Origin of the sequence: Ferrovibrio sp. (assembly GCF_964218355.1) — a bacterium.
Taxonomy (GTDB): Bacteria; Pseudomonadota; Alphaproteobacteria; order Ferrovibrionales; family Ferrovibrionaceae; genus Ferrovibrio.
Genome location: NZ_CAXPMC010000009.1, coordinates 227,079 through 282,291, shown reverse-complemented (window position 1 = coordinate 282,291; position 55,213 = coordinate 227,079). Strand labels below are relative to the sequence as shown.

Annotated in this window: 56 protein-coding genes and 1 pseudogene (2 of these 57 only partly in view); 24 read left to right on the top strand and 33 right to left on the bottom strand. The window is 67.5% G+C overall.

Features of this window, described 5'->3' with window-relative positions; all coding sequences use genetic code 11:
- From argE to ACEQZY_RS05400, 3 genes are all read left to right on the top strand, one after another.
- Positions 1–411 carry the 3' portion of an acetylornithine deacetylase gene (gene argE, locus ACEQZY_RS05410; RefSeq protein WP_370152847.1) on the top strand. Its footprint begins 777 nt before the window's first position, so 411 of the gene's 1,188 nt are visible here — the last part of the coding sequence; its start codon lies beyond the left edge, outside the window; the stop codon is at positions 409–411.
- Positions 412–530: 119 nt separating this feature from the next.
- Complete coding sequence (locus ACEQZY_RS05405) at positions 531–1,022, top strand: hypothetical protein (RefSeq protein WP_370152845.1); 492 nt, start codon at positions 531–533, stop codon at positions 1,020–1,022.
- Positions 1,023–1,155: 133 nt separating this feature from the next.
- Positions 1,156–1,689, top strand: a complete 534-nt coding sequence (locus ACEQZY_RS05400) for a PAS domain-containing protein (protein WP_370152843.1) — start codon at positions 1,156–1,158, stop codon at positions 1,687–1,689.
- Between the two features lie 168 nt (positions 1,690–1,857).
- On the opposite strand, the gene ACEQZY_RS05395 is transcribed toward ACEQZY_RS05400, so the two are convergent.
- Positions 1,858–2,127, bottom strand: a complete 270-nt coding sequence (locus ACEQZY_RS05395; RefSeq protein ID WP_370152841.1) for a hypothetical protein — start codon at positions 2,125–2,127, stop codon at positions 1,858–1,860.
- Positions 2,128–2,244: 117 nt separating this feature from the next.
- Between ACEQZY_RS05395 and ACEQZY_RS05390 the strand changes: the two genes are divergently transcribed.
- Positions 2,245–2,562, top strand: a complete 318-nt coding sequence (locus tag ACEQZY_RS05390) for a SelT/SelW/SelH family protein (RefSeq protein ID WP_341705094.1) — start codon at positions 2,245–2,247, stop codon at positions 2,560–2,562.
- Positions 2,563–2,647: 85 nt separating this feature from the next.
- Entirely contained in the window at positions 2,648–3,229 is a 582-nt protein-coding gene (locus ACEQZY_RS05385; RefSeq protein ID WP_341705095.1) for a PAS domain-containing protein, read from the top strand.
- Between the two features lie 22 nt (positions 3,230–3,251).
- Here ACEQZY_RS05385 and ACEQZY_RS05380 read toward each other — a convergent pair whose 3' ends face one another.
- The 3 genes from ACEQZY_RS05380 to ACEQZY_RS05370 are packed head-to-tail and all read right to left on the bottom strand — an operon-like array spanning position 3,252 to position 5,576.
- Positions 3,252–3,524, bottom strand: coding sequence for a GNAT family N-acetyltransferase (locus ACEQZY_RS05380; RefSeq protein ID WP_341705096.1), 273 nt, complete (start codon positions 3,522–3,524; stop codon positions 3,252–3,254).
- 37 nt (positions 3,525–3,561) lie between these two features.
- Positions 3,562–4,938, bottom strand: coding sequence for an MATE family efflux transporter (locus tag ACEQZY_RS05375; protein WP_370152838.1), 1,377 nt, complete (start codon positions 4,936–4,938; stop codon positions 3,562–3,564).
- Positions 4,935–5,576, bottom strand: a complete 642-nt coding sequence (locus tag ACEQZY_RS05370) for a TetR/AcrR family transcriptional regulator (protein WP_370152836.1) — start codon at positions 5,574–5,576, stop codon at positions 4,935–4,937. Before ACEQZY_RS05370 ends, ACEQZY_RS05375 begins: the two co-directional genes overlap by 4 nt.
- A gap of 243 nt (positions 5,577–5,819) precedes the next feature.
- Here ACEQZY_RS05370 and ACEQZY_RS05365 point away from each other — a divergent pair, with 243 nt between their 5' ends.
- The gene (locus ACEQZY_RS05365; RefSeq protein ID WP_370152834.1) at positions 5,820–6,173 is read left to right on the top strand and encodes a hypothetical protein; all 354 of its coding nucleotides are present in this window, start codon (positions 5,820–5,822) and stop codon (positions 6,171–6,173) included.
- Here ACEQZY_RS05365 and ACEQZY_RS05360 read toward each other — a convergent pair.
- Complete coding sequence (locus ACEQZY_RS05360) at positions 6,170–7,555, bottom strand: MFS transporter (RefSeq protein WP_370152832.1); 1,386 nt, start codon at positions 7,553–7,555, stop codon at positions 6,170–6,172. The two genes, ACEQZY_RS05365 and ACEQZY_RS05360, sit on opposite strands and share 4 nt — an antisense overlap.
- Before the next feature lie 80 nt (positions 7,556–7,635).
- Between ACEQZY_RS05360 and ACEQZY_RS05355 the strand changes: the two genes are divergently transcribed.
- The 5 genes from ACEQZY_RS05355 (at position 7,636) to ACEQZY_RS05335 (ending at position 13,318) form a co-directional block, all read left to right on the top strand.
- Positions 7,636–8,625, top strand: a complete 990-nt coding sequence (locus ACEQZY_RS05355) for a LysR substrate-binding domain-containing protein (RefSeq protein WP_370152830.1) — start codon at positions 7,636–7,638, stop codon at positions 8,623–8,625.
- Between the two features lie 69 nt (positions 8,626–8,694).
- Positions 8,695–9,864 (top strand): acyl-CoA dehydrogenase family protein, encoded by a 1,170-nt coding sequence (locus ACEQZY_RS05350; RefSeq protein ID WP_370152828.1) that lies wholly within the window; start codon positions 8,695–8,697, stop codon positions 9,862–9,864.
- Positions 9,865–10,060: 196 nt separating this feature from the next.
- Positions 10,061–11,884 carry a translational GTPase TypA gene (typA, locus tag ACEQZY_RS05345; protein ID WP_370152826.1) on the top strand — a complete coding sequence of 608 codons (1,824 nt, stop codon included), beginning with the start codon at positions 10,061–10,063 and terminating at the stop codon, positions 11,882–11,884.
- A gap of 301 nt (positions 11,885–12,185) precedes the next feature.
- The gene (locus ACEQZY_RS05340; protein ID WP_341702795.1) at positions 12,186–12,746 is read left to right on the top strand and encodes a response regulator; all 561 of its coding nucleotides are present in this window, start codon (positions 12,186–12,188) and stop codon (positions 12,744–12,746) included.
- 11 nt (positions 12,747–12,757) lie between these two features.
- Positions 12,758–13,318, top strand: a complete 561-nt coding sequence (locus ACEQZY_RS05335) for a hypothetical protein (RefSeq protein WP_370152824.1) — start codon at positions 12,758–12,760, stop codon at positions 13,316–13,318.
- A gap of 37 nt (positions 13,319–13,355) precedes the next feature.
- Here the strand turns inward: ACEQZY_RS05335 and ACEQZY_RS05330 are convergent, their stop codons facing one another.
- Positions 13,356–14,237 carry an SPOR domain-containing protein gene (locus ACEQZY_RS05330; RefSeq protein ID WP_370152822.1) on the bottom strand — a complete coding sequence of 294 codons (882 nt, stop codon included), beginning with the start codon at positions 14,235–14,237 and terminating at the stop codon, positions 13,356–13,358.
- 81 nt (positions 14,238–14,318) lie between these two features.
- Here ACEQZY_RS05330 and ACEQZY_RS05325 point away from each other — a divergent pair, with 81 nt between their 5' ends.
- On the top strand, positions 14,319–14,552 hold the full coding sequence (locus ACEQZY_RS05325) for a biotin/lipoyl-binding carrier protein (protein ID WP_370152820.1): 234 nt from the start codon (positions 14,319–14,321) through the stop codon (positions 14,550–14,552).
- Here the strand turns inward: ACEQZY_RS05325 and ACEQZY_RS05320 are convergent.
- The 3 genes from ACEQZY_RS05320 to mtnA all read right to left on the bottom strand — a co-directional run bounded on the left by ACEQZY_RS05320 (position 14,549) and on the right by mtnA (position 18,355).
- Positions 14,549–15,127, bottom strand: a complete 579-nt coding sequence (locus tag ACEQZY_RS05320) for a septation protein A (protein WP_370152818.1) — start codon at positions 15,125–15,127, stop codon at positions 14,549–14,551. The genes ACEQZY_RS05325 and ACEQZY_RS05320 overlap by 4 nt on opposite strands.
- A 1-nt stretch (position 15,128) precedes the next feature.
- Complete coding sequence (locus ACEQZY_RS05315) at positions 15,129–17,183, bottom strand: bifunctional aldolase/short-chain dehydrogenase (protein WP_370152816.1); 2,055 nt, start codon at positions 17,181–17,183, stop codon at positions 15,129–15,131.
- A 77-nt stretch (positions 17,184–17,260) separates the two neighbouring features.
- Positions 17,261–18,355 carry an S-methyl-5-thioribose-1-phosphate isomerase gene (gene mtnA / locus ACEQZY_RS05310; RefSeq protein WP_370152814.1) on the bottom strand — a complete coding sequence of 365 codons (1,095 nt, stop codon included), beginning with the start codon at positions 18,353–18,355 and terminating at the stop codon, positions 17,261–17,263.
- A gap of 126 nt (positions 18,356–18,481) precedes the next feature.
- Here mtnA and ACEQZY_RS05305 point away from each other — a divergent pair, with 126 nt between their 5' ends.
- A complete protein-coding gene (locus ACEQZY_RS05305) occupies positions 18,482–19,660 on the top strand; it encodes an MFS transporter (RefSeq protein WP_370152812.1) in 1,179 nt (392 codons plus the stop codon).
- Entirely contained in the window at positions 19,657–20,625 is a 969-nt protein-coding gene (locus tag ACEQZY_RS05300) for an NADPH:quinone oxidoreductase family protein (RefSeq protein ID WP_370152810.1), read from the top strand. The genes ACEQZY_RS05305 and ACEQZY_RS05300 overlap by 4 nt, the downstream gene beginning before the upstream one ends.
- Positions 20,626–20,655: 30 nt before the next feature.
- On the opposite strand, the pseudogene ACEQZY_RS05295 reads toward ACEQZY_RS05300, so the two are convergent.
- From ACEQZY_RS05295 to ACEQZY_RS05265, 7 genes and pseudogenes are all read right to left on the bottom strand, one after another.
- Positions 20,656–22,206 (bottom strand): annotated as a pseudogene (locus tag ACEQZY_RS05295) (PAS domain-containing sensor histidine kinase); the annotation flags it as partial.
- 406 nt (positions 22,207–22,612) lie between these two features.
- Positions 22,613–23,743 (bottom strand): type III PLP-dependent enzyme, encoded by a 1,131-nt coding sequence (locus ACEQZY_RS05290; protein WP_370153127.1) that lies wholly within the window; start codon positions 23,741–23,743, stop codon positions 22,613–22,615.
- A gap of 387 nt (positions 23,744–24,130) precedes the next feature.
- Positions 24,131–24,760, bottom strand: coding sequence for a FecR domain-containing protein (locus ACEQZY_RS05285; protein WP_370152808.1), 630 nt, complete (start codon positions 24,758–24,760; stop codon positions 24,131–24,133).
- Between the two features lie 135 nt (positions 24,761–24,895).
- Positions 24,896–25,534 (bottom strand): uracil phosphoribosyltransferase, encoded by a 639-nt coding sequence (gene upp / locus ACEQZY_RS05280; protein WP_341703946.1) that lies wholly within the window; start codon positions 25,532–25,534, stop codon positions 24,896–24,898.
- 33 nt (positions 25,535–25,567) lie between these two features.
- Positions 25,568–26,800 carry a URC4/urg3 family protein gene (locus tag ACEQZY_RS05275; RefSeq protein WP_370152806.1) on the bottom strand — a complete coding sequence of 411 codons (1,233 nt, stop codon included), beginning with the start codon at positions 26,798–26,800 and terminating at the stop codon, positions 25,568–25,570.
- 5 nt (positions 26,801–26,805) lie between these two features.
- Entirely contained in the window at positions 26,806–28,092 is a 1,287-nt protein-coding gene (locus ACEQZY_RS05270; RefSeq protein WP_370152805.1) for a GTP cyclohydrolase II, read from the bottom strand.
- Positions 28,089–29,639, bottom strand: coding sequence for an acyl-CoA carboxylase subunit beta (locus tag ACEQZY_RS05265; protein ID WP_370152803.1), 1,551 nt, complete (start codon positions 29,637–29,639; stop codon positions 28,089–28,091). Before ACEQZY_RS05265 ends, ACEQZY_RS05270 begins: the two co-directional genes overlap by 4 nt.
- A gap of 267 nt (positions 29,640–29,906) precedes the next feature.
- Between ACEQZY_RS05265 and ACEQZY_RS05260 the strand changes: the two genes are divergently transcribed.
- Positions 29,907–30,368, top strand: a complete 462-nt coding sequence (locus ACEQZY_RS05260) for a carboxymuconolactone decarboxylase family protein (protein WP_341703940.1) — start codon at positions 29,907–29,909, stop codon at positions 30,366–30,368.
- A 5-nt stretch (positions 30,369–30,373) separates the two neighbouring features.
- Here ACEQZY_RS05260 and ACEQZY_RS05255 read toward each other — a convergent pair whose 3' ends face one another.
- The 7 genes from ACEQZY_RS05255 to ACEQZY_RS05225 all read right to left on the bottom strand — a co-directional run bounded on the left by ACEQZY_RS05255 (position 30,374) and on the right by ACEQZY_RS05225 (position 35,755).
- Positions 30,374–30,799: a PaaI family thioesterase gene (locus ACEQZY_RS05255; RefSeq protein ID WP_341703939.1), complete on the bottom strand. Its 426-nt coding sequence runs from the start codon at positions 30,797–30,799 to the stop codon at positions 30,374–30,376.
- A complete protein-coding gene (locus ACEQZY_RS05250; protein WP_341703938.1) occupies positions 30,796–31,410 on the bottom strand; it encodes a TetR/AcrR family transcriptional regulator in 615 nt (204 codons plus the stop codon). The genes ACEQZY_RS05255 and ACEQZY_RS05250 overlap by 4 nt, the downstream gene beginning before the upstream one ends.
- Before the next feature lie 84 nt (positions 31,411–31,494).
- Entirely contained in the window at positions 31,495–32,277 is a 783-nt protein-coding gene (locus ACEQZY_RS05245) for an SDR family oxidoreductase (RefSeq protein WP_370152800.1), read from the bottom strand.
- A 29-nt stretch (positions 32,278–32,306) separates the two neighbouring features.
- Positions 32,307–33,083 carry an SDR family NAD(P)-dependent oxidoreductase gene (locus tag ACEQZY_RS05240; protein ID WP_370152798.1) on the bottom strand — a complete coding sequence of 259 codons (777 nt, stop codon included), beginning with the start codon at positions 33,081–33,083 and terminating at the stop codon, positions 32,307–32,309.
- On the bottom strand, positions 33,064–34,197 hold the full coding sequence (locus ACEQZY_RS05235; RefSeq protein WP_370152796.1) for a CaiB/BaiF CoA transferase family protein: 1,134 nt from the start codon (positions 34,195–34,197) through the stop codon (positions 33,064–33,066). Before ACEQZY_RS05235 ends, ACEQZY_RS05240 begins: the two co-directional genes overlap by 20 nt.
- Positions 34,194–34,604 carry a rhodanese-like domain-containing protein gene (locus ACEQZY_RS05230; protein ID WP_370152794.1) on the bottom strand — a complete coding sequence of 137 codons (411 nt, stop codon included), beginning with the start codon at positions 34,602–34,604 and terminating at the stop codon, positions 34,194–34,196. The genes ACEQZY_RS05235 and ACEQZY_RS05230 overlap by 4 nt, the downstream gene beginning before the upstream one ends.
- A 35-nt stretch (positions 34,605–34,639) precedes the next feature.
- Entirely contained in the window at positions 34,640–35,755 is a 1,116-nt protein-coding gene (locus tag ACEQZY_RS05225; protein WP_370152792.1) for a hypothetical protein, read from the bottom strand.
- A 141-nt stretch (positions 35,756–35,896) separates the two neighbouring features.
- Between ACEQZY_RS05225 and ACEQZY_RS05220 the strand changes: the two genes are divergently transcribed.
- On the top strand, positions 35,897–36,742 hold the full coding sequence (locus ACEQZY_RS05220; RefSeq protein WP_370152790.1) for a transglycosylase SLT domain-containing protein: 846 nt from the start codon (positions 35,897–35,899) through the stop codon (positions 36,740–36,742).
- Between the two features lie 4 nt (positions 36,743–36,746).
- Here the strand turns inward: ACEQZY_RS05220 and ACEQZY_RS05215 are convergent, their stop codons facing one another.
- On the bottom strand, positions 36,747–37,685 hold the full coding sequence (locus ACEQZY_RS05215) for a 2-hydroxyacid dehydrogenase (RefSeq protein WP_341703931.1): 939 nt from the start codon (positions 37,683–37,685) through the stop codon (positions 36,747–36,749).
- A 90-nt stretch (positions 37,686–37,775) separates the two neighbouring features.
- Positions 37,776–38,825 carry a glycosyltransferase family 4 protein gene (locus ACEQZY_RS05210; protein ID WP_370152788.1) on the bottom strand — a complete coding sequence of 350 codons (1,050 nt, stop codon included), beginning with the start codon at positions 38,823–38,825 and terminating at the stop codon, positions 37,776–37,778.
- A 276-nt stretch (positions 38,826–39,101) separates the two neighbouring features.
- On the opposite strand from ACEQZY_RS05210, the gene ACEQZY_RS05205 reads away from it, so the two are divergent.
- The 4 genes from ACEQZY_RS05205 to ACEQZY_RS05190 are packed head-to-tail and all read left to right on the top strand — an operon-like array spanning position 39,102 to position 42,959.
- On the top strand, positions 39,102–40,190 hold the full coding sequence (locus ACEQZY_RS05205; protein WP_370152786.1) for a polyamine ABC transporter substrate-binding protein: 1,089 nt from the start codon (positions 39,102–39,104) through the stop codon (positions 40,188–40,190).
- Positions 40,191–40,194: 4 nt separating this feature from the next.
- A complete protein-coding gene (locus tag ACEQZY_RS05200; RefSeq protein ID WP_370152784.1) occupies positions 40,195–41,274 on the top strand; it encodes an ABC transporter ATP-binding protein in 1,080 nt (359 codons plus the stop codon).
- A gap of 18 nt (positions 41,275–41,292) precedes the next feature.
- On the top strand, positions 41,293–42,168 hold the full coding sequence (locus ACEQZY_RS05195) for an ABC transporter permease (protein WP_370152782.1): 876 nt from the start codon (positions 41,293–41,295) through the stop codon (positions 42,166–42,168).
- Positions 42,165–42,959 (top strand): ABC transporter permease, encoded by a 795-nt coding sequence (locus tag ACEQZY_RS05190; protein ID WP_370152780.1) that lies wholly within the window; start codon positions 42,165–42,167, stop codon positions 42,957–42,959. Before ACEQZY_RS05195 ends, ACEQZY_RS05190 begins: the two co-directional genes overlap by 4 nt.
- Here ACEQZY_RS05190 and cobD read toward each other — a convergent pair.
- Positions 42,956–44,005, bottom strand: a complete 1,050-nt coding sequence (gene cobD, locus ACEQZY_RS05185; protein WP_370152778.1) for a threonine-phosphate decarboxylase CobD — start codon at positions 44,003–44,005, stop codon at positions 42,956–42,958. The two genes, ACEQZY_RS05190 and cobD, sit on opposite strands and share 4 nt — an antisense overlap.
- A gap of 15 nt (positions 44,006–44,020) precedes the next feature.
- On the opposite strand from cobD, the gene cbiB reads away from it, so the two are divergent.
- Entirely contained in the window at positions 44,021–45,004 is a 984-nt protein-coding gene (cbiB, locus tag ACEQZY_RS05180; protein ID WP_370153125.1) for an adenosylcobinamide-phosphate synthase CbiB, read from the top strand.
- Here the strand turns inward: cbiB and ACEQZY_RS05175 are convergent.
- From ACEQZY_RS05175 to glmU, 6 genes are read right to left on the bottom strand one after another with little or no spacing between them, the layout of a single operon-like run.
- A complete protein-coding gene (locus ACEQZY_RS05175) occupies positions 44,985–46,445 on the bottom strand; it encodes a cobyric acid synthase (RefSeq protein WP_370152776.1) in 1,461 nt (486 codons plus the stop codon). The genes cbiB and ACEQZY_RS05175 overlap by 20 nt on opposite strands.
- Before the next feature lie 5 nt (positions 46,446–46,450).
- Positions 46,451–46,975, bottom strand: coding sequence for a bifunctional adenosylcobinamide kinase/adenosylcobinamide-phosphate guanylyltransferase (gene cobU, locus ACEQZY_RS05170; protein ID WP_341703328.1), 525 nt, complete (start codon positions 46,973–46,975; stop codon positions 46,451–46,453).
- 19 nt (positions 46,976–46,994) lie between these two features.
- A complete protein-coding gene (gor, locus tag ACEQZY_RS05165) occupies positions 46,995–48,362 on the bottom strand; it encodes a glutathione-disulfide reductase (protein WP_341703329.1) in 1,368 nt (455 codons plus the stop codon).
- The gene (locus tag ACEQZY_RS05160; protein ID WP_370152774.1) at positions 48,349–48,957 is read right to left on the bottom strand and encodes a tyrosine phosphatase family protein; all 609 of its coding nucleotides are present in this window, start codon (positions 48,955–48,957) and stop codon (positions 48,349–48,351) included. The genes gor and ACEQZY_RS05160 overlap by 14 nt, the downstream gene beginning before the upstream one ends.
- Positions 48,954–50,780 (bottom strand): glutamine--fructose-6-phosphate transaminase (isomerizing), encoded by a 1,827-nt coding sequence (gene glmS / locus ACEQZY_RS05155; protein ID WP_370152772.1) that lies wholly within the window; start codon positions 50,778–50,780, stop codon positions 48,954–48,956. Before glmS ends, ACEQZY_RS05160 begins: the two co-directional genes overlap by 4 nt.
- A 12-nt stretch (positions 50,781–50,792) precedes the next feature.
- The gene (gene glmU, locus ACEQZY_RS05150) at positions 50,793–52,142 is read right to left on the bottom strand and encodes a bifunctional UDP-N-acetylglucosamine diphosphorylase/glucosamine-1-phosphate N-acetyltransferase GlmU (RefSeq protein WP_370152770.1); all 1,350 of its coding nucleotides are present in this window, start codon (positions 52,140–52,142) and stop codon (positions 50,793–50,795) included.
- A gap of 130 nt (positions 52,143–52,272) precedes the next feature.
- Here glmU and gph point away from each other — a divergent pair, with 130 nt between their 5' ends.
- A complete protein-coding gene (gene gph, locus ACEQZY_RS05145; RefSeq protein WP_370152768.1) occupies positions 52,273–52,941 on the top strand; it encodes a phosphoglycolate phosphatase in 669 nt (222 codons plus the stop codon).
- A gap of 3 nt (positions 52,942–52,944) precedes the next feature.
- On the opposite strand, the gene maiA is transcribed toward gph, so the two are convergent.
- Complete coding sequence (gene maiA / locus ACEQZY_RS05140) at positions 52,945–53,583, bottom strand: maleylacetoacetate isomerase (RefSeq protein ID WP_341703334.1); 639 nt, start codon at positions 53,581–53,583, stop codon at positions 52,945–52,947.
- A 176-nt stretch (positions 53,584–53,759) separates the two neighbouring features.
- On the opposite strand from maiA, the gene thiS reads away from it, so the two are divergent.
- Both thiS and ACEQZY_RS05130 read left to right on the top strand, forming a co-directional pair.
- Complete coding sequence (thiS, locus tag ACEQZY_RS05135) at positions 53,760–54,743, top strand: sulfur carrier protein ThiS (protein WP_370152766.1); 984 nt, start codon at positions 53,760–53,762, stop codon at positions 54,741–54,743.
- Between the two features lie 25 nt (positions 54,744–54,768).
- Positions 54,769–55,213: the 5' portion of a DedA family protein gene (locus ACEQZY_RS05130; protein ID WP_370152764.1), read on the top strand. Its footprint extends 191 nt past the window's final position; 445 of the gene's 636 nt are visible here — the first part of the coding sequence; it begins with the start codon at positions 54,769–54,771; its stop codon lies beyond the right edge, outside the window.

Below are 55,213 nucleotides of genomic sequence, written 5' to 3'. Positions count from 1 at the left end.
GAGATCCGCTACCTGCCGCAGGACGATGTCGACGCGCTGTATGACGAGGTGGTCGCCTATGCGCGCGACAGGCTGGAGCCGGAGCTGAAGGCGGTCGATCCCGCCTGCGGCTTCAGCTTCACGCAGATCTCCGGCTTCCCCGGCCTCGCCACGCCGGACAGCGCCGGGGTGATCGAACTGGCCAAGGTGCTGACCGGCGCCAACCGCGTTTCCAAGGTCTCGTTCGGGACCGAGGCCGGCCTGTTCTCGCAGGAGGCCGGCATCCCCACCATCGTCTGCGGCCCCGGCTCGATCGAGCAGGCGCACAAGCCCAACGAGTTCATCGCCCTGGACCAGATCGCGCAATGCGAGGCGTTCATGGACCGTCTGCTGGAGCGGGTGCGCGGCAAGGCCGGGCCGCTGCCGGTCTAGCGGACCGGCCCAGCAATCCGGCCCAGAAATCCGGCCCAGAAATCCGCGACGGCAGGCCGGGCCGGGCGGCTGCGCAAGGCGGGTAGGCCCCGGCGTCATAATCTGTTAGGCAGCAGGGGATGAGCCGTCATCCCAACCTCGCTGCCCTCGAGGCCCTGCTGGCGCAGGTGCGGCATACCGATGTCGCCACCTTCCTGCGGCACATGATGGCAATCCATCCACCCGGCCGGTTGCCGGCCCGCACGGCCTTCGACCCGCTCGCCGTCCCGGCCCTGCTGCCGGGCCTGGTGCTGGTGCGCATCGAGTACCGGCCGGACGGCGCGCCGCGCCTGTTCATCAAGGTCGCCGGCGAGCGGATTCGCGATGCGGCGCCGATGGCGATGATGAACCGTTATGTCGACGAGCTGCTGCTGGGCGGCGAGCGGAGGGTGATCGCCGATACGCGCCAGACCGTGATCGATACCGGCACGGCGTATTACTGGTATGGCGCGCCCCGGATGAAATTCAAACTCGACTTCGCCAATCTCGAATATGTTCATTGCCCGCTGGCCGAAGATGGCGAAACAATCGACCACATCCTGTCTTTCTTCCATTACGAGGGCACTGCATAACGCCGCAGGCGGCAGACAACGCCGGTTGTGACGGCCGACACCCGCAGGGCAAGGTTGCAGGATTTGCAATGGTGCGACGCAGCGTCAACTGGTAGCCAACCGCACCCGTTGCCGCCCCGAAGGACCGACCGCGTTGTCCGTCTCTGCCCAGCGCCAGCCCGCCGCCGACCGGCACCCGAATCTCGTCCGTCTGGACGCGGTGCGCGCCGCTGCCCGGCAGGCGCGGATGCGGGCCTTCCTCGATTATTACACCAGCATGCATCCGGCCGGGCGCCTGCCGGCGCGCGGCGATTTCGATCCGCTGCACATCCCGCGCCTGCTGCCGCATCTGATGCTGGTCGATGTCGACCGCAGCAGCACGGCCGGCCTGCGTTTCCGCGTCCGGGTGGCCGGCGAATATGTCACCGCGGCCACCCTGCCCGCCCTGGCCGGCCGCTGGCTCGACGAGATCGATCCCGCCGAATACGACACCGCCGTGATGATCGCGGCCCGGCGCAGCGTGGCGGAAAGCGGCCTGCTGGATCATGGCTATGGCCGCTCGGCCGCCCGTTTCCGGCTCGATTTCGCCAATCTCGAATACGCCCATTGCCCGCTGGCCGAGGACGGCGAAACCGTCAGCCATATCCTCAGTTTCTACCAGTCCGAAGCCTTCCTCCGCGCCGACTGACCGGGCCCGGCCGTTTCCGACCGCCACGCTCCGTTTCTGACCGCTGGTGACCGCTGCGGTCCGTTCCTGACCGCTGGTGACCGTTGCGGTCCGTTTCTGACCGCTGGTGACCGCTGGTGACCGCTGCGGACCGCTGCGGACCGATTGCGCTTATTGCGACCGGCGGTTTCACGGCACCCGTTGCTCCTGCAACCGCTGCCGTATCCGGCGCCGCATCAGCCGGCTGGTGTCGAGATGCCGCCAGAGCCGCTCCTCGGCGATGCCAAGGGCTGCCGCAACCGCTTCGACAGTCATCCCGCCGGCCAGCAGCCGCGCCCCGCGCTGCCAGTCGACCTGGCGGCGTCGGGCCGGCTGACCGGAATGACCGGGATCACCGGGATCACCGGGCGGTCGTGACAAGGACGGCGGAACATGCGGCAGGGCGGTGCAAGGACCCATGGCCTGCTCCTGCTGTGATGACGCCTTCCGCACCGCCACTCTGCCACAACCGGGCATCAATGTAAAACAAAAAGAGAACATTTGCCGGGGCGGCAGCCGGACCGCTAGGCTGGCGTCATGACCGACACCGCCCCTTCAGATTCGGCCCGGCCAAATCCGGGCGCCCGGCCCCGCATCGCCATCACCTACTGCACGCAGTGCCAGTGGCTGCTGCGCGCCGCCTGGATGGCGCAGGAACTGCTGTCCACTTTCACGGAAGACCTGGCCGAGGTGGCGCTGGTTCCCGGCACCGGCGGCATCTTCGTCATTGCCTGCGACGGCGAGACGATCTGGGACCGCAGACGCGACGGCGGCTTCCCCGATGTGAAAACCCTGAAACAGCGGGTGCGCGACCATATCGACCCGCAACGCGACCTCGGCCATGTGGACCGGTAACGGGCGCCGCCCTGCCCGTTTTACGGCTTGCCCGAAACGTGCTGATCTGCGCTGAATTGTGACAGGTCAACCAGGCCGGGATTTCATGTCGGCATTCACCGCATTGCCGCGTTTCAGCTTCGATGTCGCCGAGGGCGGCATGGCAGCCATTCCGGACCCGCGGCTGCAGGCCCTGGCGGAATACTGGTTCGACCGCCGCGAGAACGGCATGCCGCCGCGCCGGGCCGCCATCGACCCGCTGGATTTTCCCGACCTGCTGCCCGACCTGCTGATGCTGGACCGCATCGACACGCCGGAAGGCGACCGCTTCCGCTATCGCCTGGTCGGCACCCGTGTCGGCGAGCATGTCGGCCGCGAGCTGACCGGCCAGTTCCTCGACGAGGCACTGCCGCCTTCCTATTACGAGTTCGTCGTGCTGACCCACCGGCTGGCCCTGCGGCGCGGCCTGCCGGTCTATGCGTCGAGCCTGTATCACGACGAAGGCAACACGGTGAATGCACTGACCTACCGGCTGGTGATGCCGCTGCGCACCACCGAGGCAGCAGCCGACCTGATCTTCGTCAGCCAGTTCTGGCAGCGCCGCAACGACCGCGGCTACTGGACCGGCAACTGGATGGACCTGAAACCGGAAATCACGGTGATCGCGCCGCCCGCCGGCGCGGCCTGATCGCCGGATGCGCGGCGTGGTGTCAGGCCAGCAGGTCGGCGCTGTCGCGGTTGCGCTTCATCCAGGCCGCCGCATAGCTGCATAACGGCCGCACCTTCAGGCCCTCGTCGCGCACGATCTGCATCAGGCCCTGCATCAGCCGGCCGGCGGCGCCGCTGCCGCGCAGTGCGACCGGAGCCTCGACATGGGTGATCACCAGCACGCCATCCTGCCGGCGGTAATTGGCGAACACGGTCTGGCCGTCGACATCGAGTTCGTAACGGCTGCGGGTCGCATTGTCTGTCACTGCTGACATGGCGCCTCCTGGCTGGCGGCAGTCTAGCGGTCCCGGCCTAGCGTTCCCAGCTTGTCCTGTAGACCACCGCCAGGGTGGCCAGGCCATAGGCCGCCATCGCCGCGCCGGCCAGCGCGAACAGCGTCCAGACCGGCGCATCCATGCCGGACAGCCACCAGCCGCCGATGGCGACGATGCCGAGCCGGAGCGTCGCGGTCAGCACCGGGCCGATGATATGGCCGGCGCCCTGCGAGGCGAAATACAGGCACAGGCCGAGGCCGAAGAACGGAAAGCCCGGCCCGGCGGCGGTCAGATACTGGCGCGCGGCGGCAATCACCGCCGGATCGGCAGTGAACAGCCGGCTCCACAGGTCCGGCGCCACCACGACGACCAGACCGATCAGCCCGAGCGCGCCGGCCGCCACCGCGCCGGCGGTCCAGGCCACCCGGCGGGCGCGGGCGATGTTCCTCGCGCCGACCGCCATGCCGACCATCGGCAGGCAGGCGACGCCGACCGAGAAGGCAATCGGCACCAGCAGGAATTCCAGCCGCGCGCCGATGCCGTAGCCGGCCAGCGCCGTGGTGCCGAACCGCGCCACCAGCCCGGTGAAGATCAGCACGGTGAGAACCGACTGCAGCGGCGACAGGCAGGCCACGGCCCCCACCTTCAGGATGTCGGCGAAGATCGGCCAGCGCGGCGCGAAGGCCGAGAAGCGCAGGCGCAGCCGGCCGCGGCCGACGCTGAGATACCACAGCAGGAAGACGGCACCGCTGCCGAACGCGATGACGGCGCCGAGCGCCACCCCGGCAATGCCGAACCGCGGCACCGGGCCGAGCCCGAGGCCGAGCGTGCCGCCGGCGGCGATCTGCAGGGCGGCGACGGCCAGTGTCAGCGCCGAGGGCACCAGCATGTTGCCGGTGCCGCGCAGCACCGAGGCCAGCGTGTTGAACAGCCACACCGTGATGGCGCCGGCAAAGGCGGTGCCGGAATAGAGCAGCGCCAGTTCGAAAGCGCCGCCGCGGCCGCCGAGCGCGCCATAGATCTGCGGCCCCAGCGACAGGAACACGACGGTGAACAGCAGGGCGAAGCCGACCGCGATGGCCAGCGCATGCAGGGCCAGCTGGTTGGCGCGGGCGACATCGCCGGCGCCCAGCGCGCGCGCCACCGCCGAGGAGACGCCGCCGCCCATGGCGCCGGCCGACATCATCTGCATCAGCATCACCATCGGAAACACCAGCGCCATCGCCGCCAGTGCCTCGGTGCCCAGCAGGCCGACATAGGCGGTTTCGGCAATCGCCGCCAGCGCGGTGGCGACCATGGCGATGGTGGTCGGCACCGTCAGCCGCAGCAGGGTCGGCAGGATCGGCGCGATCAGCAGCGGCTCGCCGCTGCGGGGCGCAGCAGCGGAAGCGGCGACAGGGGCCTGCTGGTTCATGCGGTCTGTCCGGGTTCGAGGGTATCGAGGCGGGCCAGCAGGCTGGTGCGCGCGGCCGTGAGGATGCGGTCGGAAAAATCGCGGTCGCTGACCGAGCGCGACAGGGCCACCGCGCCGGCCATCTCCGCCATCAGTGCGAAAGCGAAAGCCTCGGCGTCGAAACCCGGCCGCTGCGGCAGCCGCGACGCCAGCCGGCCGGCAATGCCACGCAGGCCCTCGTCAAAGGCGGCACGGGCCTGCGGCGGCAGGCGGGCCAGATCGGAAGCCAGCGCCGCCATGCCGCAGCCGCCTTCGGCATTGTCGCGATGCGCGGGCGTGACATAGCCGCCGATCCATGTGCGGATGGCCGCGAGGCCGTCGAGGCCGGCGGTGCGGCGGGCGAATTTCGCCGCCCCCTCCGCGAAGATGCCGCGGATCGCCTCGGCCACCAGGTCGTCGCGCGAGGCGAAATGCGCATAGAAGCCGCCATGGGTCAGGCCGGCTTCGCGCATCACCGGCAGCACGCCGAGGCGTTCGGGCCCGTCGCGGCGCAGGGCGCGGCCGGCGGCGGCGAGTATCTTCTCGCGGCTGGCAGCCCCGCGCCGGCGGCGCGGGGCGTCCGGGCTGCCGGAAGGGGCGACGGCGGCGGCGCGGGCCATGGGCAGTCTCCTTAAATATGATGATTATCATCATATATTCAGGCGGCCCGGGCCGCAAGCCGGCAGAAACCACCCGGAAAAGATGACCCGGCCCGGCAGATTCTGCCGAGAAAACATTATGGTTAATCCCTCTTAACCATATTGATTTTATTGAATTTCCGGCTCATCTTCGCCGCGCGCCCGCCTGCAACCTCTGGCATATGTTTTGCTTGCTCCGATGCCGGAGTATCACAGGAGGATTCCATGAGCATTTCCGGTATCGGTGGCGGCTTCTCGCCGCTTTCCGCCCTGTTCGCCACCCAGCGCGGCGAGAATGATCCGCTGATCGAGGTCAGCCAGGGCAACGTGCCGGCGGAGACCGCGGAGAAGGTCAAGAAGACCGCCGAGGAGAATTTCCTCGACTATGCCAGGATGTCGGTGGCCGAGCGCATCCGCGCCCAGATGCTGGAAGAGGAGGGTCTCGACGAGGAAAAACTGGCGAAGCTGGATGCCGAGATGCGCAAGAAGATCGAGGAAAAGATCCGCGAGGCCATCGAGGAAAAGATGCGGCAGGAAACCGGCGTCACCAGCGGCACCATGGTGAACCTGACCGCCTAGTCTTCCCGCTTTCCTGCGGACGGGATCAGCACCACGGCGGCCAGCGCACCCAGCGCGGCCGCCGCGGCCGCCAGCAGGAAGCCCGGGGCAAAACCGGCCGCCAGGCCGGACCTGTCCGCCAGCACGGCACCCAGCAGCGCGATGCCGACGGCGTGGCCGCCCTGGCGCAGGGTGACGGTCACGGCCGCAGCCATGCCGCCCTGACCGGGCGGCGCCTGTGTCACCATGGCGCTGCCGGCCTGGGCATGAATCAGCCCCGCGCCGCAGGCACCCAGCACCATCGCGGCCAGCGACAGAGACAGCGGCGCCTGCAGCCCCGCCAGCAGGCCCAGCGCGGCCATGCCGGCCGCCAGCAGCAGCAAACCGGCTGCCAGGCCCGCGCGCCAGCCCAGCCGCAGCACCAGCGGCGCACCCAGCGGCGGCAGCAACACCATCGGCAGGGTCGCCGCCAGCATCGCCAGACCGGTGCGGTCGGCGGCGAGCCCATAGGCCGCCTGCAGGAACATCGGCAGGTAGATCAGCTGCGCCCAGTAGCCGAGCGACAGCGCTAGCAGCACGGCCGCAACACCGATGGTGCCGCGCCGCGCGAACAGCGCCGGGTCCAGCATCGGCCGCGCCAGCCGGCCCTGCTGCCGCGCCAGCATGGCCGCCGCGGCAAGGCCGGCGCCCAGCGCGGCCCAGCGCTGCCAGGACGGCCCGTCCGCATGCAGCAGCGCCTGTACCGGCAGCATCAGCGCCAGGGTCAGCAGCAGGATGCCCGGCAGGTCGAGCGGACGGCCGTCGGGATCGCGGCTTTCCCCCGTCGCAAACCGCACGATGGGATCGGCGATGGCGCAGACCGGCAGGTTGACAAAGAAGATCCAGCGCCAGCCGGCGGCATCGGCGATCAGGCCGCCCAGCGTCGGGCCCAGTGCCATGGCGCTGCCGCCGACGATGCCGATGATGCCGAAGGCGCGTGCGCGCCGCGCCGGGTCGTCGGCCGGATAGGCGGCCGAAAGGGCGGCATAGCCGCCGGTGACGACGAAGGCCGCCGCCCCGCCCTGCAGCCCGCGCGCCAGCCACAGCGACGGCCCGTCCCAGGCCAGGCCGCAGGCCAGCGAGGCCAGGGCGAAGACGACGTTGCCGGCCAGCAGCAGGCGGCGGCGGCCGAAACGGTCGGCCATCGCGCCAGCCAGGAACAGCATGGCGACGAAGCCGAGGCTGTAGGCATCCATCACCCAGGCGGCACCGGCGAGGCCGAAGCCGAATTCGGCGCGCAGGGCGGGCAGCGCCACCGCGATGGCGGTGACGTCGAACTGGGTCAGGCAGACGGCCAGCGCCAGACCGAGGCCGGGCAGCAGCGATTGCGGCGACAGCGCCGCGGAGGCAACGGAAGCAGGCATGCCCGGGTGATGCCACGGCGGCAGCCGTGGCGGCAGCGACAAGGCTTCACTGCATCATGAATCTGGTTCATGATGCAGTCATGACCCGCCTGCCCCCCTTCGACTCCCTCGTCGCCTGCGAGGCCGTGCTGCGCCATGGCAGCATGACGGCCGCCGCCGCCGAGCTCGGCATCACCCAGAGCGCGGTCAGCCACCGGCTGCGCCGGCTGGAAGCCTTCATCGGCACCCCGCTGCTGCGCCGCCTGCGCGCCGGCGTGCAGCCGACGCCGGCCGGCACCGCGCTGATGGACGGCTTCGCCGAGGTGCTGGACGGCATGGCCGGCCTGCGCGCGCGCAGCCGGGCGGCACTGGCGCCGGCACGGCTGCGCATCGGCCTCGGCGCGGCACTGGCCCAGCACTGGCTGGTGCGCCGCCTGCCCGCCTTCGCCGCGCGCCATCCGGGCATCGACATCGAACTGACCGTCTTCCATACGCGGGCCCAGGCGCTGCAGCAGGCGGGCGATGTCGACCTGCGCATCCAGTGGGTGAAGCCCGAGGAGGCCCGCAGCAGCAGCACCCGGCGCCTGCTGTTCCGCGAACAGGTCTTCCCGGTCTGCGCCCCCGCCCTGCTGCCGGGCGGACGGATGCTGCGCGATCCGGCCGCGCTGGCCGCACTGCCGCTGCTGCACAAGGGGCCTGATGCCGACCGCCGCGGCCGCGGGCCCGAGGCACAGGGACAGGAATGGGAATGGCGCAGCTGGTTCCGCGCCCTCGGCATTGCCGGCCGGCCGCAGCCGGTGCTGCGCTTCGAGGAGATTGGCACCTCCATCGCCGCCGCGCTGGAAGGCGCCGGGGTGGCGCTCGGCCGCTCGCTGCTGGTGCATGACGCGCTGGCCGATGGCCGGCTGGTGCGGCCGCTGGGGCCCGGCTGGCAGATGCCTTCGGCCAAGGTGCATATGGCCCTGTGGCCGGCCGCCCTGTCGGGCGATGCGCGCCTGCAGGCCTTCGTCGCCTGGCTGGCGGCGGAAACCGGAAAGACCGTCGCCGCGCTGGATACACCGGAACGCCCGGTCCGCCGTCGCGCCGGCTGAGTTCTTTTTTGGCACTGGCTCCGCCGCGTCCGGCCATGCGATGTCCGGCCCGGCAAGACGAGGTGCCCGATGAACCGCTCCCTTTCCCCTGTCGACAGACTGTTCGCCACATTGCCCGCGCTGGCCGAGGAAGCCGCGGCGCGGGCCGGCGAATTCGAGACGCTGCGCCGGCTGGCGCCCGACTTCGTCGCCAGGCTGAAGGAGGCCGGCGCGCTGAAGCTGCTGGTGCCGGCCGAGGCCGGCGGCATCGGCCTGACACTGCCGCAATGGCTGGAAGCGGTGATGGCACTGGCCGAGGCGGATGCCTCCACCGGCTGGGTGACCGCCCATGGCAATATCTGCGCCGGGCTGATCTATGCCTGCGCCGAGCCGCAGTTCCGCGACGAGTTCTTTGCCGATCCGCAGGCCTGTGCCGCCTGGAGCAACCTGCCGCGCATCACCGCGGAGACCGAAGCCGGGGGCATCCGCATCACCGGCAGCTGGGGCTTCGAATCCGGCTGCACGGCGGCCACCTTCGTCGGCGGCATGGTGCAGCTGCCGCCGGCCGAGCCCGGCGGCCGGCCGCGCATGGTGGCGGCGCTGGCCCCGGTGGCCGAGGCCCGCATCGCCGAGACCTGGGACCCGGTCGGCCTCGCCGGCACCGGCAGCCATGACGTGCATTTCGACCAGGTGCTGGTGCCCTGGCACCGCACCTTCGCCTGGCCCTCGGGCCGGCCGCAGCCCGGCCTGCCCTATCCGCAGGCGATCTTCTCGCCCGGCACCTGGTTCATCTCGATCGGCGCCGGCGCGACGCATCTGGGCCTCGCCCGCCGGGCGCTGGACGAGGCCCGCCGCGAGCTGGCCGGCAAGAAGGACCGCTACACCCAGCAGCCGCTGCTGGAGAATCCGGCCACCCAGCGCAGCCTCGAGGCGGCCGAGGGCCTGTGGTTCGCCTGCCGCGCCGGCCTGCGCGAGGCACTGGCCGAGATCTGGGACAGCGCCCTGCGCGGGGTGCCGGCCACCGCCGAACAGCGGCTGGCGGCCCGGCTGGCCGCGGTGACCGCCACCCAGCAGGGCGCCGCCATCGTGCGGACGGCCTATGATGCCGCCGGGGCCGGGGCGATCCGGCGCGGCGGGGTGCTGCAGCGCCTGCTGCGCGAAGCGGCCTGCCTGACCCATCACGTCACCGCCAGCCCGGCCTCCTACGAGCTGACCGGCCGGGTCCGCTGCGGCATCGACCCGATCAGCTTCCGGATCTGACCCGCCCGGGCCTAACCGGTTGGTATCCATACAGTTCCTCTGGGCATGGCAGCCCTGCGCCGCCGTCATTGCGGCGCAACAAATCTGTCCTTGTCACAAACGGCCCGGCCCCGTATAAACCCGGCAACTTCGCCAAACCCAGAGGAATCGCGCCCGGCCGCCAGCCAGTTGGTCGACCGGGCCTTTCGTGCAAGCCATGCAGCTCCGCAATATCGCCATCATCGCCCATGTCGACCACGGCAAGACCACCCTGGTCGACGCCCTGCTGCGCCAGTCCGGCTCGTTCCGCGAGAACCAGCAGGTCGCCGAGCGCGTCATGGACAGCAACGACCTCGAGCGCGAGCGCGGCATCACCATTCTTGCCAAGTGCACCTCGGTCGAGTGGCACGGCACCCGCGTCAATATCGTCGACACCCCCGGCCACGCCGATTTCGGCGGCGAAGTCGAGCGCATCCTTTCCATGGTCGATGGCGTCGTGCTGCTGGTGGATGCCGCCGAAGGCCCGCTGCCGCAGACCAAGTTCGTGCTGGGCAAGGCGCTGGGCCTCGGCATGCGGCCGATCGTGGTCATCAACAAGGTCGACCGCCAGGACGCCCGCCCCGTCGAAGTGCATTCGGAAGTCTTCGACCTGTTCGCGGCGCTGGATGCCTCGGAAGAGCAGCTCGACTTCCCCTGCATGTTCGCCTCGGGCCGCAGCGGCTGGGCCGATGACAGCCTGGAAGGTCCGCGCAAGGACCTCGCTCCGCTGTTCGACCTGATCGTGAAGCATGTCCCGGCGCCCTCCGTCGAGCTGGACGCGCCGTTCAAGATGCTGGTCACCACTCTCGAAGCCGACAACTTCCTCGGCCGCATCCTCACCGGCCGCATCTACTCGGGCAAGCTGAAGGTCAACAGCCCGATCCATTCGCTGCATGCCGACGGCACCGAGATCGAGACCGGCCGCGTCACCAAGCTGCTGGCCTTCCGCGGCATCGAACGCGTACCGGTGGAGGAAGCCGATGCCGGCGACATCGTCGCCATTGCCGGCCTGACCACCACCACGGTGGCCGACACCATCTGCGAACCCGCCGTCACCGAGCCGGTGCCGGCCAACCCGATCGATCCGCCGACCCTGGCCATGACCTTCTCGGTCAACAACTCGCCCTTCGCCGGCAAGGAAGGCAGCAAGGTGCAGAGCCGCGTGATCCGCGACCGCCTGCTGCGCGAGGCCGAGGGCAACGTCGCCATCCGCATCACCGAGACCGCAGAAAAGGACGCCTTCCAGGTGGCCGGCCGCGGCGAACTGCAGCTCGGCGTGCTGGTCGAGGTGATGCGCCGCGAAGGCTTCGAGCTGTCGATCAGCCGGCCGCGCGTGCTGTTCCAGAAGGACGAGACCGGCCAGCTGCTGGAGCCGATCGAGGAAGTGCATGTCGATGTCGACGACGCCTATACCGGCGTGGTGGTCGAGAAAATGTCGCTGCGCAAGGCCGAGCTGCGCGACATGCGCCCCTCGGGCGGCGGCAAGACCCGCATCACCTTCCTGGCGCCATCGCGCGGCCTGATCGGCTATCACGGCGAGTTCCTCACCGACACCCGCGGCACCGGCATCATGAACAAGATGTTCCACAGCTACGGCCCGCATCGCGGCCCGATCCCCGGCCGCCGCAACGGCGTGCTGATCGCCAACGGCACCGGCGAAACCGTCGCCTACGCGCTGTGGTACATCGAGGAGCGCGGCGTGCTGTTCGTCGATCCGGGCACGCCGGTCTACGAGGGCATGATCATCGGCGAGAACAGCCGCGACAACGACCTCGAAGTCAATCCGATGAAGGCCAAGCAGCTGACCAACATGCGCGCCTCGGGCAAGGACGAGGCCGTCCGCCTGACCCCGCCGCGCAAGATGACCCTGGAACAGGCGATCAGCTATATCGGCGACGACGAACTGGTCGAGGTCACCCCGAAGTCGATCCGCATCCGCAAGAAGCTGCTCGATCCGAACGACCGCAAGCGCGCGTCTCGGGCTGCCGACGCCGCCGCCTGACGGCATACCCATCGCTCCTGAAAAAGCCGGGCCCTGTGCCCGGCTTTTTTGTGCCCGCTTTGATGTTCCCGGTGTCTCAGGGCAGCCCGGGCGGCAACCGGACGCCGGTTTAAGCGGTTGTTCCGGCTTGGCAATATCCGAAGGCACCAGCCTTGATTTATCGCGTGCGTATAAAATGCAACTTCCGCATGATTTCCTATTGCCAATTGTTCGATAAACAGGGTTAATTCTATCAGCGATAGCCAGAACGGCTATCCCCTACACCGTCCCGCTCCCGGCAGAACAGCAGAGAGAGACAGCGATGACGATACACAGCCTGGACCTGCAGCATATCCGCGTCCTCATCGCGGACAGCAGCGACTATTTCCAATCCACCATGCTCGGCATCCTGCATGCCTTCGGCGCCCGCCATGTCAGCGTGGCCGGCAGCGGCGCCGATGCGCTCGACCGCAGCCGGCGCGATGTCACCGACCTGCTGATCTGCGACTGGGGCCTGCCGGGCATCGACGGCTTCGACCTGGTAAAGCGCATCCGCTCGGATGGCGACAACCCGAACCGCTACACCCCGGTGATCGTGCTGACCAGCCATGCCCAGAGCGACAATGTGGTCCGCGCCCGCGACTGCGGCGCCAATATCGTGCTGGCCAAGCCCTTCTCGCCCAAGGCGCTGTTCCTGCGCCTGCAATGGCTGACCGAGGATCCCCGCCCCTTCGTGATTGCCCCGGGCTATGTCGGGCCGGACCGCCGCTTCAAGGCCGGCGACCCGCCGTCGAGCCAGTCCGAGCGCCGCCATGACCGCCAGGCCGTCGCACCGGCACGACAGGCGCAGATGGCGCCGGCGGCGCAGATGGCCATGGCCTGACGGGGCGCGGCATGGGCCAGAGCGACAAACCCGCAGCCGGCGCCGTCATCCGCGACAGCCAGGGCGACAGCGTGAAGGTGCTGGTGGTGAAGTCGCGCTTCGCCCGGCTGGCCGGCCAGGGCGGCAACAAGTCGGCGGCCGCCCTCATCGCCGCCGCCGATGGCTTCATCGCCGCCGAGCGCGGCCGGTATCTGGCCCGGCTGTCCGGCGACCTCGCGGAACTGGACGGATTGCTGGCGGCGCTGGCAGAGGCCGGCGGCCGCGACGCCGAGGCCACCCTCGCCGCCTATCGCCGCGCCAGCCAGATCCGCGACCTGGGCAGCACCTTCGGTTTTCCGCTGGTCACCCGGGTGGCCGACAGCCTGTGCGAATTGCTGCACCGCCTGCGCCTAGCCGGACTGGCCGGCAGCGCCGCCATCGCCGCGCACCAGTCGGCCCTGCGCCTGATCGCCGCGGCCGGCGACGGCCAGACCGACGGCGCCGAGGACATGCTGGCCGGCCTCAGTCGGGTGGTGGAGAAATACCCCGCGCCGCAGCCGCCGCCCGCACCGGAGAAACCGCCGGCGCACTGAACGGCCTGCTGAACGCCCGCGCGGCAGAACGGGCGCGCTAGTCCTTCAGCGGCGCGCAGTAGCGGCGCGGCCCGCGCACCACGGCGCAGGCCGCCTCGGCCGCCTTGCGGTCGGGATAGGACCCGAAGGTCAGCCGGGCATAGCTGCCGCGATTGGGCAGTTCGGTCCATGTGATCTGCGGATCGAGCTGGCCATACAGTTTCGGCCCCGCCTTCAGCAGTTCCTGCCATTCGTTGATCGCCGCCCATTCGGTGCGGTGCGAGGCGAGATGGGCACGCCAGACCTCGCTGCCCGCCGGTTTCGGCGCCGCCCCGTCCTTCATCGGCCCGTCCTTCATCGTTCCGGCCTTCATCGCCATGTCGGCGGGCCGGGCGCCCGCAGCCGGAGGCTTGGCGGCAGCGGGGCCGGGCTTCGCCGCCGCCATGCCGCCGGCATCCTTCGCGGGCGGCGCGGGCGGCTTTCCGGCAGCACCGGGCTGCGGCGCAATCGGCATCGGCCCGGCCTTCGCCTCGGCAGGCGCGGCCGGCACCGGCGGCGGCTTGTAGTCGACCGGCGTGGTGTTGTCCTGCTGGGTCATGGCGGCCGTGCGCTGTGCTGCCCAGTTGGCCTGGGCGATGCCGCTGCGGGGCTGTACCGGCAGCATGGCGGGTTCCGCCGCCATCGCACCATTGGCCATTGCGCCATTCGCGGCCGCATCGCCGGTCATTGCGCCCTTGGTCATTGCGCCCTTGGCCATCGCGTCCTTGGCCATTGTGCCATTGGTCATTGCATTGCCGGCCGGGGCCGCCGGCACCGCTGTCTGTGGGCGCGGCGGATCGACCGGATCGACGCCGAGATCGCGGCGCAGCCCGTTATAGGCGTCGCAGCCACCCAGCAGCCCGGCGGCAGTCAAAACAATGATGACGTTGCGGCAGCGCATCGACTCGTCCTCTCGCCTGCATTTTAGGCTGGCGCGGCAAGGGCTTCCAAGGCAGAAAGACGGTTAACACACGGAGGAATCATGCCCACAGTCGATATCAAGGCCGATGTCACCGGCAAGGTCTGGAAGCTGGAAGCGGCTGCCGGCGCACAGCTCGGCGCCGGCGATGTGGTGATGATCCTCGAATCGATGAAAATGGAGATTCCGGTCGAGGCGCCGAAGGCCGGCCAGCTGGCCAGTCTTGCCGTCGCCGAGGGCGACAGCGTCAAGGAAGGCCAGGTTCTGGCCAGGCTGGAAATCCAGGCCGGAATCTAGGGCGCGCTGTCGCTGCTCTCGCTGCGGTGCCGCGCGATCAGCGGCGCCTGCGCCAGGAAGCACACGAAGGTCAGGCCGATCAGGCCGAACACCTTGAAGGCGACCCAGACATCGGTGCTCTGGGTCCGCCAGACGACCTCGTTCAGCACGGCCATCGCGGCGAAGAACAGGCCGCAGCGCAGGGTCAGCTGCCGCCAGCCGGTTTCGGTCAGCGCCAGCGCGGTGCCCAGCACCATCCGCAAAAGGTTGCGCCGGGCCGCCAGGCCGCCCAGCAGCAGCACCGCAAACAGCGCGTTGATGATGGTCGGCTTCATCTTGATGAAGGTCTCGTCCTGCAGCCACAGGGTCAGGCCGCCGAACACGCCGACCACGGCGGCCGTCACCAGCGGCATCAGCGGCAGGCGCCGCAGGAAGAACAGCGACAGGCCCAGTCCTACCGCGGTGGCGGCCAGCAGGGCGGCCGTTGCCGGCATCAGCCCCGCCCCGGCATAGACCGCGAGGAAAACGGCCAGCGGGCCGTATTCGGTGGCGGGCTTCAGCCAGCGGGGCGCGGTGCGGCTGCCGGGCGCCTGCATGTCAGCGCAGGGCCGCGGCGATGTTGCCGCCATCCACCGTGGCCACGGCAGCCGTGGTCTTGGCGGCGACGGCCAGCTGCACGAAGGCCTGGGCCACATCGGCCGCCGTCACCTCGCGCTTCAGCAGGTTGCCGGACATGTAGTCCTTTTCCGACAGGCCACGCGCCTTCGAGCGTTTGGCCACCATCTCGTCGGTGAGCAGGCCGGAGCGGATGCGGTCGGCATTCACAGCCGACGAGCGGATGCCCTGGTCGCCGTAATCCAGCGCATACTGCCGCGACAGGAACAGGGTCGCCGCCTTGGGCAGGCCATAGGGGCCGAAATCCGGCCCCGGATTCACCGCCTGCTTGGAGGCGTTGAACAGCAGGCAGCCGCCGGTCTTCTGCGCCAGCATGACCTTCACGGCCGCCTGCGCCACGGACTGGTGGCTGAAGAAATTCAGCTCGAAGGACTTGCGCAGCAGGTCGTCGGAAACCTCGCCGATCTTCCCGCCCCAGGCATTGCCGGCATTGGAGACGACGATGTCGACACCGCCGAAATGCTGCACGACCTTCGCAAAGGCCGCCTGCACGGCGGCCGGCTTCGTCACGTCGCAGGCCAGCCCGATGCCGCCCAGCTTCTTCGCGACCTCCGCCGCCTTCGCGCCGTCGAGATCCAGCACGGCCACTTCCGCGCCCTCGGCAGCAAAGGCCCTGGCGGTGGCGGCACCGATCGCCCCGGCGCCGCCGGTGACGACGACGACCTGACGCGACAGCGGCTTCTCGCCGCCCTTGCCGAGCTTGGCCTGCTCCAGCGACCAGTATTCGACATCGAAAATGTCGCGTTCCCGGATGCTGGTGAACCGCCCGATGGCTTCGGCCTTGGTGATGATGCTGACCGCCATCTCGGCAACGTCGCCGGCGATCACTGCATCCTTTCGGGTCTTGCCGACGCCGACCAGGCCGAGGCCGGGGATCAGCAGCGCGCGCGGCATCGGATCGAGCATGATCTTCTTCGGCTGCGCCTTCGCGTTATGGCGCTCGAAATAGGCCTTGTACTTCTTGATGTAGGCCTCGACCGCCTTGCGGGCGGCGGTGGCGAAGGCATCCAGCCTGCCGGCTTCCGGCGCCGGCAGCACCAGCGGCCAGGGCTTGGTACGGATCACGTGATCCGGCGTCACCGTGCCGGCCTGGCTGTAGCGCATGACCTCTTTGCCGCGCGCGAAGGCCTGGATCTCGGCGCTGTCGCGCAGGTTGAACACCCAGCGCGTCACCGCGCCGTCATCGCCGGCCGGAATGCCGAGCAGGCCGCGCAGGATCGGCAGCACATCTTCGGCGGCCGCAATTTTCTTCGGCAACGCCTTGCCCGGCACGAAGGGCGCCTTTTTGCCCTTGGCGAGATGACGTTCGGCCTTGCTGACAAACTCGATCATCAGGTCATAGGCCTCCTTCGCCGTCTCGGCGAAGGTGAAGATGCCATGCTTCAGCAGGATCAGACCCTGGCAATCCGGATTGGCCCTGAAGGCCGCAGCGGCCTTCTTGGCGAGACCGAAGCCCGGCATCTCGTAATCGACCAGTGCGACCCGCTTGCCATAGAGCTTGCGGCAGATCTCGGCGCCGTCGGGCTGATCAGTGATCGCCAGCACGGCGGAGGCATGGGTATGGTCGATGAACTTGTGGGGCAGGAAGGCATGGAACAGCGTTTCCACCGACGGGTTCGGCGAGGTTGCGTCCAGCAGGTTGCAGCGCTGGATGTTGACCATATCCTCGTCGGTCAGCTGTTTCAGCGCGATCAGCTCCTGCAGCGGGGCCAGGCGCACCGCCGGCAGGCCCGGCGGCTCGATCACCGCCATGTCCCAGCCCGAACCCTTCACGCACAGAACGTCGACCGGCTTGCCGAGCGGATCGGGCATCGTGGTCTTCACCGAGGTGTTGCCGCCGCCATGCTGCACCAGGTCGGGCACGCCGCCCAGCAGCCGGGTGGTGTATGTCCGCAAGGCGAGATCGGCATTGACGCCCTGCTTCGCATAATGGGCGATGGCGGCCTTGGCGTCGCGGTCGGACCAGAGATTCTTCATCGGGGCAACCTTATCATTTCCAATTCACTTTGATGTCGCCGCTCCCGCGCAGGTGGGAACGGCGAAAGAGGGCCTCTTCAGGAAAACTCCGGATACAGGCCGGTCAGGCCGGCTTCCGTGGCATCGCAGAGGCCGCGTTCGGTGACCAGCCCGCTGACCAGCCGCGCCGGCGTGACGTCGAAGCCGTAATTGGCGGCCCGGCTGCCCTCCGGCGTGATGGTCACCGGCACCACCTCACCCGAAGCCGTGCGGCCCTGCATGACGGTGACCTCGGTGGCCGCGCGTTCCTCGATGGGAATCTCGCGCACACCGTCGCGGATCGTCCAGTCGATGGTGGAATGCGGCAGCGCCACATAGAAGGGCACGTCGTTGTCGCGGGCGGCCAGTGCCTTCAGATAGGTGCCGATCTTGTTGCAGACATCACCCTGCCGGGTGGTGCGGTCGGTGCCGACGATGCACATGTCGACCTGGCCATGCTGCATCAGGTGGCCACCGGCATTGTCGACGATCACCGTATGCGGCACGCCGTGGCTGTTCAGTTCCCAGGCGGTCAGCGAGGCGCCCTGGTTGCGCGGCCGCGTCTCGTCGACCCAGACATGCACCGGAATGCCGGCGTCATGGGCCTTGTAGATCGGTGCGATGGCGGTGCCCCAGTCGACGGTGGCAAGCCAGCCGGCATTGCAGTGGGTCAGGATATTCACCGGGCGCTTGCTGCCGGTCTTCTCGTGCAGGTCGCGGATGATCTTCAGGCCGTGATCGCCGATGGCCGAGCAGGTGGCGACGTCGTCCTCGCAGATCTCAGCCGCAACCCTGTAGGCGACGGCCGCACGCTCGACACCGGGCAGGTTGTGCAGCGCGTTGCGCACGCGGTCGAGTGCCCATTTCAGGTTGATCGCGGTCGGCCGGGTTTCCAGCAGGGCCGCATAGGCCTCGTCCAGCATGGCATCGCCGCTGTCCTCGCGCATGGCCAGCGCGAGGCCGTAGGCGCCGGTGGCGCCGATCAGCGGGGCACCGCGCACGATCATCGCCCGGATGGCATGGGCCGCCTCCTGCCAGGTTTTCAGGCTGGTGGTGACGAAGGCATGGGGCAGCGTCGTCTGGTCGATGATCCCGACCGACCAGCCGTCGTCGTTGACCCAGATCGTGCGGTACGGTACGCCCTTGATCTTCATGTCCCGTTCCTCGCCCGGAAACCCGAAAATGAACCGGCAAAAAGCCGCGCGGAAAGTAGCGGACGATGCCCGCCGGGGCAATCCCGGGCGGGCGGTTTCCGGCCTCTGTCACACAGGTTTCGCCCGATGCTGCCGGCGATTTTCCTGACCGTCGTGGTCGATCTGGTCGGCTTCGGGCTGATCCTGCCGCTGCTGCCCTTCTATGCCGCCAGCTACGGCGCCTCGCCGTTTCTGGTCGCCCTGCTTTCCGCCACCTTCTCGATCGCCCAGTTCCTGTCGGCACCGCTGCTGGGCGCCCTGTCCGACCGCCGGGGCCGCCGCCCGGTTTTCCTCGGCTGCATCCTGCTGACCATTGCCGGCTATGTCTGGCTGGCCGCGGCCGACACGCTGCTGGCCATCTTCCTCGCGCGGATCATCTCCGGTATCGGCAGCGGCAAGATCGGCATCGCCCAGGCGATCATCGCCGATTCCACCCCGCCGGAAAAGCGGGCCCGCGGCATGGGCCTGATCGGCGGCGCCTTCGGCATCGGCATGATCCTCGGGCCGCTGATCGGCGGCCTGCTGGTCGGGCCCGATCCGCTGCATCCGAACTATGCCCTGCCCGCACTGGCCGCCGCCGGCGCCTCGGTGATCGCGCTGGGGCTGGCGATGGCCACGATCCGAGAAACCCGGACGGCCGCCGGCGGCGGCGCAGGACCATTATGGCGCAACCCGTTCGACGGCCTGCCGCAGCTCGGCCGCACGACCCTGGGACTGATCGTGATCGGCTTCGCCATCAATTTCGTCTTCTCGCAGATCGAGGTGCTGTTTCCGCTGTTCACCGCGGCCCGCCTCGGCTGGCATGCCTGGGAAGTCGGGCTGGCCTTCACCTTCATCGGCAGCATCGTGCTGAGCGTGCAGGGCATCCTGATCGGACCGCTGACCCGGATCTTCGGCGAGCGCCGCCTGCTGACCTGGGGCATGTTCAGCCTGGCGGTCGGCGCCGCGCTGACTGAGATCGTCACCTCGACGCCGTGGATGGCCGTGTCGATCCTGCTGACCGCTTCCGGACTGGCCACGATCATGCCCAGCCTGAGCAGCCTGGTTTCGCGCAGTGCCGATGCCGCCCGGCAGGGCCTTGCGCTGGGCGGCGCGCAGTCGCTCGGTGCGCTCGGGCGGGCGGCCGGCCCGGCCTGGGGCGGCTGGCTGTTTGAAAGCGGCGGCATCACCCTGCCCTACTGGATCGGCGCCGCGATCCTGCTGCTGACCCTGGCCGGCGGCTGGCGCATCATCCATGCGCGGCTGCCGCAGGAGGCGCTGGCATGAGCGGCAGCTACCGCGCCATGCTCTGCCCGCGGCTCGGCCCGCCGGAAATGCTGGAGCCTGCCGGGCTGCCGCGACGGCCGCTGCAGGCAGACGAGCTGCGCATCGCCGTGCATGCGGCCGGCGTGAATTTCCCCGACCTGCTGCAGGTGGCCGGCCGCTACCAGCACAAGCCGGCACTGCCTTTCGTGCCGGGCATGGAGGCCGCCGGCACGATCACCGAATGCGGCCCGGCGGTGACCGGCTGGCAGCCCGGCGATGCCGTGATCGCGCGGCTGCGCGGCGGCGGCTATGCCACCGAGGCCATCGTCACGGCCGACGCCCTGCTGCCGAAACCGGCCGGCTGGAGCTGGCAGGAGGCGGCCGCTTTCCCCGTGGCCGCCGCCACCGCCTGGGTGGCGCTGGTGCCGCGCGGCCGGCTGCAGGCCGGCGAAACCCTGCTGGTGCTGGGCGCCGGTGGCGGCACCGGGCTGGCCGCCGTGGCACTGGGTGCGCGGCTCGGGGCCCGGGTGCTGGCGGTGGCGTCGTCGCCAGAGAAGCGTGCCGCGGCACAGGCGGCCGGCGCCGCCGAGACAATCGATCCGGCACTGCCCGGCTGGCAAACCGCCGTACAAGCACATGCTGTCTTCGATCCGGTCGGCGGCACACTGTTCGACGCGGCCTGGAAAGCGCTGGCACCGGGCGGGCGCTGGCTGGTGGTGGGCTTCGCCGGCGGCGAGCCACCGCGGCCACCGGCAAACCGGCTGCTGCTGAAAGAGGCGGAACTGATCGGCGTGCGGGCCGGCGAACAGGGCCGTCGCAATCCGGCCGCCGGCCGCCGCCTCGATGCGGCATTGACGGACTGGCTAGTCGGCGGCGAGGGACGGCCGCTGGTCGGGGGCGAGTACCGGCTCGAAGAGGCCGCTGCCGCCCTGCAGGCCCTCGCCGGCCGCCGCGCCACCGGCAAGCTGGTGCTGCGCTGCCGCTAGCGGCCCGCGCCGGCAGCGTTCCGCCGGCAGGGTCACCGTCACCGTGGTGCCTTCGCCCAACCGGCTGTCGAGATCGAGGCTGCCGCCATGCAGCTCGACCAGGTTGCGCGACAGCGACAGGCCAAGCCCGGTGCCCTCATGGCCGCGCGACAGCGCATTGGCCACCTGGCTGAAGGGCTGCTGCACGCGTTCAATATCCTCGCTGGCGATGCCGATGCCGCTGTCGGCCACGGTGACGCTGAGCGCACCGCCCTCGAGCCAGGCCGCGGTAACCTCGACCCAGCCGCCCTGCGGGGTGAATTTCACCGCATTGCTCAGCAGGTTGATCCAGACCTGCCGCAGCCGGCGGGAATCGGCCCAGACCGAGGCCATCGGTTGCGGCATGGTCTTGCGGATGGCGATGCGGTTGGCGGTAGCGCGCTCGCGCACCAGCAGCAGTCCGGCCTCGAGGCTTTCCTCGAGATCGATCCAGTCCTCGTCGAGGTGCATCTTGCCGGACTCGACCTTCGCCATGTCGAGAATGTCGCCGATCAGCGCCAGCAGATGCTCGCCGCTCTGCACGATGTCGCGGCAGTATTCGCGGTATTTCGGGTTGCCCAGCGGCCCCATCATCTCTTCCTGCAGCACCTGCGAGAAGCCGAGGATGGCATTCAGCGGCGTGCGCAGCTCGTGGCTCATGTTGGCCAGGAAATCCGATTTGGCACGGTTGGCCGCCTCGGCCTGTTCCTTGGCCTGCATCAGCTGCTGCTCGGCACGGCGCTGGGCGCTGATGTCGCGGAACATGCCCTCGATCATCACCGGGCTGCCGCGATCGTCGGCCACCAGCCGCAGGGTCTTGGAAACCCAGATCACCGAGCCGTCGCGACGGCGCATCTCGGAGCGGAAATCCCGGGCATGGCCATGCCGCTCCAGCTGCAGCAGCAGGTCGCGGCGGCGGTCCGGATTGACATAGAGCTGGTCGCCGGCACGGGTGACCGTGGCCAGCATCTCTTCCGGCGAATGGAAACCGAAGATGGCAGCACCGGCCTGGTTCACCGCCAGCACCCGGCCCTCCGGCGTGACCTGGATGATGCCTTCATGCACGTTGTCGAAAATCTGCCGGTACTTCGCCTCGGCTTGGCGCAGCCGGATCTGCGCCCGCTTGCGCAGGGTGATGTCGGTGAACACGGCAACGAAACCGCCGCCCTGCAGACGCCGCCAGTCGAAATTCAGCCAGGTTCCATCGGCCAGCCGCACCTCCTGTTTGCGGTCGGCCTTGGTCGAGGCGTCGATATAGGCCTCTATCCAAGCCTCGGCTTCCTCCGCACGGATGGTGAGTGCGCCGCGTTCGATCAGCAGGGCGAGGAAATCCTGCGCCGGCAGTCCGGGGCGCAGGTCGTCGGCCGACAGGCCGAACAGGGCCGGCATCTGCCGGTTGAAGCGGATCAGGTTCGGGCCGGCATCCCAGACGGCAAAACCTTCGCCGATCGAGTCGAGGGCCTGCAGCAGCAGCGTCTCGCCGCTGGCGCCGCCACCGCTGCCGACGGCGGCCGGCACGGCCGGATCCGCGTAGCTGTCATCATGCCGGCCGAGTGCGGCCATGAAGGGATCGTCGCTGCCGGGGCGAAGGCTCAAGCCGGCCAGCCCCGCCGCGGGAGGCGGCGCAAAAGATCGTGTGCGGAATGATAAAGGTGCAGGGTGATATCCCGCAGCCCGGAAGGCAGCAGGCAGGCGAACGCACGCGGCTGCCCACAGTAAACGGGCTGCATTGGTCCCACCTCCCCCAATGCCCGGAGAACCGCGCTTTATGCGAGTATTTCCGGGCGGCCTCTTTTGTCACACAACGCGCCCCCTGCTGCAACCGGATTCGGCGAAAAGCCCTGCCCGACAAAGGTGTTGGTCTAACACTGGTTGGACAATCAGGCCTGCGCAACCGCCCATGGGTAGCAAAAAGGCCGGCAGCTTGCGCTGCCGGCCCTTGCAACCCGCTCGATACCCGGCGACCCGTTCAGATGCAGTAGCTCTTCAGCGGCGGAAAGCCGTTGAAGCCCACCGAGGAATAGGTCGTCGTATAGGCACCGGCGGACAGGATCAGTATCTTGTCGCCCACTTCGAGGCCGAGCGGCAGCTGGTAATCCGCCTTCTCGTACAGGATATCCGCGCTGTCGCAGCTCGGACCGGCCAGTGACACCGGCCCGGTCGGACCACCGTCGCGCGGCGTGACGAAGCGGTACTTGATCGCCTCGTCCATGGTCTCGGCGAGCCCGGAGAACTTGCCGATGTCGAGATAGACCCAGCGGCGGTCGTCCTCGTAATCCTTCCTGGAAATCAGGACCACCTCGGCCTGGATCACGCCGGCATCGCCGACTAGGCCACGGCCCGGCTCGATGATGATTTCCGGCAGGTTGTTGCCGAAATGACTGGTGATCGCCTGGCTGATGGCCTGGGCATAGGCCTCCAGCACCGGCACGTCGGAGCGGTAGCGGGCCGGAAAACCGCCGCCGAGATTGATCATGCGCAGGTCGACATCAGCTTCCTGCAGCACGGTGAACATCTGCGCCACCTGGGCCACCGCATGGTCCCACTGGCCGAGATCGGTCTGCTGCGAGCCGACATGGAAAGAAATGCCATAGGGGTCCAGCCCCATCTGGCGCGCCCGCACCAGCAGGTCGGCGGCCATGCGCGGCGCACAGCCGAACTTCTTCGACAGCGGCCATTCCGCGCCGGCGCATTCCATCAGCACGCGGCAGAAAACCTGCGCGCCCGGCGCCGCCTCGGCCAGTTTCTCCAGCTCGGCTTCGGAGTCGAAGGCAAACAGCCGCACGCCACGGGCATAGGCGCGGGCGATGTCGGTCTTCTTCTTGATGGTGTTGCCGAACGAGATGCGGTCCGGCGTGGCACCCTGCGACAGGCACAGCTCGATCTCGCCGATCGACGCCGTGTCGAAGCTGGAACCCAGCTTCTCGAGGCGGCGGATGATCGCGGCTTCCGGATTGGCCTTGATGGCGTAGAACACCCGGGCCAGCGGCAGCAGCCGCTTCAGCTCGCGGTAATTCTGCTCGACGATGTCGAGATCGACGACGACGAACGGATCGGCATCACGCGCCTCGGCGATGAACTTCTGCTGCTTCGGGGTGATCTGCCCCAGCTCGAAACGTGCCTTGGACGATGAACGTCGCAGACGGGTGACCGTGCGGCCACCATTGGCTGCAAGCATCGAAACCTCCCTCTCGGACCGGCTCTGAACCCGACACAGCTTGCGCTGTGCCACCAAAAGAGACGCGTTCGTCGTTGCATAACCTGCCAGGGGCCATCGGCACGTGCGGGTGCGTCAATGAGGCCGTATTTACAGCAAACAGCTTCCATTGCAACAGGAAATCCGGGCTGCGCGGAAAAAAATCCCGGCAGCCCACCGCCCTGCTCCGCCACGTGCCGGCGGCTGCACCCCGCGGGAATCGAAAAAGCCGCATGGGATGCGGCTTTTCTGCAATCGCGGAGCCGCTGCCGGCTCCCGTCCGCGCGCCCGTCAGTCGCGCCGCACGATCTGGCTCGGCAGGCCGGTGAAGTCCTGCAGCCGCTGGGGCGTCAGGGTGGCGGGCTGACTCGGGCTGCCGAGTCCAATGATGCGGGTGGCCTGGCCGATCTGGTCGAGCCGGACGCTGTCGCCGCCGAAGCCGGTGACCTCGGCGCGGCCGACGCTGAGCAGCGCCACCTCGGTACCGTTCAGGCCGATGCGGCCGGCCACGGTGGCGGTGCGCACCGCCACCGTGCCGGTCGGCAGCACGACATGGACGGCGCCCGGATTGGCGGAGTCGAGATAAAAGGCACCGCGTTCGACAGTCAGCACCACACGGTCCTGGGCGAATTCATCGACACTGACGACGCTGTTGGGACCGATGATCACCACCGACCCGTCGAGCAGGCTGAACCGGATGCCCGAGCCGGGACCGCTGGCCATCCGGCTGCCCAGCAGAACAGGCTGGCCCTGCCGGGTCTGCTGGCCGACCACCCGCGGCGCGGTACCGGCTGCGGCCGGCCGAATCTCGGCGGCCGGCAACAGGTCGGAAGCGGCGCGGCTGTCGGCGACGATGCCGGCGGCAAGGGCGAAGGCGAGAGTGAGGGTCGCGCGCAGCGTGCGGCGTCGGAAAGCGGCCATGACACGGCTCCAGGGTCAGCTTGGTGAACGGGATTGCGACCAGTCTGCCCCGGATATGAAGCCGCCGCAGCCCCGTCCTGGCCCCGCGCCTGTGACGGCGGCTACACCCCTGTCACTCTGCCGCCCGGCCGACGGTTACTTGGTGCCGTAGATACGGTCGCCGGCATCGCCGAGGCCAGGCCGGATATAGCCGTGATCATCGAGCTGGCGGTCGATGGCACAGGTGAAAACGGTGACATCCGGGTGATTGTCCTGCATCACCTGCAGGCCCTCGGGCACCGTCAGCAGGCAGACGAACTTGATCTGCTGGGCACCGGCCTCCTTCAGGCGGGTGACAGCGGCGGCGGCGGAATGGCCGGTTGCCAGCATCGGATCGACCACGATCACCAGGCGCTCGCCGACATCCTCGGGCAGCTTCAGGTAATACTCGACCGGCACCAGGGTCTCGGGATCACGGTAAAGGCCGACATGGCCGACACGGGCCGAGGGAACGAGGTCCAGCATGCCGTCGAGAATGCCGTTGCCGGCGCGCAGGATCGATACGAAGCACAGCTTCTTGCCGGCCAGGATCGGGGCCTGCATCGATTCCAGCGGTGTCTCGATCGCGGTCTTCTCCAGCGGCAGGTCGCGGGTGACTTCGTAGGCCATCAGCAGGCTGACTTCGCGGACCAGCCGGCGGAACTCTGCCGTGGACACCTCCTTGCGCCGCAGCAGGGTCAGCTTGTGCTGCACCAGCGGATGGCTGACCACCGTGACATTCGGAAACGCGTTCATGTCTGTCTTCCCCCGATACGAGATCGCCGATCTTCAGAATACTGTGCCGTCACTGACCACGGTCAGCGGCGGCCCGCCGCCTTCCCGCTTTTCGCGGGCAATCTTCCGGCCGGCCGCCCAGGTGCCGCCCTCGAGAATGCGGGCCAGCGGCATTTCGGCCGCGGTCTTGCCGAGCCGTTCGCGCACCGGGTCGGCGATGCGGTCGAGCAGAGCCAGGGTCAGCGCCCGCCATTCCACCACCGCCTCGTCCTCGACCGGGATCGCGAATTTCTTCAGCGCGTCATGGCGCACGCTGAGCACACCCAGGTCGATGAACAGGCCGCCATTGCGGTATTCCGGCAGGCCGGTCAGGTCGTCGAGCCCGGTGACCGCGATGCCGGCATCCTCGAAAATCTCGACCAGCGAATAGGTCAGCCACTGCGACAGCTTGTGGAACGGCACCAGACCCGAGGTCAGGTCGCCGCTGACGATGCCGCGATGGCGCCAGACATCGCCGAGATTGGCGCCATCGAGCGTCATGCGCGACGGCCAGATCGGCCCGAACCCCTCCAGCACCGCCGCCAGGATGGCGCGTGCCGGCAGTTTCCCGTCCGTCACTTTTTTCTTCAGCGTGTCATACAACCCGCCGACACGGGCATCGGCACCGAACAGGTCCGGCCGTGCCGCCAGCGCCGCCCCGAGGTTGCGCAGCAGCGCCGCCCGCCCCTCGACACCGACCAGCGGATTCGCCGCCGAAACCTGGAAGGCATGGGCGATGGCATTCGGTGCCAGCGGGGCCAGCCCGGCCGCATCGGCACGCAGCAGATTCTTCCGGTCGCCCGAAAATAGCCCGGCGCGGAAGGCATGCAGGCTCGCCACCGCCAGCCCTTCCGAGCGCGCGATCGCCGTGCCGTCTTCCGAAAAGGCCCAGTCGGGGCCGGCGCCGGCATCCAGCAGCACGCTGGCAACACAGAGATCGAAGCGGATGCGGGCGATCTCGTCGGCATCGCGATCCTTCAACTCGGCGGCCAGCCGGCCCCAGCGATCGATGCCGCCGGCGGCAAAGTGGCGCCAGCGGGCATGATAGGGGATCTGCAGGCCCGGGTAGTTCTCGCGGATCACCTGCGCCACATAATCGGCGCAGGCCGGCAGCCGGCTGAAATGCACCTGGAAATTAGGCAGCGCGTCGCGCTCGCCCAGCGCCAGCAGCTCATGACAGCGCGCGCGGATTGCCTCGGGTGTGCGCAGCCAGGCGACCGCCTGCGCCGGATCGTTCAGGTTACCCACGCTGCTTACTCCGTCAGACCGCGGCCCTTGGCCTGTTTCAGTTCGTCGGCATCCGGCACTTTCTCGGTGAAATAGCCTGCCGCCTTCTTGGCATCCATTTCGACCTTTGCATCGGCCGGGATCAGTTCGTCGGGAATCGGCACGCGCTCGACCACCTGGATGCCGGAATCGACAATGGGCTGATACTTCATGTTGCTCATGGAAACCAGCCGGTCGATGCGGACAATGCCCAGCCAGTGCAGGATATCCGGCATCAGTTCCTGGAACCGCATGTCCTGCACGCCGGCAACGCATTCGGTGCGCTGGAAATAGGTCTCGGCGCGATCGCCAGCCTCCTGGCGCTTGCGCGCGTTGTAGACGAGGAACTTGGTCACCTCGCCCAGCGCCCGGCCTTCCTTGCGATTGTAGACGATCACGCCCACGCCGCCCTTCTGCGCCTCCTCGATACAGACCTCGATCCCATGCGCGAGATACGGCCGGCAGGTGCAGATATCCGAGCCGAACACGTCCGAACCGTTGCATTCGTCATGGATGCGGCAGGCGATCTTGGTTTCGCGCCTGCCCAGCTTGGAAACGTCGCCGAACAGATAGACGGTCATGCCGCCGATGGGGGGCAGGAAGACCTTGAGGTCGGGGCGCGTCACCAGCTCCGGGAACATGCCGCCGGTCTGCTCGAACAGGCCGCGGCGCAGCTCGGTCTCGCTGATGCCGAACCGCTTGGCGACACCGGGCAGCCACCAGACCGGCTCGACCGCCATCTTGGTGACCTTCACGTCGCCATTGGTGGCAAGGATGTCGCCATCCGGCGTCAGCCGGCCGGCCTGCACCGCCTGCTGCAGTTCCGGCATGTTGATATGCGCCTTGGTGACGGCGATGGTGGGGCGAATATCCCAGCCGGCGGCGATCTGCTGGGCGAAGACCTCGCTGGTCATATGCCCCCAGGGATCGAGCGAGACGATCTTCCCCGGATCGCCCCATTGCGGGAACGGGCCGATGGCTTCCGCCGGCGCGGTGTTGGTCAGGTCGGGCTTGTGCTCGGCCTTGAGCTGGCCGGCGGCGATGGCCAGCGCACGGTAGAGCGAATAGGCGCCGGAATGGGTACCCACCGCATTCTTGCCGCCCGGATTCTTCAGGGTGGCGACGATGGGGCCGCGCAGTTTCGGGTCGGCATTGCCCCAGTCGATCGGCAGCGGCTTGCTGCCGTCGGTCTTGCTGGGATGCGATGTCAGAACGATCGGCTTCGGCGCCGGTTTCTTCTCGTTCGGGCGGTTCGGGATGTCGGTGGTGCTCATGGTCTGTACCCGAAGGTTGCGGTGGGGCCGGCCCTGCGGAGCGGCGCGGCAAGATTGGCGAATTCGCAGAGCAGCGGACGGGTGTCGCGCGGGTCGATAATCTCCTCGACCAGGAAAGCCTCCGCCGTGCGGAAAGGCGAGCGCACGCGGTTCAGCCGGGTTTCGATCTGCTGCAACAGCGCAGCGGGATCTTCCGCCTTCTCGAGATCGGCGCGGTAGGCGGCCTCGATGCCGCCTTCCAGCGGCAGGCTGCCCCAGTCGCCCGATGGCCAGGCATAGCGGAAGCGCAGCCGGGTATGGTTGGAATGGCCGGCGCCGGCCACCCCAAAGGCCTTGCGCAGCAGGATCGAACACCAGGGCACGCTGGCCTGGTAGACGGCCGCCAGCGCACGGGCACCATGGCGGATGGTGCCTGCCTGCTCGGCTTCGGGGCCGATCAGGAAGCCCGGAATGTCGACGAAATGCACCACCGGCAGGTGGAACGTCTCGGCCAGGTCGACGAAGCGGGTGATCTTGTGGGCGGCATCCGCCGTCCAGCCGCCGCCATAATGATAGGGATCGCTGGCCAGCACCGCGACAGGCCAGCCATCCAGCCGCGCCAGGCCGGTCACCACCGAGCGGCCATACATGCGGCCCATCTCGAAGAAACTGCCCTCGTCGAGGGTTGCGTCCAGAATGTCGCGGACCTTGTAGACGCGGCGGCGGTCGCGCGGGATCACCGACAGCAGGCGCTCCTCGCGCCGGTTCACGTCGTCCTGCGACGGCAGCCGCGGCGGCAGTTCATGGACCGATTGCGGCAGGTAGGACAGGAAGCGCCGCGCGGCGGCAAACGCCTCGGCCTCGCTGGCAACCGCAAGATCGACGGCGCCGGCGCGGGTGTGGATATCGGTGCCGCCCAGTTCTTCCTTGGTCATCTCGACGCCGGTGCGCGCCACCACCGGCGGGCCGGCGATGAACATCTGCGAGATACCCTCGACCATCACCGAGAAATGGCTGCTGACCGCGCGCGCCGCACCGAGGCCGGCGACCGAACCGAGCGCCAGCGCCACCACCGGCACGGTGCTCAGATTCGCCACCGCATGCTCCCAGCCGGGCAGCAGCGGCACATAGGTCCGGCCCTCCATCTCCAGCGATTTCACCGAACCGCCGCCGCCGGTGCCATCGACCAGGCGGATCATCGGAATGCGCAGTTCCAGCGCCATCTGCTCGGCCATCACCTGCTTCTGCCAGATGGCTGCATCGGCGGCGCCGCCGCGCACGGTGAAATCGTCGCCGCCGACCACCACCGGCCGGCCATCGACGCGGCCGCGGCCGAAAACGAAGTTGGTCGGACTGAAATCGGCAAGGTCGCCGTTGTCGTCGTAGACGGCGCGACCGGCAATGGCACCGATTTCATGGAAACTGCCGGCATCGAGCAGCTGGTCGATGCGTTCGCGCACCGTCAGCTTGCCGCCGTCATGCTGGCGCCTGATCTTGTCGGGCCCGCCCATGCGGCGGGCCATTTCCTCACGTCGCCTGAGTTCGGCGATCTCGGCTTCCCAACTCATGCCCTTCCTTCTGGTCGGCCAAAGCCGGCCCGTGGCGCTGGAAAGCGATGGATTGTAATGCCGGGCAATGGGCCCGGCAATGGGCCCGGCTACAGGCATCGGGGGGCGGGACGGGCCGCCGGAAACCGGCAAAAACCTGTCCGATCGGTCAGATTATGGCAACCCCGTGAATCCCGCCCCCCGCTGTCACAGGGACGCTGTCACAGGGATCGGTGTCCGTCCGTCTATATTGCAGACCGCGCATGGTGTGCGGCAAGGAGACCGACCATGACCCCCCGACTGACCAACCCGCACAAGCTGGCCCCCGAAGCGATCAAGGCGATGATGGCGCTGGAAGCCAGCTTCGCCTCCGGCAGCCTCGAGCACAGCCTGAAGGAGCTGGTGAAGCTGCGCGCGTCGCAGATCAACGGCTGTGCCTTCTGCATCCACATGCACACCACCGATGCCCGCAAGCATGGCGAAAGCGAGATGCGCCTCTACATGCTGAATGCCTGGCGCGAGTCGCCGCTGTATTCCGACCGCGAGCGGGCGGCGCTGGCCTGGACCGAGGCGCTGACGCTGGTGGCGCAGACCGGCGCGCCGGATGCCGACTATGCGCTGGTGAAGGCCCAGTTCAGCGAGGCCGAACAGGTGCAGCTGACCATGCTGATCGGCGCGATCAATGTGTGGAACCGGCTGCAGGTCGGCTTCCGCGCCGCCCATCCGGTGGACAAGCAGGCTGCTGCGTAAACGCTTCAGACCCGGGCGATGGTGGCCAGTGCGGTGGCAACGATCTTCTCGGCACCGTCCTTCACCGCAAAGACATCCGCCCGGGCGACCACCTGCCGGCTGCCGGCCTTCACCACGCTGCCGACGGCCGTCAGCCGCTGGCCGACGGCCGGCGCCAGCAGGTTCAGCTTGTATTCGGACGTGACCACATCGCCCACCGCCGAGGCGGCCGCCCAGGCACAGGCGGTGTCGGCCATGTAACCGACGATGGCGCCATGGCCGAAGCCATGGTGCTGGGTCAGGTCAGGCCGCAGGTCGATGGCGATCTTCACCTGTCCGGCCGCGAAATCGACGATCTCGGTGCCGACCCATTTGGTGAACGGGCTGATTTCGATCACGGCCTGCAGCTGTTCGCGGCTCAGGTCGGATTTCGGCACGGATGTGGCGGTCATGACAGGCTCCTCTGCAGCAGGCGGCCCAGGCGGCGCAGCGGCTCGGCGGATTGGCGCACACGCGCCAGTGTGACCGCCCCTTCCAGCGCGGCCACGGCCCAATCGGCAAGATCGGCGGCTTCGGCCGGCCGGCGGCCCTCGCCTTCCAGGGCGGCAGCAATCCGTCCGGTCGTCAGGGCATAGCCGGCCGCGCAGGCCTGCCGCAGGGTTTCGTCATGGGCCCCGGTCTCGACCGCGACGATGGTCAGCGGCGAACCGTCGCGAAATCCGGATGTCTCCATCCAGCCAGCCAGCGTTTCGGCGGTACGGCGCAGGCCGGCCGCCACCGAGGGCGATGCCGCGATGGCCTCCGCCACGGTGGCGGCGAAACGCTCGGCCGACCAGGCGACAGCGGCAGCGGCCAGTTCGGTCTTGCCCCCAGGGAAATGGTGATACAGCGAGCCTTTCGGCGCGCCGCTTTTCTCGACGATCTCGTTCAGGCCGACGGCGGCATAGCCGCGCCGCGACATCAGCCGCGCCGTCATCTCGATGAAGCGGTCGCGGGTCGCATTCTGCCTGGCCGCGTTCTGGCGGACCGGCATGGCGGCGATCTTGCGGGCAGCAGCGGACATGGCTGGTATTATAACGACTGGTCTAGAGAATCCAAGCACAAAGAAAAGGGGCCCCTGGCCCCTTTTCCGCATCGCTGCCCGGAATCAGAAGGTGCCGGGATAGTTGCCGCCGTCCAGCAGGACGTTCTGCGCCGTCATATAGGCGGCCGGCACCGAACACAGAAAGGCGCAGACCTCGCCGAATTCCTCCGCCGTGCCGAAACGGCCGGCCGGCACCGTGGTCGCCTGCTTCGCGATCTCGGCTTCCAGTTCGTCGCCGGCCTTCTTGCTCTGGGCGCCGATGGTGCCGCGCAGGCGGTCGGTCAGGAAGCGGCCGGGCAGCAGGTTGTTGATGGTTACGCCATCCTTGGCCACCTGCCGGGCAAGGCCGCTGACAAAGCCGGTCAGGCCGGCGCGGGCACCGTTCGACAGGCCAAGGATCGGGATCGGCGCCTTCACCGACGACGAAGTGATGTTGACGATCCGGCCGAACTTGCGCGCCGCCATGCCGTCGACCACGGCCTTGGCCAGCAGGATCGGCGTGATCATGTTGGCATCGACCGCCTTGATCCACTCCTCCCGGCCCCAGTTGCGGAAATCGCCAGGCGGCGGCCCCCCGGCATTGTTGACCAGAATGTCGATCTCGCCGGCGGCAGCCAGCGCCTCGGCCCGGCCGGCATCGGTGGTGATGTCGCCGGCAACCGTCTTCACGGTCACACCGGGAGCGGCAGCGCGGATTTTCTGTGCCGCCTGTTCCAGCGTTTCGGCGCCGCGCGCGGTGATGGTGACGTTGACACCTTCCTTGGCCAGCGCCAGCGCGCTGCCGAAACCGAGGCCCTTGCTGGCGGCGCAGATCAGCGCGTTGCGCCCCTTGATACCGAGATCCATGAACGTCTCCTGTTGCTTCTGTCGGGGATTTATTGCGCAGTCATGCCGCCGTCGACAACCAGTTCGGCACCGGTGGTGAAACTGGATTCGTCGCTGGCAAGGTAAAGAATCGCCTGCGCCACCTCGTCGACCGTGCCCATGCGGCCGACAGGCTGCAGCCTTTCGAGGAAACGCCGGGTCTTTTCCGGCTCGGGCGACTGGGCGATATGGGCCTTCACCAGTGCCGTTTCGACATAGGCCGGATGCACCGAATTGACCCGGATGTTCCAGCGGCCATGGGCCGCCTCCATCGCCAGCGCCTTGGTCAGCATGGTCGCCGCACCCTTGGAGGCGCAATAGGCACTCATCTGCGGTGCGCCAACCAGACCGGCCACCGAGGCGATGTTGACGATGGAACCGCCACCGCGCCGTCCCTGCACGCTGTCGCGCATCAGCGGTATGGCATGCTTGCAGCCAAGGAAAACCCCGTCGCTGTTCACCGCCTGCACCAGCCGCCATTCGGCCAGGGTCATCTCGGTCAGATCGCGGAACAGGCCGATCCCGGCATTGTTGACCAGGATATCCAGCCGACCCTCCGCAGCCTTAACCCCGGCAACAACCGCCGCCCACTGGTCTTCCTGGGTCACGTCGAGCGGCGCGAACCGCGCTCCATCGCCCAGCCTGTCCGCCGCCGCGATGCCGGATTCAACCTGGCGGTCGGTGAGGATCACCCGTGCTCCCTCGCGCACGAACAGTTCGGCCGTCGCCCGGCCGAAACCGGAGGCCGCACCGGTAATCAGCGCAACCTTATTCGCCAGACGCGGCATGCTGCGCCTCCGCAGTCACGCCCCATTCAGTCAGCGCGGCCGCCCCGCCCTCGCCGCGCACCGGCGGTTTGTGCGCGATGCCGCCCGGCGTGCGCGAGAAACGCGGTGCCGGTGCCGGCTGGGTCACGCCATCGGGCGCCACGAAAGTCTCCCGCGCCGCCATATGCGGATGCCGTGGCGCCTCTTCCAGCGACAGGATTGGCGCGAAGCAGATATCGCTGCCCTCCATCAGCCGGCACCATTCGTCGCGGGTCTTCGTGCGGAAACTGGCGGCGATGGCGGCGCGCAGGCTCGGCCAGTTGCGACGATCATGCTGCTTCGGCAGGATTTTCGGATCGAGGCCAAGCTTCTGGATCAACTCGGCATAGAACTTGCCCTCGATCGAGCCGATGGCGACGAAGCCGCCATCGGCGCATTCGTAGCTGTCGTACCAGGGCGCGCCGCTGTCCAGCATGTTGCCGCCGCGCGTGTCGCTCCACAGGCCGGCGCCTTTCAGGCCGTAGAACAGCGTCATCAGCGAAGCCGCGCCATCGACCATGGCCGCATCCACCACCTGGCCCCTGCCGGATGTCTGCCGTTCGAACAGGGCCGCAAGCACCCCCATGGCGAGATAGAGCGAACCACCGCCGAAATCGCCGACCAGATTGAGGGGCGGCACCGGCCCGCCTTCCGCCCTGCCGATAGCATGCAGGGCGCCGGTCAGCGCGATATAGTTGATGTCATGGCCGGCGGCAGGTGCCAGCGGTCCCTGCTGGCCCCAGCCGGTCATGCGGCCATAGACAAGCTTCGGGTTGCGCTGCTGTGCGACATCGGGCCCCAGCCCGAGGCGCTCCATCACGCCAGGGCGGAAGCCTTCGATGACGACATCGGCCTTCGCGAACAGGTCGAGCACCAGCGCGATGGCCTTCGGATCTTTCAGATCGAGTGCCAGCGAGCGTTTGCCGCGGCCGAGCAGTTCGTATTTAGGCTCCACCGGCAGGCCGAGATCGACCTCGCCGGTGCGGTCGATGCGCAGCACATCAGCCCCCAGATCCGCCAGCAGCATGCCACAGAACGGCACCGGGCCGATCGCCGGCATCTCGATGACGCGCAATCCCGCAAGCGGCCCGCTCATTTCCTTTCTCCCGGTACTTTCGCAGCCCAGTCGGCCACCGGCAGGCCAAGCTTCTTCCACTCGCCGAAACCACCCTCGATATGGGCGGCGCGCCGCAGCCCCATCTCCAGCGCCGTGCGGGTGGCCAATGCCGAGCGCAGGCCGCCGGCACAGAAGAAAATGAATTCCCGATCCTCACCGAAAACCTTGCGGTGATACGGGCTTTCCGGATCGATCCAGAATTCCAGCATGCCACGCGTGGCATGCAGCGATTTCGGGATCGTGCCCTCGCGCTCCAGTTCGCGCGGATCGCGGATATCGACGAAAACGACGTCCGGATCACCCAGCTTTTCTGCCGCCTGCTGCGGCGTCAGCGTAACGATCATCGCCATGGCCTCGTCGACCATGGCCTTGTAGCCTTTTGCCATCGTTTCCTCCCGGGTCTGGGTCCGGAAACTATAGGTCAGCCCTGCGGATCGCGCCACAGCGGTGGCCATGGCCACAGGCGCGGCTGCCAGGTCCAGCCCGCCGCCAGCACGGCATCGCGCACCATCGCGGCCAGCCGATCATCCGTCCCCGCCAGCAGCAGGTTGCTGTGCCAGTGTTCCGGCAGCGTGATGCGGCCATCTGCATCGCTGCCGGGACGGCCGATGACCGGAAAAGCATTGACGACGCTGCGTCGCGTATCGAAACCGAGGGACAGTGCCGCGATCCAGCCACGGCCGGCAAGCCGATCCAGATCGGAACTGCCGAGACGGTCTGCCGGCAGCACCGCCAGCCAGCGCCGCCCATCCTCCATGGGCTGCAGGCGCAGGCGACCGCCTGGCGGCCCCAGCGCCACCAGACGCAGCCGCAATTCCGAAACATCGCGTGGCGGCCCACCTGCGGGCAGGCGCCGGGCCGCCTGTTCGGCCAGCACGGAAACCGCGGCCAGACAGAGCATCGTCCACAGCACGGCCATCACGCCATGGCCGCCCCGCCCGTGCAGCAGCCGCAGCAGTCCCGGGAAACGCCGGGCCCGCAGGGCCGGGGTCGAGCGCCGGCGCGTTGCCAGCGCCGACGAACTGGCGGCATAGAAAGCAAAGAGCGTGTCGTCGATCACCAGCCACTGGCCACAGGCATAACCGGAACCGGCATGGCCGGTCTGGAAAGACAGCCCGGCATCGGCATATTCGATGCCGGCGGCGGCAAACCGCCCGAATACACGCTCTGCAGCAGCCTCGGCCGCCACCGGGCTGGAAAACCGGGCTGCGATGGTTGCCGTGCCGTCGCTGAAACGGGCCAGTTCCGCCGCCAGCGCATTGGGAAAGATCGGTCGCAGATCGCGATAGTCGCTGGCATGGCGGCCGAACACCGCCCAGGAATTCATGAAGCCGCCATAGCGGGTGGCCAGCGCCACGGTATCAAGGCGCAGGCGCCCGGCTGCCCAGCGATCGAACAGGGCATACAGGCCCGCCGGCAGGCCGATGCCGCCAGCCAGCAGCAGCAGCATGGCCAGCCATGGCGCTTGGGCCTGCCAGTCAATCGCCGGCCAGCCTGCCGCCAGCCAGGCGGACAAATTGGAGGCGACCTCTGTCACCCGCTATCCCCCATGCAACATGCCATCCCTGTTTGCCCGCAACTCCCTGACAAAACAAGAGGATGGCGGAATTGCCAAAATCTTAACGGTTTCTTTGCCGGCTCGCAGCCAGATTGCGGTGGATCGACAGGCAGATGGATCATGGCACCCGTCACCCCTTTCCCCGCAGCCGGCGCCCGCGCCGCCGACACCTACCGCATCGGCGGCCACCAGGTCGGCTATGAGTTGCTGAGCACGCTGAAGCAGGCCAGCAGCAGCACGGGGATCGATTTCGCCTACCTGGTGGCCCAGGCCGGGCAGGAGAGCGGTTTCCGCAGCAACGCCCAGGCCTCGACCAGCTCGGCCCGCGGCCTGTTCCAGTTCATCGAGAGCACCTGGCTGGAAATGGTGCGCGATCATGGCAGGAAATACGGCCTCGCCGCAGAAGCGCAGCAGATCGGCACCGGCAGCGACGGCCGGCCGCGCGTGGACGATGCCGCCACGCGCCGGGCGATCCTGTCCCTGCGCGACGATCCGCGCATCGCCTCGGCCATGGCCGCCGAATATGCCCGCGGCAACCGCGAGACGCTGTCGCGCGAGCTTGGCACCACGCCCGGCCACACCGATCTCTATCTCGGCCACTTCCTCGGCGCCGCCGGCGCCAGCCGCTTTCTCGCGGCCATGAAGGACAATCCCGCCCAGAGCGCTGCCGCTATCCTGCCCGAGGCTGCCGCCGCCAACCGCAACGTCTTCTACACTGCCAGCGGCGAGCCACGCAGCGTGGGCGAAATCCACGCCATGTTCGGCCGCAAGCTGGAAGCCAATGCCGCCGGCCTTGACGATCTGCAGCCGATTGCCCCCGCTCCGGCCCGTGGTTCGGCCGTCGCCCGCCATCTGGCCGAACAGAGCCGGGTGATCGACCACGCCGTCAAGATGATGGCTTATGAAGCGCTGCGCGATACCATGCTGCGCAGCAGCCGCCTGCGCAACGACGACGAACAGGGCTGAACGGTCAGACGACCCGCGTCAGCACCGGCTTGCCGGCGAAATGGGCGGCAAGGTTGTTCAGTACCAGTTCGCCCATTGCCCGCCGGGTGGCATGGGTGGCCGATCCCACATGCGGGGCCAGCGCCACATTGTCCAGCGCGAACAGGGCTTCCGGCACATTGGGTTCATCGGCAAACACATCGAGCCCGGCACCGGCCAGCCGGCCCTGCACCAGCGCCTCGACCAGCGCCGGCTCCTCCACCACGCTGCCGCGGGCAATGTTAACCAGATAGCCCTTCGGCCCCAGCGCCGCGATCACCGCCGCATTGACCAGCCCCTCGGTTGCCTTGCCGCCCGGACAGGCGACCATCAGGATATCGACCGCCTTCGCCATGGCGATCAGGTCATCGTAATAGTGCCAGGCGATATCCGGCTTGCGGCGCGGGCCGTGATAGGCGATTGCAACGCCGAACGGTTCGGCACGCCGCGCGATGGCCTGGCCAATGCGGCCAAGCCCGAGGATGCCCATGGTCTTGCCGCCCAGCTTGTCGGTCAGCGGAAAACGCTCCTTCGGCCAGCGTCCGGCCCGCACGAAGGCATCGCCCTGTGGCATGCGGCGCATCATGTCGAGCAGCAGGGCCATGGCAATGTCGGCCACATCATCGGTCAGCACATCGGGCGTGTTGGTCACAATGACGCCGCGCTCTTTTGCGCAGGCGATATCGATCGGGTCGTAGCCGACCCCGAAGCTGGAAATGATCTCGAGTTTCGGCAGTGCCTCAATCAGCGCCCGATCGGCACCGACGCTGCCAGAGGTGACGAGGCCGCGGACACGGCCGGCCGTTTCGCGCAGCAGGGCCGCGCGGTCCTCGGCCTGCCACAGGGCATGGACGGTGTAGTCGCGCAGCAGCTGCTCGTTGATGGCCGGCGGCAGCGCCGCAGCCTGCAGGATCTCGACGCCCATCGGGCCCTCCCCTCGGATCTTGTCTTGAGGACAGACCCTAGCGGGGCGGATGCGCCGGGAGCAAGCCCGACACCCGCGGTCCGGATTGGTTCAGTCGGCCGGTTCGAGGGAAGGCGTGGCCCCGCTCGGCCGGGCAGCATGGCGCAGCGGCTCCAGGTTGCCGAGGAACTGGTCGGTGCAGGCATCCCAGGAATACTGCAGGGCCAGCTGGCGGCAGGCTTCCGGTGACTTGCCAAGCGCACCCTTCACGGCCTTTTCCAGGTCTTCGTCGAGGCAGCCAACCTCCGGATGCGGCCCCACGATGTCGATCGGGCCGGTCACCGGATAGGCTGCCACCGGCACGCCGGAAGCCATCGCTTCCAGCAGAACAAGACCGAAGGTGTCGGTCAGGCTCGGGAAGACGAAGACATCGGCCGCGGCGAAATAGCTGGCAAGATGGCCATTCTCCAGATAGCCGGCGAACACCGCCTCGGGATAGCGGGCACGATAGTCCTCGAGATCCGGGCCGGTGCCGACCACCAGCTTGGTGCCGTCCAGCTTCAGCTTGAGAAAAGCCTCGATATTCTTGTCCACCACCACACGGCCCGCATAGAGATAGATCGGTCGCGGCAGGTCGAGGATATCCTTGGGGCGCGGCTTGAAGCGTTCGACATCGACGCCACGCGACCAGGTTTTCAGGTTGCGGAAACCCCAGTCGGAGAGGCTTTTCGCCAGACTGTCGGTCGCCACCATCACGCCGGCCGAACCGCCATGGAACCAGCGCATGAAGGCGTAGCTCCATTTCAGCGGCAAGCCGGTCCGCTCGTGGATGTATTCCGGGAATTTGGTGTGGTAGGCGGTGGTGAAGATCAGGTCGTTGCGCTTGCAGTATTTGCGTGCCGCCATGCCGAGCGGCCCCTCGGTGGCGATATGGATGGCATCGGGTGCGAAAGCCTCGATCTGCCGCACGAGGCTGCGATAGGGCAGAATCGCCAGTTCGATCTCGGCATAGGTCGGACACGGCACCCTGCGGAACCGGTCCGGGCCGATCACCTCGACCACATGACCGCGCTTCTCGAGGACCTCGCGGGTCTTGGTCAATGTGCGCACCACGCCGTTAACCTGCGGATGCCATGCATCGGAAACGATCAGAATGCGCATTTTGCAATCTCACCCTGGCTGGCGGCCGGCGCCCACCCCGGGGCCGACTCGCTCGATTCCCGATTACATCGCGATTCGGTGACAGGCCTGTGAAAGGCTGGGGATAAGTTGGCTACAGAGATGACAATTGCATGAATATCCACCGCCCTTTCAGCCACTTGTCGAGGCAATCTGCCTCAAAGGAACGATGCTGCGACGCAGCAGCTGCCGATTGCTGCCGCCCGGAACGGTTGTCATAATCCGGCCATCTCAACGGGGATTCGGGGGATGTTCTCCATGCGCCTGACTGCTCTTGCCGCCGCCCTGCTGGCGGCTGTCGCCGCCCTGCCGGCTGCCGCCCAGGACAAGGTCGTCAACGTCTACAACTGGTCCGACTATATCGATCCGGACGTGCTGAAGGATTTCGAGGCGGAGACCGGCATCAAGGTCCGCTACGACGTCTACGATTCCAACGACACGCTGGAATCCAAGCTGCTGGCCGGCAAGACCGGCTACGACATCGTGGTGCCGACCCAGTATTACATGGCGCGCCAGGTGCAGGCCAAACTGCTGCAGCCGCTGGACAAGAGCAAGCTGCCCAACCTGAAGAACCTCGATCCGGCGCAGATGCAGCGCCTCGCCCGCTTCGACCCCGACAACCGCCATGCGGTGATCTACATGTGGGGCACCAGCGGTATCGGCCTCAACCCCGACAAGATCAAGCAGCGCCTGCCCAACCCGCCGGCCAATTCCCTGCGGATGCTGTTCGACCCGGAGATTGTCTCGAAATTCGCCGATTGCGGTGTCGAGGTGCTGGATGCCCCCGACGAGGTGATGGTGGCGGCGCTGAAGTATCTCGGTCTTGATCCGAATGCCAAGGACGCGGAGAGCATCCGCAAGGCCGAGGAGGTGCTGCTGAAGGTGCGGCCCTATATCCGCAAGTTCCACTCCTCGCAGTACATCAACGGCCTCGCCAATGGCGACATCTGCCTTGCCTACGGTTTCTCGGGCGACATCCTGCAGGCACGCACCCGCGCCGAGGAAGCCAAGAAGGGCGTGCGCGTGCAGTATCTGCTGCCGAAGGAAGGCGCCCAGCAGTGGTTCGACGTGATGGCGATCCCCGCCGACGCCCCCCATGTCGACAATGCCCATGCCTTCATCAACTACATCCTGCAGCCGAAGGTGATCGCAAAGATCACCAACGCCGTGCAGTACCCCAACGCGGTACCGGCCTCGCTGCAGTTCATCGACAAGGAAGCGATGGCCGACAGGGATGTCTTCCCGCCGGCCTCGGCACTCGGCCGGCTCTATACCGTCGAGCCGTTCAAGCAGGCCGAACAGCGCCTGCTGACCCGCGCCTGGACGCGCGTGAAGGGCGGCGGCTGATCCGATGCCGCTGCTGAGCATCGAGGGCGTCAGCAAGTATTACAGCGACGAGACCGCCGTCGACGCCCTCGACCTTGAGGTCGAAGACGGCGAATCCCTCGTGCTGCTGGGCCCGTCCGGCTGCGGCAAGTCGACCCTGCTGCGCATGATCGCCGGCCTCGAGATTCCGGATGCCGGCCGCATCCTGCTCGATGGGCAGGACATCACCCGGCTGCCGCCGCACCGGCGGGCCGTCAACATGATGTTCCAGTCCTATGCCCTGTTCCCGCACCTGAACGTACACGACAACATCGCCTTCGGCCTGCGCCGCGAGGGCCTGCCGGCCGGCGAAATCGCACGCCGCGTCGATGACGCCATGGACATACTGGAAATCTCCGGATTCGCCGCGCGCAAGCCGCACCAGCTGTCCGGCGGCCAGCAGCAGCGTGTGGCCCTGGCCCGTGCACTGGTGAAACGCCCGCGCCTGCTGCTGCTGGACGAGCCGCTCGGCGCCCTCGACAAACGCCTGCGCCAGCAGACCCAGGCGGAACTCCGCCGCCTGAACCGCCAGACCGGGATCGCCTTCGTCTTCGTCACTCATGACAACGACGAGGCCATGGCACTGGCCGACCGCATTGCCGTGATGCAGGCAGGCCGGCTGCGACAGGTGGATCATCCGCGCCGCATCTACGACCGCCCGGTCGACCGCTTCGTCGCCCAGCTGATGTGCGACATCAACCTGTTCGAGGCGGAAATCGCCGCGGAAGCGGACGGGCTGGTGCAGGCCCGCTGCAGCAGCCTCGACCTGCACTTCCCCGCCGAGGGCCCGCCGCGCGATACCGGCGGCTACCAGCTGCTCGGCCTGCGGCTGGAGCAGATCGAGATATCCCGCGATCCGCAGCCGCCTGGCCCGAACACCGCCAGCGGAGTCGTCACCGATATCGACTATATCGGCGACATGACCACGATCGAGGTGCGCATGGCCGACGGCCGCAGCGTCAAGGCATCGCAGCTCAACGCGATCCACGAACCTCTGCTGGAACTCGATCAGACCGTCTGGCTCAGCTGGGATGCCTATGCCCTCGTGCCGCTGTCCGATGCCTGATTGCGGCAACCCTGCATCATGACCCGCCGCGGCATCGCCCTGCTGGCCATGCCGGCCCTGTGGACGGCGGTCTTCGTCGCCATCCCGCTCGCCCTGATCCTCAAGATCAGCTTCGCCGAGCCGCAGCTGGCCCAGCCGCCCTACACGCCGCTGTTCGAGGCCGGTGAATACGGTCTCGTATTCAAGGCGCACCTGGCCAATTACATGCTGATCGCCAGCGACACGCTGTACCTGCGCGCGCTCGGCAACAGCCTGCTCTATGCGGCACTGGCCACGGCCTGCTGTCTCGGCCTCGGTCTCGCCATCGCCCGGGCGGTCACTCTGGTGGCGATGGCATGGCAGCCGCTGGTGCTGACCCTGATCATCCTGCCGTTCTGGACCTCCTTTCTGATCCGCGTATACGCCTGGATCGCGCTGCTGAAGCCGGAAGGCCTGATCAATGCTGCGCTGCTGCAGTTCGGCCTGGTCGAGCAGCCGCTGGTGATGATCAATACCGGCTTCGGTATCGTCATCGGCATGACCTATACCTACCTGCCCTTCGCCATTCTGCCGATCTATGCCAGCCTGGTCGGCCAGTCGCCGCGGCTGACCGAGGCCGCCGTGGATCTTGGCGCCACGCCCATGCGCGCCTTCTGGCTGGTTACCGTGCCCCTGGCACGACCCGGCATTCTCGCCGGCGGCCTGATGGTCTTCATCCCGACCGTGGGCGAATTCGTCATCCCCGACCTGCTCGGTGGCTCCTCGACGATCATGCTGGGACAAACCCTGTGGACGGAGTTCTTCTCCAACCGCGACTGGACCATGGCAAGCGCCCTCGCGGTGCTGCTGACCGGCCTGCTGCTGTTGCCGGCCCTGTGGCTGCAGCGACTGGAACTCGGGCGGACGGCGCGATGAACCGGTTCAGCGGCATCAGCCTCGCGGCGCTGGCTCTCGGGCTGGCCTTCCTCTATCTGCCAATCCTGCTGGTGATCGCCTTTTCGTTCAATGCGTCGAAACTGGTCACCGTCTGGGGCGGGTTTTCGCTGCACTGGTATGAGGTTCTGTTCTCCACCCCTGCCTATCTGGAAGCAGCCTGGCTGTCCCTGCGCATCGCTGCCCTTGCCGCCACTCTCGGCACCCTGCTCGGAACGCTGGGGGCGCTGGTGCTGACCCGGCTGGGCCGTTTTCCCGGCCGCGCCCTGTTCGGCGGCCTGATGCTGGCCCCCATGGTCCTGCCCGAGGTGATCCTCGGCGTCTCGACACTGATGCTGTTCGTGGCCATGGACGTCGAGCGTGGCATCGTTACCGTCGCACTGGCCCATGCCACTTTCGGCGCCGCCTATGCACTGGTGGTGGTGCAGTCGAAACTGGTCAGTCTCGACCCCAACCTGGAAGCCGCTGCCCGCGACCTCGGTGCCGGCCCGGTCCGCGCCTTCCTGCTGGTGACGGTGCCCAGCCTGCTGCCGGCACTGATTGCCGCCTGGCTGCTGGCCTTCACCCTGTCGCTGGACGATGTGGTGATCGCATCCTTCGTCAATGGCCCTGGCGCGACCACCCTGCCGGTGCGCATCTACAGCGCGGTACGTCTCGGCGTATCGCCCGAGATCAACGCCATTTCCACCATCCTGATTGCGCTGGTCAGCATCTTCGTGATCACCGCCAGCCTGCTGCACAAGCGCGGCCTGACGGGAACCGCCCGCCGCTAGGCCGGGCCGTCGGCCAGCACGGCATCAAGGCGGCGCCAGAACTCTGCTTCATCGGCCGGCAGACCGAAGCGCATCCAGTGCGGCCGCGCCGTGAAAATGCGGACATGGATGCCCTGCTGCCGCAGCCTCGCGGCGAAGGCGCCGGCATCCCCCAGTTTGGCCAGCCTGAACAGGCTGGTTCCGCCCAGGACATGAATGCCGCGGTCGCGCATGCCCTGGTCGAAACGGCGGGTACGGCGCTGCAATTCCCCCCGTGTTGCCTGCTGCCATCCGGCATCGGACAGCGCAGCCGCGCCGATTTCCAGCGCCGGGCCGCTCACCGCCCAGGGGCCGGCAGCAGCGGCGAGTGCGGCAGTCACCGCCGGATCCCCGAGCACGAAGCCGAGCCGCAGCCCGGCCAGACCGAAGAACTTGCCGAAGGAACGCAGCAGCAGCAGGCCGGGCTGTGCGGACCCACCGGCCATCGATATATCCGGCAGTACATCGGCAAAGGCCTCGTCGACGATCAGCCAGCCGCCGCGTGACGCCAGTTCGGCCCGCCAGCGCAGCAGCAGATCCCTGCCCAGCGCGCGGCCATCGGGGTTGTTGGGATTGACGGCGATCAGGATGTCGGTGCCGGCCAGACTGGCCGGCAGACCGTCAATCTCGCTGACAGCGTGGCCGGCCTGCTGCCAGCAATAGGCATGCTCGGCATAGGTCGGCCCCAGCACCGTCACGCGCGCCGGGGCGAACAGGCGCGGCAGCAGCTGTATCGCCGCCTGCGTACCCGGCAGGGCGACGACGCCCGCCTCCTCCGGCACGCCATAGGCCTGCCGCGCTGCCGCCAGCAGCCGGGCTTCGGCATCGGCCGCCGGCAGGCGCATCCAGGCCTCGGCCGGCACGGCCGGCACCGGCCAGGGCAGCGGATTGATGCCGGTGGACAGGTCGAGCCAGGTCCCCGCATAGGCACCGGGTGCCGTCAGCGCAGCCGCGAGGTCACCCCCATGGGTGGGCGGCGATTGACGCGGGGCTTCGGTCTCGCCCATGGTGGCCGGGTTTTCAGTCATGGCGGCGATCTTACGGTGACGGCTGCGGCGATCAACCTCTGGCTTCTCCTGCTGGCGCTGGCCATCGATGCCACGCTGGGCTGGCCGGATATTGTCTACCGGCGAATCCGGCATCCGGTGGTGTGGATCGGCGCCCTGCTCGGTGGGCTGGAGGCCCGGCTGAACCGGCCGGACTGGCAGGGCGGCCTGCGGCGCGCCGCCGGCCTGCTGACCCTGATCCTGCTGCTGATCGTCTGTGGCGGTGCCGGCCTGCTGCTGAGCGGACTGCTGCATGACCTGCCCTTCGGCTGGATCGCCGAAGCGGTACTGATGGCCAGTCTGATTGCCCAGCGCAGCCTGCATGACCATGTCGCCGCCGTGGCGGCCGGCATCGAGCAGGATGGCCTTGCCGGTGGCCGGCGCGCGGTGGCGATGATCGTCGGCCGCGATCCGGACAGCCTTGACGAGGCCGGCGTCAGCCGTGCCGCCATCGAAAGCCTGGCCGAGAATTTTTCCGATGGCGTGGTGGCACCGGTATTCTGGTGTGCCCTACTCGGCCTCCCGGGCATCCTGCTCTACAAGGCGATCAACACCGCCGACAGCATGATCGGCCACCGTAACGACCGCTACCGCGCCTTCGGCTGGGCGGCAGCGCGGCTGGATGACCTGGTCAACCTGCCGGCCTCGCGACTGTCGGCCCTGCTGCTGGTGCTGAGCGCACGGCTGCTGCCCGGCGCTTCGGCACGGGCGGCCTTTGCCGCCGTCGAGCGCGATGCGGGCCGGCACCGCTCACCCAATGCCGGCTGGCCCGAAGCCGCCATGGCCGGCGCACTCGGCCTGAAGCTGGCCGGGCCGCGGCGCTATGGCGACAGATGGGTCGAAGATCACTGGATGGGTGGCGAGGATGGCCGGGCCGAAGCCGGCGCCCCGGACATCCGCCATGCCCTGCGGCTGTTCCGGCTGGCCTGCCTGCTGCTGGCCGGTCTGGTATTGCTGGGGGCTAACGTGCTGTCGCTATGAGGGCATCGACATCCAGATGCTGCTCGATGGCCGCGGCCAGCGCGTCCAGTGCGTGCTCGACACCGCCTTCGTAATCACCCGTGGCAAATTCTCGGTCGGACAACGCCGACAGATAGGCACGGCGGAAGGCGTCGCCGGCAAACAGGCCATGGAGGTAGCAGCCGGCAACCCGGCCATCGGCCGAAACGGCACCATCATGACGCGCGCCCAGCCGCAGCAGCGGACGGGTGGCATCTGCCCCCAGCGTGGTGCCGACATGCATCTCGTAGCCGTGGATCGCCTCGCCGGTGAACCGCTCGAACCCCCGCCTCTCCACCAGCGTCTTGTCGCCACCCAGCACCGTTTCGACCTGCAACAGGCCAAGGCCCTCGACGGCCTCCGGCGGTCCCTCGATGCCATGCGGATCGGCAATGCTGCGGCCCAGCATCTGGTAGCCCCCGCAGATCCCGAGCACACGGCCGCCACGCCGGAGATGACCGGTCAGATCGGAATCCCAGCCCTGATCGCGCAGGAATTTCAGGTCGGCAATGGTTGACTTCGAGCCCGGCAGGATCACCAGCGCGGCATCGCCCGGCAGCGGACGTCCCGGCTGGACGAATTCCAGACGCACGCCCGCCTCCTGCCGCAACGGATCGAAATCGTCGAAATTGGCTATATGCTTCAGGCGCGGCACGGCGATCACCACATCCCCGGCAGAGGCCCGGATATGGTCCAGCGCCACGGCATCCTCGGCCGGCAGTCGACCGACCTCGGGCAGATGCGGCAGTACGCCGAAGCTGCGCCAGCCGGTGCGCCGGGTGATGATCGCCAGACCTTCATCGAACAGGCTCGGGTCACCGCGGAACTTGTTGATCACATAACCGGCCACCAGCTTCCGCTCTTCTGGCTCAAGCAGGAGATCGGTGCCGACCAGACTGGCAATCACGCCGCCGCGATCGATATCACCGACCAATACCACCGGCACTCCGGCACGCTGCGCAAAACCCATATTGGCGATGTCGTTGGCGCGCAGATTCACCTCCGCGGGCGAGCCCGCCCCTTCGACGATCACGAAATCCGCCGCGTCGCGCAGCCGGCCGAAGCTCTCGGCCACGAATGGCCACAACTCGGCCTTCCGTTGCTGATAGCCGCGGGCATCGGTCGAACCATGCATGCGGCCCTGCACAATGATCTGCGAGGTGCGGTCGCCCTGCGGCTTCAGCAGCACCGGGTTCATATCCACATGAGGTGCGACGCCGGCAGCGCGGGCCTGCAGAGCCTGGGCCCGGCCGATCTCGCCGCCTTCGGCGGTTACGGCAGCATTGTTCGACATGTTCTGCGGCTTGAAGGGCTGCACGCTGTGGCCGCGCCGCACCAAGGCACGGATCACGCCGGCACACAGCACCGATTTGCCGACATCGGATCCGGTCCCCTGGAACATCAGGCAGCGCGCGCGGGTCATGTCAGCTATTTCATCACGAGCGGCAGACCGGCAGCCATGAAAATCACGTGGTCGGCCACAGCGGCCATCGCCTGGTTCAGCCGGCCCTGGTGGTCGCGGAAGGCACGTCCCAGCGCATTATCGGGCACAATGCCAAGTCCAACCTCGTTCGAGACCAGCAGCACAGGTGCTATCTGCGCCTGCAGCGCAGCCGCCAGACCGGCAGCCTCGGCCTCGATATCACGGCCGGCATGCATCAGGTTGGACAGCCAGAGGGTCAGGCAGTCGACCAGAACTGCGCCCGTGCCAGCCGGCAGGGCATTCAGCGTCTCGGCCAGCGCCACCGGCGCCTCGATGCTGTGCCAGCGGTCTCCGCGCCGGGCACGATGTTCGGCGATGCGGTCGCGCATCTCGTCGTCCCAGGCCTCGGCGGTGGCGATATAAACCAGCCGGCCGGTCCGTCGCGCCGCCAGCTCCTCAGCCAGCCGCGACTTGCCTGACCGGGCGCCGCCCAGCAGAAGGGTGATCCGGGCGTCGGGCCGGACCGGCAAGGCGGCAGCCGGCACCAGATCAGGCCTTCACCGGTTCGCGCACCTTCTCGCGCAGGGTGACAAATTCCTCGGCGGCTGTCGGATGGATGCCGACCGTGGCATCAAAATCGGCCTTGGTCGCCTTCGCCTTGATGGCGATGGCCAGGCCCTGGATGATCTCGCCCGCTTCCGGGCCAACCATATGGGCGCCGATCACCCGGTCGCTGCGGGCATCCACCACCAGCTTCATCAGGATGCGTTCGTCGCGGCCCGAGATGGTGGCGCGCATCGGCCGGAAAGTCGTGCGGTAGATATCCACCTCGCCATAAGCCTTGCGGGCGGCCTCCTCGCTGAGGCCGACGGTGCCGACCGGCGGCTGGCTGAATACCGCCGCCGGCACATCGGTGTGGTCGGCCTTGCGTGGTTTCTTTCCGAATACGGTGTCGGCGAAAGCATGCCCTTCGCGTATCGCCACCGGTGTCAGGTTGATGCGGTTGGTGACGTCACCCACGGCATAAATATTCCCGATGCTGCTGCGCGAATACTCGTCGACCACCACGGCACCATCCGCATCGGTCTTCACGCCGACTGCTTCCAGACCGAGGCCATCGGTGTTCGGCTGCCGGCCGGTGGCCGCCATCACACAATCGGCCTCCAGGCTGCTGCCATCGGTCAGATGAACCAGCAGGCCGCCGGCAACCTTCTCCACGGCAGTTACATCGATTTTCACCCGCAGATCGATGCCGCTCTTGACCAGTTCCCCGGCCAGATGGCTGCGGATGTCGGCATCGAAGCCGCGCAGAATCTGTTCGCCGCGATAAAGCTGGGTGACCTGCGATCCAAATCCGTTGAAGATGCCGGCGAACTCGCAGGCGATATAGCCGCCGCCGATCACCACCACCCGTTTCGGCAGGGCCGGCAGGTGAAAGGCCTCGTTGGAGCTGATCATCAGCTCGGCCCCCGGTATGGCCGGCTTGGTGGGCCGGCCGCCGGTGGCAATCAGGATCGTTTCCGCCGTGACGGTTGTCTCGCCGATGGCGACGGTGTGGGCGTCCTTCAGCGCGGCGCGCCCGTCGAAGGTTTTCGCACCGGCATTCTCGAACAGGCCGCGGTAGATTTTCTCCAGCCGGCCGATTTCCTTGTCCTTGTTGGCGATCATGGTCGCCCAGTCGAAGCGGGCCGGCGGCACCGTCCAGCCGAAGCCGGCGGCATCTTCGAAAGCATGGGAGAATTCCGACCCGTAGACCAGCAGCTTCTTCGGCACGCAGCCCCGGATCACGCAGGTCCCGCCATAGCGGTATTCCTCGGCCACGGCGACGCGGGCGCCATGACCGGCCGCAATACGGCCGGCGCGCACGCCGCCCGAGCCGCCACCGATCACAAAAAGGTCGAAATCATACTGGCTCATAGGGGTCGGTTCCTTCCTCGGCATACTCGGCCGGCAGTTCATGCCCGCGGCCGACGCTGGAGATCAGGGTCCGGACCTCCGGAAACCGGCGGGCCACCGCAATGTGGTGCAGACGCAGCGCTTCGACAAGCGCGCCACCGCAGCCCAGCAGGCGGTCGGCGTGACCGATCATCACCGTGTTGGGCCAGGCCCGCGGCCGGATTTCGGCCAGGGCGGCGAAAATATCGGCCTCGCGGCCCGGATTGCGCTGGGCCATCAGGCTGACCGCGGCGGCCGTCGAGCGGGACACCCCGGCAAAACAATGCACCAGCAGATGGCCCACCCTGGCCTGTGCCAGCCGGTCCCCGACCGCGAGAATGGCGGCCATATCGGCCTCGCCGGGCAGGGTGCGCCCCGGGGCTTCGGTGACGATGTCGTAGAACCGGAACTCGTCGCGCAAGGCTTCCGGATGATGGGCATAACCCTCCGGCGCGGCCGTGCCGGGATCGAGGATGCCGAGGATATGGGTGACATCGCCGGCAAACTGCTCCAGCTCCGCCACGCCGCAGATACTGAGACGGAATGGCAGCAGGCCGCGGGCAAGTGCCGGCATCATTCCACCGTGACGGACTTGGCCAGGTTGCGCGGCTGGTCGACATCGGTGCCCTTGAGCACCGCAACGTGATAGGCCAGCAGCTGCACCGGAATGGCATACAGGATCGGGGCGATGAACGGCTCGACCTGCGGCAGCACGACGGTGGCAAAGGTCCGCTCGTCTACATGAGACAGGCCGGCCTTGTCCGACATGAAGATCACCTTGCCGCCGCGGGCCATCACTTCCTGCATGTTGGAAATGGTCTTCTCGAACAGGCCGTCGCTCGGCGCGATCACGATTACCGGCACGCCCTCGTCGATCAGGGCGATCGGGCCGTGCTTCAGCTCTCCGGCCGCATAACCCTCGGCATGGATATAGGAGATTTCCTTCAGCTTCAGCGCGCCTTCCAGCGCCAGCGGGAAACAGGGGCCGCGGCCGATATACAGCACGTCGCGGGCATCCATGATCTTCTCAGCCAGAAGCTGCAGATCATCGTCGTGATTCAGCACCTCGGCCGCATGGGCCGGCACCTCGGTCAGCGCTGCCATCAGGCGGGCGGTCTCACTGGCCGGCATCACGCCGCGGGCCTGTGCCATAGCGAGGCTGAAGGCAGCCAGCGTGACGAGCTGGCAGGTGAAGGCCTTGGTGGAGGCAACGCCGATCTCGGGGCCCGCCTTGGTCAGCAGGATGCCGTCGGCCTCGCGCGCCATGCTGCTTTCCGGGACGTTCACGATCACCAGCGTACGGCCGCCATTGGCCTTCACATAGCGCAGGGCCGCCAGGGTATCGGCGGTTTCGCCCGATTGCGAAATGAAGATCGCCAGTCCCTTCGGATCGACCGGGGCTTCGCGGTAGCGGAATTCCGAGGCGACATCGACCTCAACACCGATCCGGGCATAGCGTTCCAGCCAGTATTTCGCCACCAGGCCTGAATAATACGAGGTGCCGCAGGCCACGATGGTGACACGGCTGATCTCGGCCAGGTCGATGCCAAGATCGGGCAGATGCACCATCCGGTCCTTCGGACCGACGACGGTATTGATGGTGTCGCCCATCACCGCCGGCTGCTCGTAGATTTCCTTCTGCATATAGTGGCGGTAGTTGCCCTTGCCGATCATGGCACCGCTGATTGCCGTGGGGCGGACGACGCGATCGACCAGTTTGCCGCCGGCATCGAGGAACCGCGCCCCCGCCCGGCTGAGGATGACAATATCGCCCTCTTCCAGATAGGCGATGCGGTCGGTCAGCGGCGCCAGAGCCAGCGCGTCTGAGCCGAGATACATCTCGCCATTGCCGAATCCGACCGCCAGTGGCGCGCCGCGGCGGGCACCAATCAGCAGGTCGTCCTTGCCGTGAAACAGGATGCCCAGCGCAAAGGCACCGCGCAGCCGGCCCAGCGCCGCCAATACGGCCTGTTCCGGATTCTTGCCGTCCAGCAGATACTGGTCGATCAGACGCAGAGCTACCTCGGTATCGGTCTGGCTGTGGAAATGCTGGCCCTTCGCGATCAGTTCTTCCGCCAGTTCGCGGTAATTCTCGATGATGCCGTTGTGGACCAGCGCAACCCGCTCGGTGGCATGCGGATGCGCATTCTCCTCGTTCGGCGCACCATGGGTGGCCCAGCGGGTATGGGCGATGCCGATCATGCCGCTGAGCGGGCTGTCCTGCAGGCGCGCCTCCAGCCTGGCAATCTTGCCTTCGGCACGGCGCCGTTCGATATCTCCCCCCGGGACCAGCGTAGCAATGCCGGCAGAATCATATCCGCGGTATTCCAGCCGTTTCAGGCCGTCGACCAGCAGGGGCACCACATCCCGGGTGCCAACCACCCCGACAATTCCACACATCCAGAACGCTCCTTACTTCTTCTCTTTCCGCGCCGACTGGATCGCGCGGAATTTCGCGGCGAAGCCGGGCCTGTCTTCCTGGCGGCCGCGGGCAACAGCCAGTGCATCGCCGGGCACATCCCGGGTGATGGTGCTGCCGGCAGCAACCATGGCCCCATCGCCGATCTTCACCGGCGCCACCAGCGCCGAATTCGAACCGACGAAGGCACCAGCACCGATATCGGTATGGTATTTGCCGAAGCCGTCGTAATTGCAGGTGATGGTACCGGCCCCGATATTCGCAGCAGCGCCAACCCTGGCATCGCCGATATAGGTCAGGTGGTTGACCTTGGCACCACGTTCGATCTTCGCATTCTTGATCTCAACGAAATTGCCGATATGGGCAGCTTCGGCAATCGCGGCTCCGGGGCGCAGCCGGGCAAACGGCCCAATGGTGGCGCCGGAGGCGATGCTTGCGCCCTCGATATGACTGTGGCTGCGGATCAGGACACCGTCTGCCACCGTGACGCCAGGGCCGAATACCACAAAAGGCTCGATCACCACATCACGCCCCAGCCTCGTGTCGGCACGCAGGAAAACCGTCTCGGGCGCAACCATGGTCACACCCTCGGCCATGGCGCGGGCCCGCAGACGCTGCTGCATGGCGGCCTCAGCGATGCTCAGCTCAGCGCGGGTGTTGATGCCCATCACATCGACCGGATCGGCCTCTACCACACGACAGGTCCAGTCCTGCGCATTGGCATGCTCGACCGCATCCGTCAGCAGGTATTCGCCCTGGGCATTCCGGTCGCTCAGCTTTTTCAGCAAGGCCGGCAGCCGGGCACCATCCAGCGCCATGAGCCCGGCATTGCAGAGCGTGACGGCGCGTTCCTCCGCGGAGGCGTTCCGGTATTCGACGATCTTCTGCAGCCGGCCTTTTCCGTCCACGATCAGCCGGCCGTAGGCGGCCGGATCGGCGGGCCGGAAGCCGACGATCACCGCCGCCGGGTCAGACCGGTGGCGACGCGCCGACAGCAGGGTCTTCATCAGGACCGGGGGCAACAGCGGGGAGTCCCCGAACAACACGATCACATCGCCCTTGAAACCCTTCAGGGCCGGCATCGCCGCCATCACGGCATGCCCGGTCCCCCTGGGCGGATCCTGGATGACAATGGTCGCAGGTTGCGCCGCCGCGGCCACAGCCTCCTGGCCCTTGCCGGTGACGACGACGACCCGGTCGGGCTTCAGAGCGGCGGCAGCATCCAGCACATGGTTGAGCATCGGCCGGCCGGCAACCGGGTGCAGCACCTTGGGCAGGCGCGACTTCATGCGCGTGCCCTGCCCTGCCGCCAGCACCACCACCGCTACTGCCCGTTTCGCCATGCAGATGTTCCGTGTAGAAAAAAGCTACGATTCGCCGCATCCGGCGCGGCGGACTGTGTCATAGCCGCCGCCGCCGGTGGAAATCAAATGGTCTTTCCGTCTGTTTCAGGGTCTTTCGAATTGTAACACCATGATTCAAAAAGCGATTCTCTTCGATCTCGATGGCACCCTGGTGGATACCGCACCAGACCTTGCCGCCGCCACGGATTACGCCCTGCAGCGTGCCGGCCGACCGGCCATCGGCCTGCAGGCTGTCCGCCAGCTTGTCGGCGACGGCGCCCGCGCCCTGGTCGAGAAAGGCCTGACCGTCACCGGCGGGATTCCATCGCCGGAAGCCTTCGAAGCCGCGATGGCCGACTTCTTCGACTACTATGCCGTGCATCTGGCCGATACCAGCCGGCCGTTTCCCGGTGTGGCCACCTGCCTCGCAGCTCTCGCCGAGCAGGGCTATGTGATGGCCGTCTGCACCAACAAGTCTGAGGGTTTCAGCCGGACACTGCTCGACCGGCTCGGACTGACCGCCTTCTTCGCCGCCATCGTCGGTGGCGACAGCCTGCCGGTACGCAAGCCGGATCCCGGCCACATCCACGGCACGCTGAACCGGCTGGGCGAACCGGCGGCCTGGGCTGTGATGGTTGGCGATTCATCCAACGACATCAATGCCGCAAAAGCGGCCGGCCTGCCCAGTATTGCCGTCAGCTTCGGCTACACGCAGATTCCGGCGGCCGAACTGGGCGCCGACCGGCTGATCGACCGGTACGCCGACCTGCCGGCGGCACTGACGGCACTGGGCGGCTGAAGCCTATTCGGCGTCGGGCTGGCGGCCCGGGGCGGCGGCGGCGAAAGCCGGCACCTTGTCGCATTCTGCGCCAATCCGTTCGACCGTCGGGCAGGCCGACAGGTCGCATTTGAACCGCCGGGCATTGGCGATCTGCGGCACGAGACAGATGTCGGCCAGGCCGGGATCGTCACCGTGGCAGAAACGCCCGGTGCCCGGATTGGTGGTCAGCAGGCTTTCCACTGCCTGCAGCCCGGTCTCGACCCAGTGGCGGTACCAGGCGTCCTTCTTCTCCTCGCTGACCCCCAGGTCCTTCACCAGATAACGCAGGATGCGCAGATTGTTGATCGGATGGATATCGCAGGCAATCGCCTGCGCAATCGCCCGCACCCGCGCGCGCCCCAGCGGATCGGCCGGGAGCAAGGCCGGCTGCGGATGGGTCTCGTCGAGATACTCGAGGATGGCCAGGGACTGGGTCAGCACATGGCCTCCGTCGACCAGGGCCGGAACCAGTTTCTGCGGGTTGATGGCGGCATAGTCGGCCGACAGCTGGTCATTCTTCTGCAGATGGATGAAGCGGTTGTCGTAATCCAGCCCCTTGAGGTTGAGGGCGATCCGGACCCGATAGGCCGCAGAAGACCTGAAATACCCGTAAAGCAGCATGTGTTCCTCCCGATGACCGGCGGATTTTACTGCAGTTGCGTGACGTTACAACGCCCTGCGACGCCACCGGCCGCCGGGAAAGGGTTGCCCCCCTGTGGCCGCCGCTCTATTGTCGGCGCGCTTTCGAAGCCCCATCTGGTCCGGGTCGGGGTGGTACGCGTCAGGGTGGTCCGGTCATGCAGTTGACGATCAATGGCGAGGCCCGCGATATCGCGGGGGCGGTGACGGTGGCGGAGCTGCTGGCGACGCTGGAGCTTGATTCCCGCAAGATCGCCATCGAACTGAACCGCGAGATCGTGCCGCGTTCGGCCTATGCCGAGACCGGCCTCAGCAGCGGCGACAGGATCGAGATCGTGCATTTCATCGGTGGCGGTAACGCGCCGCTGGGCGAGGACGACTATTTCGAAGTGGCCGGGCGCCGCTTCCGCTCCCGACTGCTGGTTGGTACCGGCAAGTACAAGGATTTCGAGCAGACCAAACTCGCCATCGAGGCCTCTGGTTCCGAAATCGTCACCGTTGCAGTACGCCGCGTCAACGTGACCGACCGCAACCAGCCGATGCTGGTCGATTACGTCGATCCGAAGAAGTACACCTACCTGCCGAATACTGCCGGCTGCTTCACTGCCGATGACGCCCTGCGCACCCTGCGGCTGGCGCGGGAGGCCGGCGGCTGGAAGCTGGTGAAGCTGGAAGTGCTGGGCGACCAGAAGACACTTTACCCGGAAATGGAGCAGACCCTGGCTGCGACAAAGCAGCTGGTGAAGGAAGGCTTCGACGTCATGGTCTATTGTGCCGACGACCCGATCGCGGCCAGGAAGCTGGAAGATCTTGGCGCCTGCGCGATCATGCCGCTGGCGGCGCCGATCGGCTCGGGCCTCGGCATCCAGAACCCGGTCAACATCCGCATCATCATCGAAAACGCAAAAGTGCCGGTGCTGGTCGATGCCGGCGTCGGCACGGCCTCCGATGCCGCCATTGCGATGGAGCTGGGCTGCGATGGCGTGCTGATGAACACGGCGATTGCCGAGGCGAAAGACCCGATCCGCATGGCCCGTGCCATGAAGCTGGCCATCGAGGCCGGCCGCCTTGCCTATCAGGCGGGTCGCATGCCGAAAAAACGGTATGCCGACCCATCCTCGCCGCTGGCCGGCCTGATCTGACACATCCAACATTCCAGGCAGTACCGTGGATCTCGACATCAACCAACTGATTGCCGACTACCACGACTGGTTTTACATCATCACCTTTGTCTGGACCTTCCTCGAAGGCGAGACATTCGTGATTTTCGCAGGCGCGGCTGCAACCCAGGGCGCGCTGCTCGTCCACTGGCTTATCGCAGCGGCCTGGCTGGGCAGCTTCTGCGGCGACCAGCTCTATTTCCTGATCGGGCGCAAATACGGCCATCGGCTGCTGAAGCGGTTTCCCAAGCTGCAGGGCGGCGTCAACGTCGCCCTCGACATGCTGCATAAATACCATGTCGGCTTCATTCTCAGCTTCCGGTTCATCTATGGCGTGCGCAATTTTTCGTCACTGGCCATGGGTATGAGCATGATCTCGTGGCCACGCTTTGCCGTGCTGAATTTCATCGCGGCCGGCCTGTGGGCCAACAGCTTCGTCTGGACCGGCTACC

Coding starts and splice junctions, on each gene's coding strand:
- ACEQZY_RS05405 (WP_370152845.1), top strand. CDS start 531: ATGAGCCGTCATCCCAACCTCGCTGCCCTCGAGGCCCTGCTGGCGCAG.
- ACEQZY_RS05395 (WP_370152841.1), bottom strand. CDS start 2,127: ATGGGTCCTTGCACCGCCCTGCCGCATGTTCCGCCGTCCTTGTCACGA.
- ACEQZY_RS05390 (WP_341705094.1), top strand. CDS start 2,245: ATGACCGACACCGCCCCTTCAGATTCGGCCCGGCCAAATCCGGGCGCC.
- ACEQZY_RS05385 (WP_341705095.1), top strand. CDS start 2,648: ATGTCGGCATTCACCGCATTGCCGCGTTTCAGCTTCGATGTCGCCGAG.
- ACEQZY_RS05380 (WP_341705096.1), bottom strand. CDS start 3,524: ATGTCAGCAGTGACAGACAATGCGACCCGCAGCCGTTACGAACTCGAT.
- ACEQZY_RS05375 (WP_370152838.1), bottom strand. CDS start 4,938: ATGAACCAGCAGGCCCCTGTCGCCGCTTCCGCTGCTGCGCCCCGCAGC.
- ACEQZY_RS05370 (WP_370152836.1), bottom strand. CDS start 5,576: ATGGCCCGCGCCGCCGCCGTCGCCCCTTCCGGCAGCCCGGACGCCCCG.
- ACEQZY_RS05365 (WP_370152834.1), top strand. CDS start 5,820: ATGAGCATTTCCGGTATCGGTGGCGGCTTCTCGCCGCTTTCCGCCCTG.
- ACEQZY_RS05360 (WP_370152832.1), bottom strand. CDS start 7,555: ATGCCTGCTTCCGTTGCCTCCGCGGCGCTGTCGCCGCAATCGCTGCTG.
- ACEQZY_RS05355 (WP_370152830.1), top strand. CDS start 7,636: ATGACCCGCCTGCCCCCCTTCGACTCCCTCGTCGCCTGCGAGGCCGTG.
- ACEQZY_RS05350 (WP_370152828.1), top strand. CDS start 8,695: ATGAACCGCTCCCTTTCCCCTGTCGACAGACTGTTCGCCACATTGCCC.
- typA (WP_370152826.1), top strand. CDS start 10,061: ATGCAGCTCCGCAATATCGCCATCATCGCCCATGTCGACCACGGCAAG.
- ACEQZY_RS05340 (WP_341702795.1), top strand. CDS start 12,186: ATGACGATACACAGCCTGGACCTGCAGCATATCCGCGTCCTCATCGCG.
- ACEQZY_RS05335 (WP_370152824.1), top strand. CDS start 12,758: ATGGGCCAGAGCGACAAACCCGCAGCCGGCGCCGTCATCCGCGACAGC.
- ACEQZY_RS05330 (WP_370152822.1), bottom strand. CDS start 14,237: ATGCGCTGCCGCAACGTCATCATTGTTTTGACTGCCGCCGGGCTGCTG.
- ACEQZY_RS05325 (WP_370152820.1), top strand. CDS start 14,319: ATGCCCACAGTCGATATCAAGGCCGATGTCACCGGCAAGGTCTGGAAG.
- ACEQZY_RS05320 (WP_370152818.1), bottom strand. CDS start 15,127: ATGCAGGCGCCCGGCAGCCGCACCGCGCCCCGCTGGCTGAAGCCCGCC.
- ACEQZY_RS05315 (WP_370152816.1), bottom strand. CDS start 17,183: ATGAAGAATCTCTGGTCCGACCGCGACGCCAAGGCCGCCATCGCCCAT.
- mtnA (WP_370152814.1), bottom strand. CDS start 18,355: ATGAAGATCAAGGGCGTACCGTACCGCACGATCTGGGTCAACGACGAC.
- ACEQZY_RS05305 (WP_370152812.1), top strand. CDS start 18,482: ATGCTGCCGGCGATTTTCCTGACCGTCGTGGTCGATCTGGTCGGCTTC.
- ACEQZY_RS05300 (WP_370152810.1), top strand. CDS start 19,657: ATGAGCGGCAGCTACCGCGCCATGCTCTGCCCGCGGCTCGGCCCGCCG.
- ACEQZY_RS05285 (WP_370152808.1), bottom strand. CDS start 24,760: ATGGCCGCTTTCCGACGCCGCACGCTGCGCGCGACCCTCACTCTCGCC.
- upp (WP_341703946.1), bottom strand. CDS start 25,534: ATGAACGCGTTTCCGAATGTCACGGTGGTCAGCCATCCGCTGGTGCAG.
- ACEQZY_RS05270 (WP_370152805.1), bottom strand. CDS start 28,092: ATGAGCACCACCGACATCCCGAACCGCCCGAACGAGAAGAAACCGGCG.
- ACEQZY_RS05265 (WP_370152803.1), bottom strand. CDS start 29,639: ATGAGTTGGGAAGCCGAGATCGCCGAACTCAGGCGACGTGAGGAAATG.
- ACEQZY_RS05260 (WP_341703940.1), top strand. CDS start 29,907: ATGACCCCCCGACTGACCAACCCGCACAAGCTGGCCCCCGAAGCGATC.
- ACEQZY_RS05255 (WP_341703939.1), bottom strand. CDS start 30,799: ATGACCGCCACATCCGTGCCGAAATCCGACCTGAGCCGCGAACAGCTG.
- ACEQZY_RS05250 (WP_341703938.1), bottom strand. CDS start 31,410: ATGTCCGCTGCTGCCCGCAAGATCGCCGCCATGCCGGTCCGCCAGAAC.
- ACEQZY_RS05245 (WP_370152800.1), bottom strand. CDS start 32,277: ATGGATCTCGGTATCAAGGGGCGCAACGCGCTGATCTGCGCCGCCAGC.
- ACEQZY_RS05240 (WP_370152798.1), bottom strand. CDS start 33,083: ATGCCGCGTCTGGCGAATAAGGTTGCGCTGATTACCGGTGCGGCCTCC.
- ACEQZY_RS05235 (WP_370152796.1), bottom strand. CDS start 34,197: ATGAGCGGGCCGCTTGCGGGATTGCGCGTCATCGAGATGCCGGCGATC.
- ACEQZY_RS05230 (WP_370152794.1), bottom strand. CDS start 34,604: ATGGCAAAAGGCTACAAGGCCATGGTCGACGAGGCCATGGCGATGATC.
- ACEQZY_RS05220 (WP_370152790.1), top strand. CDS start 35,897: ATGGCACCCGTCACCCCTTTCCCCGCAGCCGGCGCCCGCGCCGCCGAC.
- ACEQZY_RS05215 (WP_341703931.1), bottom strand. CDS start 37,685: ATGGGCGTCGAGATCCTGCAGGCTGCGGCGCTGCCGCCGGCCATCAAC.
- ACEQZY_RS05210 (WP_370152788.1), bottom strand. CDS start 38,825: ATGCGCATTCTGATCGTTTCCGATGCATGGCATCCGCAGGTTAACGGC.
- ACEQZY_RS05205 (WP_370152786.1), top strand. CDS start 39,102: ATGCGCCTGACTGCTCTTGCCGCCGCCCTGCTGGCGGCTGTCGCCGCC.
- ACEQZY_RS05200 (WP_370152784.1), top strand. CDS start 40,195: ATGCCGCTGCTGAGCATCGAGGGCGTCAGCAAGTATTACAGCGACGAG.
- ACEQZY_RS05195 (WP_370152782.1), top strand. CDS start 41,293: ATGACCCGCCGCGGCATCGCCCTGCTGGCCATGCCGGCCCTGTGGACG.
- ACEQZY_RS05190 (WP_370152780.1), top strand. CDS start 42,165: ATGAACCGGTTCAGCGGCATCAGCCTCGCGGCGCTGGCTCTCGGGCTG.
- cobD (WP_370152778.1), bottom strand. CDS start 44,005: ATGACTGAAAACCCGGCCACCATGGGCGAGACCGAAGCCCCGCGTCAA.
- ACEQZY_RS05175 (WP_370152776.1), bottom strand. CDS start 46,445: ATGACCCGCGCGCGCTGCCTGATGTTCCAGGGGACCGGATCCGATGTC.
- gor (WP_341703329.1), bottom strand. CDS start 48,362: ATGAGCCAGTATGATTTCGACCTTTTTGTGATCGGTGGCGGCTCGGGC.
- ACEQZY_RS05160 (WP_370152774.1), bottom strand. CDS start 48,957: ATGATGCCGGCACTTGCCCGCGGCCTGCTGCCATTCCGTCTCAGTATC.
- glmS (WP_370152772.1), bottom strand. CDS start 50,780: ATGTGTGGAATTGTCGGGGTGGTTGGCACCCGGGATGTGGTGCCCCTG.
- glmU (WP_370152770.1), bottom strand. CDS start 52,142: ATGGCGAAACGGGCAGTAGCGGTGGTGGTGCTGGCGGCAGGGCAGGGC.
- gph (WP_370152768.1), top strand. CDS start 52,273: ATGATTCAAAAAGCGATTCTCTTCGATCTCGATGGCACCCTGGTGGAT.
- maiA (WP_341703334.1), bottom strand. CDS start 53,583: ATGCTGCTTTACGGGTATTTCAGGTCTTCTGCGGCCTATCGGGTCCGG.
- thiS (WP_370152766.1), top strand. CDS start 53,760: ATGCAGTTGACGATCAATGGCGAGGCCCGCGATATCGCGGGGGCGGTG.